47 protein-coding genes and 1 tRNA gene (1 of these 48 running past the window's edge) are annotated in these 56,684 nt (G+C 74.8%); 15 read left to right on the forward strand and 33 right to left on the reverse strand.

The window, feature by feature from the left end; translation table 11 throughout:
• The 8 genes from ACIBPC_RS30570 to ACIBPC_RS30605 form a co-directional block, all read right to left on the reverse strand.
• Positions 1 to 311, reverse strand: a 311-nt coding sequence (locus tag ACIBPC_RS30570) for a carboxyl transferase domain-containing protein (RefSeq protein WP_362968516.1), incomplete at its 3' end; no start/stop codon positions are given.
• A 174-nt stretch (positions 312 to 485) separates the two neighbouring features.
• Entirely contained in the window at positions 486 to 2,102 is a 1,617-nt protein-coding gene (cimA, locus tag ACIBPC_RS30575) for a citramalate synthase (protein WP_398849157.1), read from the reverse strand.
• 327 nt (positions 2,103 to 2,429) lie between these two features.
• Positions 2,430 to 3,536, reverse strand: coding sequence for a branched-chain amino acid aminotransferase (locus ACIBPC_RS30580; protein WP_362968518.1), 1,107 nt, complete (start codon positions 3,534 to 3,536; stop codon positions 2,430 to 2,432).
• Positions 3,537 to 3,805: 269 nt separating this feature from the next.
• Complete coding sequence (locus tag ACIBPC_RS30585; RefSeq protein ID WP_362968519.1) at positions 3,806 to 4,849, reverse strand: 3-isopropylmalate dehydrogenase; 1,044 nt, start codon at positions 4,847 to 4,849, stop codon at positions 3,806 to 3,808.
• 122 nt (positions 4,850 to 4,971) lie between these two features.
• Positions 4,972 to 5,136 carry a hypothetical protein gene (locus ACIBPC_RS30590; protein WP_362968521.1) on the reverse strand — a complete coding sequence of 55 codons (165 nt, stop codon included), beginning with the start codon at positions 5,134 to 5,136 and terminating at the stop codon, positions 4,972 to 4,974.
• 199 nt (positions 5,137 to 5,335) lie between these two features.
• The gene (gene pruA, locus ACIBPC_RS30595) at positions 5,336 to 6,967 is read right to left on the reverse strand and encodes an L-glutamate gamma-semialdehyde dehydrogenase (RefSeq protein WP_398849159.1); all 1,632 of its coding nucleotides are present in this window, start codon (positions 6,965 to 6,967) and stop codon (positions 5,336 to 5,338) included.
• A gap of 51 nt (positions 6,968 to 7,018) precedes the next feature.
• Complete coding sequence (locus ACIBPC_RS30600) at positions 7,019 to 7,945, reverse strand: proline dehydrogenase family protein (RefSeq protein WP_398849160.1); 927 nt, start codon at positions 7,943 to 7,945, stop codon at positions 7,019 to 7,021.
• 308 nt (positions 7,946 to 8,253) lie between these two features.
• Positions 8,254 to 8,862, reverse strand: coding sequence for an NAD(P)-dependent oxidoreductase (locus ACIBPC_RS30605; protein ID WP_398849161.1), 609 nt, complete (start codon positions 8,860 to 8,862; stop codon positions 8,254 to 8,256).
• Positions 8,863 to 8,947: 85 nt separating this feature from the next.
• Between ACIBPC_RS30605 and ACIBPC_RS30610 the strand changes: the two genes are divergently transcribed.
• The 3 genes from ACIBPC_RS30610 to ACIBPC_RS30620 all read left to right on the forward strand — a co-directional run bounded on the left by ACIBPC_RS30610 (position 8,948) and on the right by ACIBPC_RS30620 (position 10,880).
• Positions 8,948 to 9,283, forward strand: a complete 336-nt coding sequence (locus ACIBPC_RS30610; RefSeq protein ID WP_362968525.1) for a helix-turn-helix domain-containing protein — start codon at positions 8,948 to 8,950, stop codon at positions 9,281 to 9,283.
• Between the two features lie 89 nt (positions 9,284 to 9,372).
• Positions 9,373 to 10,494 carry a PucR family transcriptional regulator gene (locus tag ACIBPC_RS30615; protein ID WP_398849163.1) on the forward strand — a complete coding sequence of 374 codons (1,122 nt, stop codon included), beginning with the start codon at positions 9,373 to 9,375 and terminating at the stop codon, positions 10,492 to 10,494.
• Complete coding sequence (locus ACIBPC_RS30620; protein WP_398849165.1) at positions 10,491 to 10,880, forward strand: hypothetical protein; 390 nt, start codon at positions 10,491 to 10,493, stop codon at positions 10,878 to 10,880. Before ACIBPC_RS30615 ends, ACIBPC_RS30620 begins: the two co-directional genes overlap by 4 nt.
• A 711-nt stretch (positions 10,881 to 11,591) precedes the next feature.
• Here the strand turns inward: ACIBPC_RS30620 and ACIBPC_RS30625 are convergent.
• Both ACIBPC_RS30625 and ACIBPC_RS30630 read right to left on the reverse strand, forming a co-directional pair.
• On the reverse strand, positions 11,592 to 13,091 hold the full coding sequence (locus tag ACIBPC_RS30625) for an MFS transporter (RefSeq protein WP_398849166.1): 1,500 nt from the start codon (positions 13,089 to 13,091) through the stop codon (positions 11,592 to 11,594).
• A gap of 35 nt (positions 13,092 to 13,126) precedes the next feature.
• Positions 13,127 to 13,492 (reverse strand): YybH family protein, encoded by a 366-nt coding sequence (locus ACIBPC_RS30630; RefSeq protein WP_398849168.1) that lies wholly within the window; start codon positions 13,490 to 13,492, stop codon positions 13,127 to 13,129.
• 105 nt (positions 13,493 to 13,597) lie between these two features.
• Between ACIBPC_RS30630 and ACIBPC_RS30635 the strand changes: the two genes are divergently transcribed.
• Positions 13,598 to 14,485, forward strand: a complete 888-nt coding sequence (locus ACIBPC_RS30635) for a LysR family transcriptional regulator (RefSeq protein WP_398849169.1) — start codon at positions 13,598 to 13,600, stop codon at positions 14,483 to 14,485.
• A 35-nt stretch (positions 14,486 to 14,520) separates the two neighbouring features.
• Entirely contained in the window at positions 14,521 to 15,114 is a 594-nt protein-coding gene (locus tag ACIBPC_RS30640) for a hypothetical protein (protein ID WP_362968531.1), read from the forward strand.
• Positions 15,115 to 15,144: 30 nt separating this feature from the next.
• On the opposite strand, the gene ACIBPC_RS30645 is transcribed toward ACIBPC_RS30640, so the two are convergent.
• The gene (locus ACIBPC_RS30645) at positions 15,145 to 15,741 is read right to left on the reverse strand and encodes a TetR/AcrR family transcriptional regulator (RefSeq protein WP_398849170.1); all 597 of its coding nucleotides are present in this window, start codon (positions 15,739 to 15,741) and stop codon (positions 15,145 to 15,147) included.
• Positions 15,742 to 15,825: 84 nt separating this feature from the next.
• Here ACIBPC_RS30645 and ACIBPC_RS30650 point away from each other — a divergent pair, with 84 nt between their 5' ends.
• Genes ACIBPC_RS30650 through ACIBPC_RS30665 form a run of 4 tightly spaced genes read left to right on the forward strand, consistent with a single transcriptional unit; the run spans position 15,826 to position 19,005 of the window.
• Positions 15,826 to 16,677 carry an alpha/beta hydrolase family protein gene (locus tag ACIBPC_RS30650; RefSeq protein WP_398849171.1) on the forward strand — a complete coding sequence of 284 codons (852 nt, stop codon included), beginning with the start codon at positions 15,826 to 15,828 and terminating at the stop codon, positions 16,675 to 16,677.
• Positions 16,677 to 17,831 carry a YbfB/YjiJ family MFS transporter gene (locus tag ACIBPC_RS30655; RefSeq protein ID WP_398849173.1) on the forward strand — a complete coding sequence of 385 codons (1,155 nt, stop codon included), beginning with the start codon at positions 16,677 to 16,679 and terminating at the stop codon, positions 17,829 to 17,831. Before ACIBPC_RS30650 ends, ACIBPC_RS30655 begins: the two co-directional genes overlap by 1 nt.
• Complete coding sequence (locus tag ACIBPC_RS30660) at positions 17,828 to 18,562, forward strand: HAD family hydrolase (protein ID WP_362968536.1); 735 nt, start codon at positions 17,828 to 17,830, stop codon at positions 18,560 to 18,562. The genes ACIBPC_RS30655 and ACIBPC_RS30660 overlap by 4 nt, the downstream gene beginning before the upstream one ends.
• A 59-nt stretch (positions 18,563 to 18,621) precedes the next feature.
• Positions 18,622 to 19,005, forward strand: a complete 384-nt coding sequence (locus tag ACIBPC_RS30665) for a DUF6508 domain-containing protein (protein WP_398849175.1) — start codon at positions 18,622 to 18,624, stop codon at positions 19,003 to 19,005.
• Positions 19,006 to 19,462: 457 nt separating this feature from the next.
• Here the strand turns inward: ACIBPC_RS30665 and ACIBPC_RS30670 are convergent.
• Positions 19,463 to 19,536: transfer RNA gene (locus tag ACIBPC_RS30670), tRNA-Met, on the reverse strand.
• A 229-nt stretch (positions 19,537 to 19,765) separates the two neighbouring features.
• On the opposite strand from ACIBPC_RS30670, the gene ACIBPC_RS30675 reads away from it, so the two are divergent.
• Together ACIBPC_RS30675 and ACIBPC_RS30680 are read left to right on the forward strand one after the other, a co-directional pair.
• A complete protein-coding gene (locus ACIBPC_RS30675; RefSeq protein ID WP_398849177.1) occupies positions 19,766 to 20,758 on the forward strand; it encodes a glycoside hydrolase family 6 protein in 993 nt (330 codons plus the stop codon).
• A 134-nt stretch (positions 20,759 to 20,892) separates the two neighbouring features.
• The gene (locus ACIBPC_RS30680) at positions 20,893 to 21,927 is read left to right on the forward strand and encodes an NAD(P)-dependent alcohol dehydrogenase (RefSeq protein WP_398849179.1); all 1,035 of its coding nucleotides are present in this window, start codon (positions 20,893 to 20,895) and stop codon (positions 21,925 to 21,927) included.
• 61 nt (positions 21,928 to 21,988) lie between these two features.
• Here the strand turns inward: ACIBPC_RS30680 and serA are convergent, their stop codons facing one another.
• The 6 genes from serA to ACIBPC_RS30710 all read right to left on the reverse strand — a co-directional run bounded on the left by serA (position 21,989) and on the right by ACIBPC_RS30710 (position 31,983).
• Entirely contained in the window at positions 21,989 to 23,578 is a 1,590-nt protein-coding gene (gene serA, locus ACIBPC_RS30685; RefSeq protein ID WP_362968540.1) for a phosphoglycerate dehydrogenase, read from the reverse strand.
• A 208-nt stretch (positions 23,579 to 23,786) separates the two neighbouring features.
• Complete coding sequence (ilvC, locus tag ACIBPC_RS30690) at positions 23,787 to 24,785, reverse strand: ketol-acid reductoisomerase (protein ID WP_362964591.1); 999 nt, start codon at positions 24,783 to 24,785, stop codon at positions 23,787 to 23,789.
• 157 nt (positions 24,786 to 24,942) lie between these two features.
• Positions 24,943 to 25,467, reverse strand: coding sequence for an acetolactate synthase small subunit (gene ilvN / locus ACIBPC_RS30695; RefSeq protein WP_362964589.1), 525 nt, complete (start codon positions 25,465 to 25,467; stop codon positions 24,943 to 24,945).
• A 25-nt stretch (positions 25,468 to 25,492) separates the two neighbouring features.
• Positions 25,493 to 27,343: an acetolactate synthase large subunit gene (locus tag ACIBPC_RS30700; RefSeq protein WP_362964587.1), complete on the reverse strand. Its 1,851-nt coding sequence runs from the start codon at positions 27,341 to 27,343 to the stop codon at positions 25,493 to 25,495.
• Positions 27,344 to 27,612: 269 nt separating this feature from the next.
• Positions 27,613 to 30,855 carry a putative bifunctional diguanylate cyclase/phosphodiesterase gene (locus ACIBPC_RS30705; RefSeq protein WP_398849182.1) on the reverse strand — a complete coding sequence of 1,081 codons (3,243 nt, stop codon included), beginning with the start codon at positions 30,853 to 30,855 and terminating at the stop codon, positions 27,613 to 27,615.
• A 168-nt stretch (positions 30,856 to 31,023) separates the two neighbouring features.
• Positions 31,024 to 31,983: a 2-hydroxyacid dehydrogenase gene (locus tag ACIBPC_RS30710; RefSeq protein WP_398849184.1), complete on the reverse strand. Its 960-nt coding sequence runs from the start codon at positions 31,981 to 31,983 to the stop codon at positions 31,024 to 31,026.
• Positions 31,984 to 32,093: 110 nt separating this feature from the next.
• Here ACIBPC_RS30710 and ACIBPC_RS30715 point away from each other — a divergent pair, with 110 nt between their 5' ends.
• Positions 32,094 to 33,092 carry an aldo/keto reductase gene (locus ACIBPC_RS30715; protein ID WP_362964583.1) on the forward strand — a complete coding sequence of 333 codons (999 nt, stop codon included), beginning with the start codon at positions 32,094 to 32,096 and terminating at the stop codon, positions 33,090 to 33,092.
• 56 nt (positions 33,093 to 33,148) lie between these two features.
• On the forward strand, positions 33,149 to 34,348 hold the full coding sequence (locus ACIBPC_RS30720; protein ID WP_398849186.1) for a PQQ-dependent sugar dehydrogenase: 1,200 nt from the start codon (positions 33,149 to 33,151) through the stop codon (positions 34,346 to 34,348).
• An 859-nt stretch (positions 34,349 to 35,207) separates the two neighbouring features.
• Here ACIBPC_RS30720 and ACIBPC_RS30725 read toward each other — a convergent pair.
• From ACIBPC_RS30725 to ACIBPC_RS30785, 13 genes are all read right to left on the reverse strand, one after another.
• The gene (locus ACIBPC_RS30725; protein WP_362964578.1) at positions 35,208 to 38,195 is read right to left on the reverse strand and encodes an AAA family ATPase; all 2,988 of its coding nucleotides are present in this window, start codon (positions 38,193 to 38,195) and stop codon (positions 35,208 to 35,210) included.
• A 50-nt stretch (positions 38,196 to 38,245) separates the two neighbouring features.
• Positions 38,246 to 38,440, reverse strand: a complete 195-nt coding sequence (locus ACIBPC_RS30730) for a hypothetical protein (RefSeq protein ID WP_362964576.1) — start codon at positions 38,438 to 38,440, stop codon at positions 38,246 to 38,248.
• A 223-nt stretch (positions 38,441 to 38,663) separates the two neighbouring features.
• A complete protein-coding gene (locus ACIBPC_RS30735; protein WP_362964574.1) occupies positions 38,664 to 39,479 on the reverse strand; it encodes an alpha/beta hydrolase in 816 nt (271 codons plus the stop codon).
• A gap of 97 nt (positions 39,480 to 39,576) precedes the next feature.
• On the reverse strand, positions 39,577 to 42,609 hold the full coding sequence (locus ACIBPC_RS30740; RefSeq protein ID WP_398849188.1) for an AAA family ATPase: 3,033 nt from the start codon (positions 42,607 to 42,609) through the stop codon (positions 39,577 to 39,579).
• 64 nt (positions 42,610 to 42,673) lie between these two features.
• Positions 42,674 to 42,859 carry a hypothetical protein gene (locus ACIBPC_RS30745; protein ID WP_398849190.1) on the reverse strand — a complete coding sequence of 62 codons (186 nt, stop codon included), beginning with the start codon at positions 42,857 to 42,859 and terminating at the stop codon, positions 42,674 to 42,676.
• A gap of 166 nt (positions 42,860 to 43,025) precedes the next feature.
• Complete coding sequence (gene gatB / locus ACIBPC_RS30750; protein ID WP_362964568.1) at positions 43,026 to 44,534, reverse strand: Asp-tRNA(Asn)/Glu-tRNA(Gln) amidotransferase subunit GatB; 1,509 nt, start codon at positions 44,532 to 44,534, stop codon at positions 43,026 to 43,028.
• Between the two features lie 16 nt (positions 44,535 to 44,550).
• The gene (locus tag ACIBPC_RS30755) at positions 44,551 to 44,763 is read right to left on the reverse strand and encodes a hypothetical protein (RefSeq protein ID WP_362964566.1); all 213 of its coding nucleotides are present in this window, start codon (positions 44,761 to 44,763) and stop codon (positions 44,551 to 44,553) included.
• Positions 44,760 to 46,262 (reverse strand): Asp-tRNA(Asn)/Glu-tRNA(Gln) amidotransferase subunit GatA, encoded by a 1,503-nt coding sequence (gene gatA / locus ACIBPC_RS30760; protein ID WP_398849193.1) that lies wholly within the window; start codon positions 46,260 to 46,262, stop codon positions 44,760 to 44,762. The genes ACIBPC_RS30755 and gatA overlap by 4 nt, the downstream gene beginning before the upstream one ends.
• Before the next feature lie 2 nt (positions 46,263 to 46,264).
• Positions 46,265 to 46,561 carry an Asp-tRNA(Asn)/Glu-tRNA(Gln) amidotransferase subunit GatC gene (gene gatC, locus ACIBPC_RS30765; protein WP_362964562.1) on the reverse strand — a complete coding sequence of 99 codons (297 nt, stop codon included), beginning with the start codon at positions 46,559 to 46,561 and terminating at the stop codon, positions 46,265 to 46,267.
• Positions 46,562 to 46,656: 95 nt separating this feature from the next.
• Positions 46,657 to 48,780, reverse strand: a complete 2,124-nt coding sequence (locus ACIBPC_RS30770; protein WP_398849194.1) for a putative bifunctional diguanylate cyclase/phosphodiesterase — start codon at positions 48,778 to 48,780, stop codon at positions 46,657 to 46,659.
• 183 nt (positions 48,781 to 48,963) lie between these two features.
• On the reverse strand, positions 48,964 to 51,216 hold the full coding sequence (ligA, locus tag ACIBPC_RS30775) for an NAD-dependent DNA ligase LigA (protein WP_398849196.1): 2,253 nt from the start codon (positions 51,214 to 51,216) through the stop codon (positions 48,964 to 48,966).
• A 14-nt stretch (positions 51,217 to 51,230) separates the two neighbouring features.
• A complete protein-coding gene (locus ACIBPC_RS30780; protein ID WP_398849198.1) occupies positions 51,231 to 52,298 on the reverse strand; it encodes a methionine synthase in 1,068 nt (355 codons plus the stop codon).
• Positions 52,299 to 52,312: 14 nt separating this feature from the next.
• Complete coding sequence (locus tag ACIBPC_RS30785) at positions 52,313 to 53,002, reverse strand: SDR family oxidoreductase (protein ID WP_362964554.1); 690 nt, start codon at positions 53,000 to 53,002, stop codon at positions 52,313 to 52,315.
• A 57-nt stretch (positions 53,003 to 53,059) separates the two neighbouring features.
• Between ACIBPC_RS30785 and ACIBPC_RS30790 the strand changes: the two genes are divergently transcribed.
• Positions 53,060 to 53,863 (forward strand): carbon-nitrogen hydrolase family protein, encoded by an 804-nt coding sequence (locus ACIBPC_RS30790; RefSeq protein WP_362964552.1) that lies wholly within the window; start codon positions 53,060 to 53,062, stop codon positions 53,861 to 53,863.
• Positions 53,864 to 53,882: 19 nt separating this feature from the next.
• On the opposite strand, the gene mnmA is transcribed toward ACIBPC_RS30790, so the two are convergent.
• Complete coding sequence (gene mnmA / locus ACIBPC_RS30795; RefSeq protein WP_362964550.1) at positions 53,883 to 55,016, reverse strand: tRNA 2-thiouridine(34) synthase MnmA; 1,134 nt, start codon at positions 55,014 to 55,016, stop codon at positions 53,883 to 53,885.
• Positions 55,017 to 55,035: 19 nt separating this feature from the next.
• Positions 55,036 to 56,205, reverse strand: a complete 1,170-nt coding sequence (locus ACIBPC_RS30800; protein ID WP_398849201.1) for a cysteine desulfurase family protein — start codon at positions 56,203 to 56,205, stop codon at positions 55,036 to 55,038.
• 73 nt (positions 56,206 to 56,278) lie between these two features.
• On the opposite strand from ACIBPC_RS30800, the gene ACIBPC_RS30805 reads away from it, so the two are divergent.
• Positions 56,279 to 56,684, forward strand: partial view of an N-acetylmuramoyl-L-alanine amidase gene (locus tag ACIBPC_RS30805; RefSeq protein ID WP_398849202.1) — the 5' portion only. Its footprint extends 275 nt past the window's final position; 406 of the gene's 681 nt are visible here — the first part of the coding sequence; it begins with the start codon at positions 56,279 to 56,281; the stop codon falls past the right edge of the window.

Genomic DNA, 56,684 nt, shown 5'->3' on the forward strand with positions numbered 1-56,684 from the left:
GTCCGCCCGTCCACGGTCCCCCAGCCCGTGACGACACCGTCCGTGTACGGACGCCTCGCCTCCAGACCGAACCCCGTCGCCCGGTGCCGCCGCAGTCCGCCGACCTCCTGGAACGAGCCCTCGTCCAGCAGCAGGTCGATCCGCTCCCTGGCGGTCAGCTTGCCCTTCGCGTGCTGCGCCTCGGTCGCCTTCTCGGACGGACCGCGCAGCGCCTCGGCGCGGATCGCCCGCAGCTCGGCCACGCGCCCCTGGGCGTCGAGGGGGGCCGTCTCGGCGCGGTCGGACCGCTCAGCCTCGGAAACATCGGTCATGTACAGACCCTACGAAACCTGGGCCCGGCCTGCCCTCGTCAGATCCGTACAGTCTCCGCCGCCGATTCATGGCCGCGCTGGACAGAAGTCGGCCGGTGCGGGGCCGTCGTGCAGTGAAGTCACACAGCCAACGGCGGAGGCACTGTGGGAAGCCCACAGCGCCTCCGGTTCCCGTCACTCCTCCGGGTGGAGTCCGGCGCGGAGCAGGCCGTAGGTGTAGGCGTCGTCCAGCGCCTGCCAGGAGGCGGCGATGACGTTGTCCGCCACGCCCACGGTGGACCACTCGCCCGTGCCGTCGCTGGTCGTGATGAGCACGCGGGTCGTGGACTGGGTGCCCTGCTTGCCCTCCAGGATGCGGACCTTGTAGTCCACCAGCTGGATACGGGCCAGCTCGGGGAAGGTCTGCTCCAGGCCGGTGCGCAGCGCGCGGTCGAGGGCGTGCACGGGGCCGTTGCCCTCGCCGGTGGCGATGACGCGCTCGCCCTTCGCCCAGAGCCTGACCGTCGCCTCGTTGTCCACCCCGCCGTCCGCGCGCTGGTCCGTGATCGTGCGCCAGGACTCCAGGCGGAAGAACCGCTCGTCGGTGCCGGCCGCCTCGCCGCGCAGCAGCAGTTCGAACGACGCGTCGGCCGCCTCGTACGTGAAGCCCTTCAGCTCCTGCTCCTTCACGCGCGCCACGATCCGGCCGACCAGGTCGCGGTCGCCCGCCAGATCGTAGCCCAGCTCGCGGCCCTTCAGCTCGATGGAGGCACGGCCCGCCATGTCGGAGACGAGCATGCGCATCGAGTTGCCGACCAGGTCGGGGTCGATGTGCTGGTAGAGGTCGGGGTCGACCTTGATGGCGGACGCGTGCAGCCCGGCCTTGTGCGCGAAGGCGGAGACGCCGACGTACGGCTGGTGCGTGGACGGCGTGAGGTTGACCACCTCGGCGATGGCGTGGGAGGTGCGGGTCATCTCGGTCAGGGCGCCGTCGGGGAGGACGCGCTTGCCGTACTTCAGCTCCAGGGCGGCGACGACCGGGAAGAGGTTGGCGTTGCCGACGCGCTCGCCGTACCCGTTCGCCGTGCACTGGACGTGGGTGGCGCCCGCGTCCACGGCGGCCAGGGTGTTGGCGACGGCGCAGCCGCTGTCGTCCTGGGCGTGGATGCCGATGCGGGCGCCGGTGTCGGCGACGACGGTGCGGACGACGGCCTGCACCTGGGCGGGGAGCATGCCGCCGTTGGTGTCGCACAGGACGACGACGTCGGCGCCCGCGGCCGCGGCGGTGCGGACGACGTCAAGGGCGTAGGCGGGGTTGGCCGCGTAGCCGTCGAAGAAGTGCTCGCAGTCCACGAAGACGCGGCGGCCGTGGGCGCGCAGGTGCGCCACCGTGTCGCGGACCATCGCGAGGTTCTCGTCCAGCGTGGTGCGCAGGGCCAGCTCGACGTGCCGGTCGTGCGACTTGGCGACGAGGCAGACGACCGGCGCCTCCGCGTCCAGCAACGCCTGGACCTGGGGGTCGGCCGCGACGTCGGCCCCGGCCTTGCGGGTGGAGCCGAACGCGACGAGCCGCGCGTGCCGCAGGTCGAGCTCGGTGCGGGCGCGGGCGAAGAACTCGGTGTCCCGCGGGTTGGCGCCCGGCCAGCCGCCCTCGATGAAGCCGACGCCGAAGGTGTCCAGGTGACGGGCGATGGTCAGCTTGTCGGCGACCGTGAGGTTGATGCCCTCGCGCTGGGCGCCGTCGCGCAGCGTGGTGTCGAAGACGTGGAACGCGTCGCCGGGGACGGTGCGGTCCGTCGCGTCGGTGGTCATGTGGTCAGGGCTCCTGTCCTGGAGAGGGCTCCGGGAGTGCGGTTCTGAGGAGGTGGGAGGGGCTGGGGACGGGGAGGCCGGTCACCGGTCCCGCGTGCGACTTCTCAAAACGAAAAGACCCCTCGCGGATGCGAGAGGTCTGCGCGCGGGTCAGGACACGGTGGCCGCTGCCGCTCGGGGGCGAGGCGTCAGCAGGGTCACTGCGGACCGGCGCGCTGGTCACCGATAATCATGGCGAACCGAAGCACGGGGCCAGTGTGGCACAGGGCAGACCCTGTGCCACCCGCCGTCTCACCATCCGGACCCGGCGCCCGGACGTCCCCGGGGTCAGCCGATGTGGTGCAGCCAGCCGTGGCGGTCCTCGATCCGGCCCGTCTGGATGCCGACCAGCGTCTGGCGCAGCCGCATGGTGATCTCGCCGGACTCGCCGTCGGCCACGGTCCAGTCGCCCTCGGCGGACTTCACGGACCCGACCGGGGTGATCACGGCGGCGGTGCCGCAGGCGAAGACCTCGCTGATCGTGCCGTCGGCGCAGCCCGCGCGCCAGTCGTCGGTGGAGATGCGCGTCTCGCCCGTCGCGTAGCCGAGGTCGGCGGCGATCCGCAGGAGGGAGTCGCGGGTGACGCCGGGCAGCAGGGTGCCCGTCAGCGCCGGGGTGACGATCCTGGCGTCCTCGCCCGTGCCCTGGACGAAGTAGAGGTTCATGCCGCCCATCTCCTCGATCCAGCGGCGCTCGACGGCGTCGAGCCACACGACCTGGTCGCAGCCCTGGCGGACGGCCTCGGCCTGGGCGAGGAAGGACGCGGCGTAGTTGCCCGCGCACTTGGCCTCGCCGGTGCCGCCGGGTGCGGCGCGGACGTACTCCTGGGAGAGCCAGACGGAGACCGGCTTGACGCCGCGCGGGAAGTACGCCCCGGCCGGGGAGGCGATGACCATGAAGAGGTACTCGTTGGCCGGGCGGTTGATGCCGAGCCCGACCTCGGTGGCGATCATGAACGGCCGCAGGTAGAGCGACTGCTCGCCCCCGGCGGGGACCCAGTCGCGGTCCTGCGCCACGAGCACGTCGATGGCCTCGACGAACAGCTCGGTCGGCAGCTCGGGCATGCCGAGGCGCTTGGCGGAGCGCTGGAAGCGCTCGGCGTTGGTCTCGGGCCTGAAGGTCGCCACGGAGCCGTCGGGCTGGCGGTACGCCTTGAGGCCCTCGAAGATCTCCTGGCCGTAGTGGAGCGCCATGGTCGCCGGGTCCATCTGGAGGGGCGCGTACGGTTCGAGCTGCGCGTCGTGCCAGCCGCGGCCCTCGGTCCAGCGGATGGTGACCATGTGGTCGGTGAAGTAGCGGCCGAATCCGGGGTCGGCGAGGGCGGCCTCGCGTTCGGCCGGGGTGAGCGGCTGCGCGGAGGGCTTGAGGTCGAAGGTGAGGCCCGGGGTCGTCATGACTGGTGTCCTTCTGCGTCGTGGGGTGGGCGGACCGTGTGCCCGTCGCCCGCTTCGGTAGTAGGACGTCCGAGCTTCCGGAGGGAGAACGGCCCCGGGCCCGGTCGTGGGCGCGGGGTCAGGGGTGGTGCGGGCGCGTTGCGGTGTCCCGGTGGGGACGGCCCTGCACATGGTCGCACCCGGCGGCGGGGATGCCCAGCCGCCGGGTGTCCGTCCCGGCCGTGCCGCGTGCGCGGACGCGGCGGCCGGGACGTGCGACCCGGGGAGGGTCAGCCGGATACCCGCTCCGTCAGCGCGTCGCCGATGGCCTGCGTGGAGCGCGGGGTGGCGCCGTCGCGCGCGGCGAGGTCGGCCGTGACGGCGTCCTCGACGCGGGTGGCCTCCGCCTCGTGGCCGAGGTGGCGCAGGAGGAGGGCGACGGACAGGACGGTGGCGGTGGGGTCGGCCTTGCCGGTGCCGGCGATGTCGGGCGCGGAGCCGTGGACCGGCTCGAACATCGACGGGAAGCTGCCGGACGGGTTGATGTTGCCCGAGGCGGCGAGGCCGATGCCGCCGGTGACGGCGGCGGCCAGGTCGGTGAGGATGTCGCCGAAGAGGTTGTCGGTGACGATGACGTCGAAGCGCTCGGGCTGCGTGACCATGAAGATGGTCGCGGCGTCCACGTGCAGGTAGTCGGTGGCGACCTGCGGGTACTCGCGGCCGACGCGCTCGACGGTGCGCTGCCAGAGGTGGCCGGCGTGCACCAGCACGTTGTTCTTGTGGACCAGCGTCAGCTTGCGGGCCGGGCGGGCGGCGGCGCGTTCGAAGGCGTCCCGGACGACGCGCTCGACGCCGTACGCGGTGTTGATGCTCACCTCGGTGGCGACCTCGGCGGGGGTGCCGGTGCGCATCGAGCCGCCGTTGCCGACGTACGGGCCCTCGGTCCCCTCGCGGACGACGACGAAGTCGATGTCCGGGCGGCCCGCGAGGGGCGACGCGACGTTGGGGAACAGCTTGCCGGGGCGCAGGTTCACGTAGTGGTCGAAGGCGAAGCGCAGCTTCAGCAGCAGGCCGCGCTCCAGCACGCCGGAGGGGACCGACGGGTCGCCGACGGCGCCGAGGAGGATCGCGTCGTGCGCCTTCAGGCGCTCCAGCTCCTCGTCGGGGAGCGTCTCACCGGTGGCGTGCCAGCGGCGGGCGCCGAGGTCGTACGTGGTGGTCTCCAGCTTGGCGTCCGGGGGGAGGACGGCGGCGAGGACCTTCAGTCCCTCGGCCACCACCTCGGGGCCGATGCCGTCACCGGGGATCACCGCGAGATCGATACTGCGAGCCATGGGGCGACCCTACGCCCCGTCCCACCGGTCGACACAGCCGGTCCACGATCCGGACATGGGTGCGAGCGCGCAAGGGGTCCCGCGTACGGCGGGCGGGCCGCCGTACGCGGTGGGGCGCCCGGTCAGAGGTCGGTGACGCCGCCGTTGTCCCGGCGGTCGAGGGCGCGCTGGAGTGCGTCGGCGGCCTGGCGCCGGCTGGCCTCGCGGGCGGCGCGGGCGTCGGCGCGGGCGCGGCCGAGTGCGGTGCCCGTGTCGGAGGCTCGCCTGCTTCGGGTGGCGTGCAGCATGACGGATCAGCTCCCGGATGGGGGTCCTTGTGAGGGCTGGGGCGGCTGGGGCGACAGTGCCCTGAGTGCAACCTCCACAAAAATAGCGGTGATGCGACGTCATGTCTCGCCAAATACGTGAGCGTCCTACTATCTGAGACGGCCCGGAGGGATTTCCGGCCACCGGCCGGGCCCCCGGGCCGTCGCGCCGCAGGCGGGATCAGCCCATGTGCGGGTAGCGGTGGTCGGTCGGCGGGACCAGCGTCTCCTTGATCGCGCGCGGCGAGGCCCAGCGCAGCAGGTTGAACTTCGAGCCCGCCTTGTCGTTGGTGCCGGACAGGCGCGCGCCGCCGAAGGGCTGCTGCCCGACGACCGAGCCGGTCGGCCGGTCGTTGACGTAGAAGTTGCCCGCCGCGAACCGCAGCCGCTCCGACGCGTCCGCGACCACGGACCGGTCGCGTGCGAAGACGGAGCCGGTCAGCGCGTAGCCCGACACGGACTCCATCTGGTCGAGAACGGCGTCGAAGGTGTCGTCCTCGTACACGTGCACGGCGATGATCGGCCCGAAGTATTCGGTGCGGAAGACCTCGTTCTCCGGGTCGGAGCAGGCGATCACCGTCGGCCTGACGAACCAGCCCACCGAGTCGTCGCATTCGCCGCCCGCCACGATCTCGCAGGCCGGGTCGCCCTTCGCGCGCTCGACGGCGGCGGAGACCTTGGCGAAGGCGCGCTCGTCGATGAGGGCCCCGAGAAAGTGCGACAGGTCGGCGGGGTCGCCCATGGAGAGGCCGTCGGTCTCGGCGGCCAGCGCGTCCCGCAGCCCGCCGTCCCACAGCGAGCGGGGGACGTACGCGCGGGAGGCCGCGGAGCACTTCTGGCCCTGGTACTCGAACGCGCCGCGGACGATCGCCGTCGTCAGCGCGGCCGGGTCGGCGGTGGGGTGGGCGAGGATAAAGTCCTTGCCGCCCGTCTCGCCGACGATCCGCGGGTAGTTCCGGTAGCGCTCGATGTGCTCGCCGACGCCCTGCCACAGCCGCCGGAACGTCGCCGTCGAGCCCGTGAAGTGGATGCCCGCCAGCTCGGGGTGCGGCAGCGCCGCCTCGGAGACGGCGCGCCCGTCGCCCGTCACCAGGTTGACCACGCCGGGCGGCAGGCCCGCCTCCTCCAGCAGCCGCATCAGGAGGACGGCGGAGTGCGTCTGCGTGGGCGACGGCTTCCAGACCACGACGTTGCCCATCAGGGCGGGGGCGGTCGGCAGGTTGCCCGCGATGGCGGTGAAGTTGAACGGCGTGATCGCGTAGACGAAGCCCTCCAGGGGCCGGAAGTCCATGCGGTTCCACACGCCCTTGGGCTGCACCGGCGGCTGTTCGGCCAGCAGCTCGCGGGCGAAGTGCACGTTGAAGCGCCAGAAGTCGATCAGCTCGCAGGGCGCGTCGATCTCCGCCTGCTGCGCCGTCTTCGACTGGCCGAGCATCGTGGACGCGGCGATCGTCTCCCGCCAGGGCCCGGACAGCAGCTCGGCCGCCCGCAGGAAGACGGCGGCGCGCTCGTCGAACGGCAGGGCGCGCCAGGCGGGGGCCGCGGCCAGCGCGGCGTCGATCGCGTCCCGCGCGTCCCGCGCGGTGGCCTCGGCGTAGGTGCCGAGGCGCGCGGCGTGCCGGTGGGGCTGGACGACGTCCACGCGCGCGCCGCCGCCCATGCGGCGCTCGCCGCCGATCGTCATCGGGAGGTCGACGGGGCTGTCCGCCAGCTCCTTGAGCTTCGCTTCGAGACGGGCGCGCTCCGGCGAGCCGGGGGCGTACGTGTGCACCGGCTCGTTCACCGGGGCGGGGACCTGGGTCACGGCGTCCATGGCCACGCAACTCTCTTTCGGGTGGTCGTGTCGGGTGCGGCGGGCGGGGCGTCAGCCCCGGGAGGCGAGGGAGCGCAGGAAGAAGCCGAGGTTGGCGGGGCGTTCGGCCAGGCGGCGCATGAAGTAGCCGTACCAGTCGGTGCCGTAGGGGACGTAGACGCGCACCCGGTGGCCCTCGGCGGCGAGGCGGGCCTGCTCGTCGGGGCGTATCCCGTACAGCATCTGGAACTCGTACCCGTCCTGCGGGAGCCCGGCGCGCTTGGCGACGGCCGCGGCGACGGCGACGAGGCGCGGGTCGTGCGTGCCGGCCATGGCGTACGCGCCGCCCTCCATCAGGACGCGGAGGCAGCGGACGTAGGAGAGGTCCACGTCGTGCCGCCGTTGGTGGGCCACCGACGGGGGCTCGCGGTAGGCGCCCTTGACGAGACGGACGCGGGCGCCGGTGGCGGCGAGGGCGCGGCAGTCGTCCTCGGTGCGGTGCAGGTAGGACTGGACGACGGCGCCGGTGCGGGGGAACCGTTCGCGCAGCGCGGCGAGGACGGCGAGCGTGGAGTCGGTGGTGGTGTGGTCCTCGGCGTCGAGGGTGACGGTCGTCCCGGCGTCCTCGGCCGCCTCGGCGACAGCGAGGGCGTGCCCGTACGCCAGGTCGTGGCCGCCCGGGAGGCCCTGGCCGAACGCGGACAGCTTCACGGACATCTCGACGGCGGGGCCGTGGCCCGCCTCCTTCAGCCGGGCGGCCAGCGCGAGGTACGCGTCGCGGGCGCGCAGGGCCTCGGCGGGGTCGGTGACGTCCTCGCCGAGGTGGTCGAACGTGACGGCGAGGCCGCGCGCGGTCAGCGCGTCCGCCGTGGCGACGGCCTCGTCCAGCCGCTCGCCGGGGACGAAGCGGTCCACCACGGGGCGGGTGACGGGCGCGGAGGAGACGAGCCGCCGGACGTTCCGGCTGCGTGACGCCGCGAGCAGAACCGGTCCCAGCATGGGCACCTCCGGAGGGCGGGGCGGTGGACGGGGGATGTGCCACGACGGTAGGAAGCCGCCGGGCTCCCGGCCATCGACATCTGTCCTGCCGCCTGCCCCCGGAAGTCCGACAGATGTATGACGCGCGCCGCGCCCCCGGGCCGCCCCGGCCCTGACCTGCGGCTTCGCCACGGCGCGCGGGCGGGGTGCGGGCGGGGCGCGGGCGGCGGGATTTCCCGGCCGCCTTAGCCCGTGTTCGCGAACGGCGGGCGACGCGAACGGCGGGCGACGCGAACGGCGGCCGACGCGAACGGCGGGCGGCGCGCGGGTCAGCCGCTGACGGCCGGGGCGGCGCCCACGTACGTCCTGTCCGTGACCTGCCCGAGCAGGAAGGCGGCGAGGTCGGCGCGGCGGATGGACATGCCGACGGCCCCGTGCCCGTAGTGGCCCGCCCGCACCTGCCCGGTGGGCGGGCCGTCGGCGAGCCTGGCCACGCGTACAAGTGTCCAGTCGAGGCCGGAGGCGCGTACCACCCCGGCCGCCGCGCGCACCTCGGACCAGGGCCGGGGCGCGACCGTCCGCACGAAGCGGGCCAGGGCCCTGACGCGGAGGTCGGGCAGGTCGGCGGGGTCGGGGACGCTGCACGTGGAGATGGCGACCAGGCGGCGCGTGCCCGTGGCCGCCATGGCGCGGACGATCCGGCGGGTCCCCTCGCTCTCGGAGCCGACGCCCTCGATCACGGCGTCGGCGCCGCGCACGGCGCGGGTGAGGGCCTCCTCGTCGTCGAGGCGGCCCTCGACGACCGACAGGTCCGGGTGGGCGATGCCGAGCTTGCCTGGCGTGCGGGCGTAGGCGGTGACGTGGTGGCCCTCCTCCAGGGCGGCCGCGACGAGGAGGCGCCCGGTTCGCCCCGTCGCGCCGAAAACTGTGATCCTCATGGTGGTGCGCACTCTCCTCACGGACGAAGCACTAAAGATTTTTAACCAGTAAAGATAATGTAGCAGAGGGGCGCGGAGGGGCGGCATGTTCGATGCGGAGGACCCGCGGACGGCGCGGTGCATGGAGATCCTGGCGCTCGTCGGCGACCTGTGGACGCTGGCCGTCCTCATGGCGCTCCAGGGGTCGGAGCTGCGCTTCAACGAACTCCAGCGCGCCGTCCCGAAGCTCAACGCGGTCACACTGACCAACCGGCTGCGCAAGCTGGAGGACGCGGGCGTCGTCAGCAGGACCGTCGAGACACGCGGCAGGCAGTCGGCGGTCTACGCCCTCACGCCGTTCGGCCGCAGGCTGCTGCCGATCGTGGACGCGGTGCGGGCCGTCGCGCTCGACCTCGAACGCTCGGGCGACGCCCCCGCCTGACGGCGCGCGCGGGACCGCGGCGGCCGTGCCCCCTGTACGGGACGGACGCCGCGCGCTAGGACGGACGGGACAGGGGAGGTGGCGGACGAGTGACCGGCACGGAGTACCAGGAACTCATCGACGAGGCGTGCGCGCTGCTCGGCACGCCCGCGACGCTGGAGGGCCGCGACTTCGGGCTGATCGCGTACGGCGCGCACGACAGCGCCGACGACCGCGTGATGGACCCGGTGCGGACGCGGTCGATCCTCAGCCGCCGCTCGACGGCGGCCGTACGGGCGTACTTCGAGGGCTTCGGCATCACGCGCGCCGAGGGCCCTGTGCGCATCCCGCCCGACCCGGGGGCGGGCGTGCGGACCGGGCGGCTGTGCCTGCCGGTGCGGCACGGCGGCGTCGTGTACGGGTACATCTGGCTGCTCGACGACGGCGCGACCGCGCTGGACGACCCCCGGCTCGTCGGCGCGGCGGACGTCGCGGACCGCATCGGCACGCGCCTCGCGGCGGAGGCGCGCGCCGGGGCGCGCCTCGGTGAGCTGCTGCGGGCGGCGCTCTCCCCCGCCGGCCGCGGCCGCGAGCTGGCCGCCGCGCTCGGGCCGGGCGCGGAGGGGCCGCTGACCCTGGTCGCGCTGGCGCCGTGGCCCGGGGAACGGGACACCCCGGCGGGGCTGCCGGGCGCGCTCGCCGTGTCGCCGATGGCGCGGGGCCGGGCGCACGGGGCGCTGGCCGTGCTGGTCAGGCCCGGTGGGGCGCGGGCGGTCGCGGTGGGGCTGCGGGGCCAGTACGGCGGCGCGGCGGGGGTGGGCGGGGCACGGCGCGGTGTCACGGACCTGGCGGGGGCGTGGCGGGAGTCGCTGGCCGCCGCGCGGGCGGCAGCGGCGGAGGAACGGTTCGGCGGTGTCGCGGACTGGGCGGCGCTCGGCCCGTACCGGCTGCTCACCGCGCTGCCCGACGCGGCGCCCGACCCGGCCGTGGCGGCGCTGCTCGGCCCCACGCACCGCGAACTGGCCAGGACCGCCGAGACGTTCCTCGACCACGCGGGCCAGGCAGCGCGTACCGCCGCCGCCCTCGGCATCCACCGGCAGACGCTCTACTACCGCATCTCCCGCATCGAGCGGCTGACCGGACTCGACCTGGCGGACGGCGAGGACCGGCTGCTGCTGCACATGTCCCTCAAGACGGCCCGCCTGCCCGGCGGGGAAGGAGCGGGCCTGTGAACGCGGTGGCGCGGCTGGTCACGTACGTGGAGCTGGACGGGGCGGCCACGGACGACCGGCAGCTTTCGGTGTCGGCGCGGCTGGAGGCCGAACTGGCGGACGGCGGCTCGGTGGTGCTGCTCGACGACCGCGGCTGGGGCGTGTCGGGCGGTCCTGGGCTGCGCGGTCGGTTGTCGCCCGAGGAGATCGAGCAGGACGCGCGGACGGTGCTGGGGCCCGACGAGCCGTACGGCGAGCTGACGTCGGAGCGGATGGCGGCGGACCACTGGAACGCGCTGGCCGCCATCCTGCGCGGGCGGGGTGTGGCGGCGGACGGCGCGGGACTGGCCGGGCTGCGGCACGACGTCGTCCTGGGCGCGGACCTCCGGGCCTGGCTCGACGGCTGACACCCGCGCTGAGCGACCGTTCCTGCCCACGGCACCACACGGAAGAATTCCGCCGGTCGCCGCGTCCGGGCACGCGCTGCGATCCGACACCTTGCGCTCGCACGCGCCCGGGGAGCGCGGGGCGAACGCTCCGTCCGTCGTGACCGGGCCAGGTTGCCCGTCCCGCGATGTCCCGGCGGCGGTCGTCGGCGCTGTCACGCGCGCCATACGCGAACAGCCCATGGTCACGGCCTTCGTCACCCAGCGGACCGGCGCGTGGAGAAGGCACGGCATTACGCGACGGTTCCGTCCATCACGGCCGCGGCGCGCCGCCACACGGCGCGGTCCCTCGCCCGGCGGTCACGGCGCCGGGCCGTCGGCCCGACTCGGCAGGCCCGACGCGCCCGCTCGCCACCGAACCGGATGACGCGCGGGGTGAGTTCGTCGCCTTGCGTCGCGCGGTGCACAACGGTTCCGTCCAACACGGCCGCTGGGCGATGTCGCTCGGGACGCCGCCCTCCGGGCCTGACGCACGTTTCACGCCCACGCCCGGCCCCGGCCCGTCCGTTCGGCTCCGAGCGGTCGGCGCGCGGGGAACGGCCCGGTGTTCCGTCGTCTCATGGCAAGCGCCACGCGACGGTCCGGTCTGTCACGGCCGCGGCACGTCGGTGCCCGGGGCGCGGGGACGGCGGGAGCGAGCCGGTCTGGCTGACGTCCGGGCCCGTCCGCCGGTCATCTTGTGGCGGGCTCCGGCGCCGGTGCGGGGTCCATGGCGGGGCTGCGGCGGGGGCGCATCAGGGCCAGGACGAGGACGCCCGCCAGGATGCCCGCCGCGCCCGTCACCACGTACGTGGCCTGCACGCCGGACACCGCCGCCGCGTGCACCGCGCCGGACGGGACCGCCGTCGGCAGACCCGGCGCCTGTCCCCCGGCGACGGCGTGCGCCACCGCGTCGGCGTCCGCCACGCCCCGCCCCTCGAACGCCGCCCGCGCGCGGGCGGCGAAGACGCTGCCGAGCGCCGCGATGCCGAAGGCGAAGCCGAGCTGCCGCGCCGTGTTGACCGCACCCGTCGCCATCCCGCCGCGCTCGGCGGGCACGAGCGAGGTGGCCGCCGCGCCCAGGACGGGCGTCACCATCCCCACGCCCACGCCGACGAGCGCGAAGCCGGGTATCAGCGCGGGCCATCCGGCGTCGCCCCGCAGGAGCAGCGCCGTCACCAGACCGCCCGCGCCCACCAGCAGCAGCCCCGCGCCGATGACGCGGTCGGGCCGCCCCGCGTGCAGCCGGCGCCCCAGCAGGGCCGAGACGCCGAACGAGGTGACGGACATCGGCAGCCCGGTGAACCCCGTTTCCAGCGGGCTGAGGCCTCGCACCGTCTGGAGCCAGACGGACGTGTAGGTGAAGGCGGCGAACGCGGCGACCGTCATCAGGAAGCCCGCGAGCAGCACGCCCGTGAACGCCCGCTCGCGCAGCAGCGCCAGGTCGAACATCGCGTGCGGCGTACGCCTCTCCACCAGGACGAACACCACCGTCAGAGCCACCGCCGCGCCCAGCGGCCAGGCCACGGCGGACGAGGACCAGCCGTCCTCGTTCGCCCGGACGAGCGCGTACGTGGCGCAGGCCGCGGCGGCGGTGAACGTGACGGTACCGCCCACGTCGACCCGGCCGCGCGCGGACGGCCGGTCGTCCGGGAGCCGCGTCAGGCACAGGGCGACGGCCGCGACGCTGACCGGCAGGTTGACGAGGAAGATCCACCGCCAGGACGCGCCGCCGGTGAGCAGCCCGCCGAGCAGCGGGCCGACGGCGGCCGAGGCGCCCGCCACGGCGCCCCAGATCCCGTACGCCGTCCCCCGGTCGCGGCCGGTGTAGGAGCGGTTGATCAGCGCGAAGGTCGTCGCGAACATCGCGGCCGCCCCGACGCCCTGCGCCGCGCGGGCGGCGATCAGCACGCCCGTCGTGGGCGCGAGGCCGCAGCACAGCGACGAGGCGGCGAAGACGGTGAGGCCCGCGACGGCGACGCGGCGGTGGCCGGCGAGGTCGGCGAGCGAGCCCGCGCCGAGGACCAGGGCGGCCAGTGCGAGGGCGTAGATGTTGACGACCCACTGGAGTGCGGCGAACGACGCGCCGAGGTCGGTCACCATGTCGGGCAGGGCGACGTTCACGATGGTGACGTCGATCAGCAGCATGAACGTGCCGAGGCAGACGGTCAGCAGCGGCAGCCACTTGCGCATCGGGGTACCTGTGTTCTCTCGCGGGCGGCGCCGCCTCAGCGGGCCGGGGGTGTGAACTCGGGCTGGTCGAGGACGCGCAGCCAGCTGCCGTCGGGCTGGCGCCTGACGACCTGGGCGCGGGCGCCGCTGCCGTCCTTCGGCGGGGTGGAGGTGAGGGCGATGTCGCCCGACAGCAGGGTGGGCAGTGGTTCCTCGGGCTCGAAGTGGGGGCGGTCGGCCAGGAAGCGCGCCCACAGCTCGCGGATCGCGGCCCTGCCGACGGTCGTGCTCCCGGGCGGGAAGGCGAGGACGGCGTCCTCCTCGTACAGCTCCGCGACGCCGTCGGCGTCACCGGCGTTGGACCGTTCGACGAACAGGCGGGTGATGTCCTCGGGGCGCATGGCCTTCTCGTACTCCGGCATGGCTTTCTCCTCCGGTCGGTTCGGGTGCGTGCGTGCCTCCCATCCTGATCAGCGGCCATGCAGAAGTCCAACAAATGCTTCTGCTGCGTTCTAGAATCAACGCTTATGGATCTGAGACAGCTGGAGTACTTCGTCGCGGTGGCCGAGGAGCGGAGCTTCACGCGGGCGGCGGAGCGCGTGCACATCAGCCAGTCGGGGGTCAGCGCCCAGATCCGGCAGCTCGAACGCGCGCTGGGCGCCGACCTGTTCGACCGGTCGGCGCGCGCCGCCACGCTGACCGCCGCGGGCCGCGCCGCGCTGGGGCACGCGCGCGCCGCGCTGGCCGCCGCCGGGGCGGTCGGGCAGGCGGTGGACGAGGTGAACGGCCTGCTCAGGGGGAGGCTCACGATCGGGATGGTGAGCGGCTGCACCATGACGCCGCTGTTCGACGCGCTCGCCGCGTTCCACCGGGCGTGGCCCGGCGTGGAGATACAGCTGCTGGAGGACAACTCGGACCGGCTCGTCGAGGCGGTGCGGGGCGGCGAGGTGGACGTGGCGCTCGTCGGGACGGCGGGGGCGCCGGAGGGGCTCGGCGTGTTCACGGTGATCGAGGAGTGCCTCGTCGTCGCCGTCCCGGCCGGGCATCCGCTGGCGGCGGCGGAACGGGTCACGCTGGACGACGTGGTGGCGCATCCGCTCGTGTGCATGCCGCCGGGTACGGGGCTGCGCACGGTGTTCGACCGTGACTGCGCCGCACGGGGGCTGCGGCCCTCGATCGCCCTGGAGGCCGGGGCCGGGGACGCCATCGCCGACCTCGCCGCGCGGGGCCTCGGGGTGGGCATCCTCAGCGAGTCGATGGCCGGGCGGTACCGCGACCGGCTCGTGGCCCGTCCTGTCGAGGACGCCAGGACGCCCGCGCTGCTGGCCTTCGTCTGGCGGGACGGGGACAGCCCGGCCGTGCGCGAGGTGATCGCGCACGCCAGGGCGGCGTTCGCGCCGTCGAGGGCGGCCTGAGGGCGTTGTCAGACCCGTCCGGCATGCTGTCGGGCATGGAGGAGAACGGGACCCGGCCGCCGGGCGACCGGCGGGAGTTGACGGCGGCGCTGCGCACGGGCTTCGGCCTGATACGGCAGGCCGTCCCCGAGCTGCGGTACCGGCTCGTGGGCACGGCGGCGGCGAGCGTGCAGGGCGTGGACCTGCCGGTGGGCGACGTGGACGTGCTCCTCGCCAGGCGCCGGGACATCGACGCGGCGGCCGAAGCGCTGGGGCACCTGCCGTGTGTGTCACCGCCGCGCTGGATAGCGGTGTCGCGGCAGTACTACGCCTGCTACGCCGTGGACGGGATCGGGTTCAGCGTCAGCACCGTGGAGCAGGACTGCGCCGAGGACGGGTGGGAGAACCAGGGGCCCGGCCCGTGGCGGCACCACGTCACCGTGGACCGTGACGGTCTGCGCCTCGACTGCGTACGTCTGGAGCTGCGGCTGACCACCGAGTTCCTGCGCGACCGGCCGGACCGCTACCGGCCGCTGCTCGCCCACCTCCGGGCCCACGGGGCGGATCTCGGCCTGTTGCGGCGGAGCCTGGCGGTGCGCGGCATACCCGAGCGGCTGGCGCGCCTCACCCGGGGGCTGCCCGCCGCGTAGGACCTGCCCGGGTCCGGTGAAGGACGGCCCTCAGTCCCGGGGGGCGGCACGCAGCAGGGTGAGGGCCGCCGCCTTCGCCCGCTCGGCCGGTCCCGGCCCCGTGTCGTCCCCTCCGTGGCCCGCGACCACGGTGGCGCCCTCCATGAGCAGCAGGAACTGGGCGCCGAGCACCGCCGGTTCCGCGACTCCCGCGCGGGCGGCGATGCCGGTCAGCAGCTCGCGGTAGCGGCCGAGGTGGCGCACGGCGATGCCGTACGCCGGGCCTTCCCGGTGCTGGACCGCCGCGTTGACGACCGCGCAGCCGCGGAACGCGGGGGCGTCGTGCCTGCCGCGCAGCGTGTCGAAGACGGCCGCGAGCTGCCGTTCCGGATCGCTGCCCGCCCGCGCGACCCCCTCGCCGAGGGCGCGGACGAGCCGGTCGCTGCGCGCTTCGAGCACCGCCTGGACGAGCCCGTCCTTGGAGCCGAAGTGGCGGTAGAGCGTCTCCTTCGACACGCCCGCGCGGGCGCACAGTTCGGCGACGCCGATCCCGTCGAGGCCGTGGGCGTAGAGGAGTTCGGCCGCCCAGCCCAGGATCTCGGCTCGGGTCCGCGCGGGGTCGAGGCTGGCACCTTTGGCAACTGGCATGCGGGAGATGGTACCTATCGGTTCGATCAGCTGCTACCTTGCGTCGAACCGATCAGTTCGATCTCCCGACGAGAGGCGCCGCCCATGCCGGAATCCGCGTCCGACCCGCTGGCCACCGACCCGCCCGCCGACACCGCGCACCCGGCGTCCAACAAGGCCCTGTCCATCGACAGCGGCGGCGAGACCCTCCTCGGTGTCCTCCACCTCCCCGCCGGTGCCGGACCGCACCCCGTCGTCGTCCTGCTGCACGGATTCCCCGGCGACGAGCGCAACTTCGACATGGCCCACGCCCTGCGCCGCGCCGGATACGCCGCCGTCGTCTTCCACTACCGCGGCTCGTGGGGCGTCGGCGGCACCTGGTCGTGGCGGCACGCGCTGGAGGACAGCGCCCGCGTCGTCGCGGCGCTCCGCGAGCCGGACCTCGCCGCCGCGCACCGCCTCGACCCCGGCAGGATCGCGCTGTGGGGCCACAGCATGGGCGCGTTCGCGGCCCTGCGGACCACGGCGGCGGACCCGGCGGTGGACGCCGTCATATCCGTGGCGGCCTTCGACTTCGGCGCCGCCGCCGGGATCGTCGCCGCCGACCCGGCGGCGCGCGCCCTGCTGGTCGACGACTGGCAGGACAGCCTGCTCCCCCTGCGCGGCACGAGCGGCGAGGACCTGGTCGCCGAGATGGAGGAGGCGGGCGAGGAGTGGCGGCTCGCCGGTCTCGCGGCCCGCCTCGCCGACCGCCCGGTGCTGCTGGTCGGCGGCGGCCGCGACACCGTCGCACCGACCGGCGTCCACCACCGGCCGCTCGTGGACGCGTACCTCGCCGAGCCCGTCCCCCGGCTCGAACACCTGGTCCTCCCGACCGACCACGCGCTGGCCGACCACCGCGTCACCCTCGCCCGCACCACGATCGACTTCCTCGACCGGCACCTGAAGCGCGGCTGATGGCCGACCGCTCCCCCTGGCGGCTGGCCCTCGGCACCGCCTCGGCGCTGGGCCTCGCGCGCTTCGCCTACGGGCTCCTGCTGCCGGACATGCGCCAGGACCTCGGCTGGAGCCTGGCACGCGGCGGCGTCCTCACGACGGCGAACGGGGCAGGCTACCTCGTCGGCGCCCTGGTGACGGCCGCCGGCGTCCGCCGCTGGGGAGCCACCGCCACGTTCCGCGCGGGCATGGTGGTGACGGCGCTCGCCCTCGCCGCCACCGCCGGTGGCGACGGCGCGCCCGCGCTCGACGCGGCACGCGCGGCGGCCGGTCTCGGCGGCGCGCTCGTCTTCATCGCGGGCGGCCTGATCGCCGCCCGCGCGGGAGCCGCCGCCCTCACCGTCTACTTCGCCGGTACAGGTCTCGGCATCGGCCTCAGCGGGCTCACCCTCCCCCTCCTGCTCGACCGGCACCCCGGCAGCTGGCCCCTGGCCTGGGCGGCCCTCGCCCTCGGAGCGGGCCTGGCCACCGCCGTCAGCTGGACCGCCGCCCGCACCGACGACCACTCCCCCGTCCCCGGCCGCCCCGGGGCAGGCGGCCGCGTCCGGCTGCGCCCGCTGTGGCGCGCGGCCGCCGCGTACGTCCTCTTCGCCGCCGGTTACCTCTCCTACCCCACCTTCCTCTCCACCGCCCTCGCCGCCCGCGACACCCCGGCCTGGCAGGTGGCCCTGCTGTGGGGGCTGCTGGGCGCGGGCGTCCTGGCAGCGCCGCTGGTGTGGCGCGTGCCGGTCGGCCGGTGGCCGGAGTCCCGGCTGCTCACCGTGCTGCTGGCCCTGCTCACCGCCGCCGGGGCGCTCGCCCTCCCCGGGCTGCCCGCGCCCGCGATCACCGTCTCGGTGCTGCTCTACGGGACGAGCTTCATGGTGGTGCCCGCCACCGTCACGGCCCTGATCCGCCGCGTCGCGCCGCCCGCCGCCCTGCCCTCCGCCATGGGCGCCTTCACCGTGCTCTTCTCCGTGGGCCAGACCCTCGGCCCCTGGGCGGCGGGCGCGCTGGCCGACCGCACCGCCCCCGCCGCCACACTGCTGTGGACGGCCGCGCTGTGCGCCGCCGCGGCCGCACTGACCGCCGGGCAGCGGTGGCAGGCGCCCGACAGGGAAGACGCCAGGACATGACGCCACCGCCCGCACCGCAGCCGGCCCCGCCCGAGGCCCTGCTGCTCGACTTCTACGGCACCCTCGTCCACGAGCCCACCGACGTGATCACCGCCATCTGCGAGGAGGTGCGCCGCACGGTCCCGGACCCGGACGCCGTCACGGCGGCCGACGTCGCCACGCTGTGGTGGCGCGGCTTCCGCGAGCGGACCGGACGGGCGCACGGACCCGCCTTCCGCACGCAGCGCGACATCGACCGCGCCGCGCTCGCGGCGGCGGTGTCGCGGCTCGGTTCCGGCGCGGACCCCGACGCGCTGGTGGAGCGCCAGTACGCGCACCGGCGCCGCCCGCCGCTGCACCCGGACGCGCGCGCCCTGCTCGCCACCGGCATCCCCGCCTGCCTCGTCTCGAACATCGACCGCGCCGACCTCGACGCCGCGCTCGCCCACCACGGGCTGCGCGACCGCTTCGCCGCCGTGGTGACCAGCGAGGACGCCCGTTCCTACAAGCCGCGCCCCGAGATGTTCACCGAGGCACTGCGGCTGCTCGGCCGCGCACCCGGCGAAGTCCTGCACGTGGGCGACTCGTTCAGCAGCGATGTCGCGGGCGCCGCAGCCGTGGGCATCCCCGCCGCGTGGGTCAACCGCACCGGCCGCGCCGCCCCCGAGGGACCACGCCCCGCGTACGAGGTGGCGACCCTGGCCGCACTGCCACCGCTCCTCGGGCAGCCGGTACCGTCCCGCCACCCCTGAGATCGACCTTCTGCCGCCGCCCCGCCCGCACGGCGACGACGTGCGCGTGACGCCGGTGCGTGCCGCTGGGCCGGGGTGCCGAGGGCTCACCGGGACCAGGACGAGCGGACTTGCACGCCCGACACCGCCCCGGGCGCCTGCCGCTGTCGGCGGCGTCGCGCGCACCACCGGATACGGCGGCGGGCGTCCCCCTTCCGCCGGGGGACGCCTCACGGCTCGCAACGGCTGTCGTCCGGTGCGAGCGCTCGCGCGACGGAACGATCGCCGGAGCGGTGGAACGCGACGAAGTCCACGCCGTCCTCGCCTCGCTCGCCGCCCGGTACCGGTTCCCCCGTTCTGCATACCGGACGCGCCGTTCCGCCCGGCGTGGCACCGCGCGCACCGCGCCGGACGGCACATGGTGGCTCAGCTCAGGGCAAGCTTCCCCTGGTGCGCGCCACTGAGCGGAGGCAGGCAGCGCGCGGCGGCGTTCGCGCGCCGGCCGCCGGCTCCGGCGCGCGAGGGGCGGTACGGGGCCGCTGCCGCGCGGCATCCGGCTGACCGTGGAGATCCCGCCCGGGCGCGACGAGCCGGGCAGACCCGAGTCGCCGTGCCAGACAGCATGCGGCGTGCCGTGTCGGCAGTGGAAGCGGGGGGGCTGAGTCCGGTCAGCGAGGCGGCGACGCCGCCGCGTTCCGTCTCGCGGCGTGAACACGTCGCCCGGGCCGCGCATCACCCGCGCGTGCGCGGCCGGTCCACCACCGCCCGCCAGTGCGGCGGCACTCCCGCAGCGAAGTCGCGCTCTGACCGGGTGGGCAGGACGCGAGCCGTTCGACGCCGTCGGGGTCCGGGGCGACTGCCGGGGGCGGAGGGCGGGAAAACAGTCAAGGCCCGGCGGGAAGCCGGGCCTTGACCTTCGCGTAGCGGGGACAGGATTTGAACCTGCGACCTCTGGGTTATGAGCCCAGCGAGCTACCGAGCTGCTCCACCCCGCGTCGTGAGATGAACTCTACGCCACCGCGCGGGCCAGACCAAACGCGGCTCCCCCGCACCCCGCCCCGGCAGCCGGATCAGCCGTCAACTCAGCCTCACAGCAAGCTTGTTGACCTTGCAACAGATGTCGGGGAGGTTTACGGCACCGGGACGGGCCGCTATGTTCGACAGCCCATGGGAGCGCTTCCAACCCCCACCCAGACCGTTGCGCCGTCCCGGAAGGAAAGATCCTTGCTCTCCCCACGAGCCGCACTCACCCCCACACCGCTGCGCCTGCTGGTCGCCGCCGGTGCCGCGTTCGCCGCCCTGGTCGCCCCCGCCGTACCGGCCACCGCCGCCCAGGACGCCCCCGCCGCCGCCGACCTGCCCGACGACTCCGTCTTCCTCAACTACCCCGACCAGGTCCACGCCTGGGTCGCCGCCAACCCAGGCGACCCCCGCCGCCCCCTCATCGAGAGCCGCATAGCCAGCCAGCCGCAGGCGCTGTGGTTCTCCAACTACGAGCCGGGCAGCGTGACCGCCGACGTGTCCGCCATCACCGGCGCGGCGGAGCAGGCGGGGCAGGTGCCGGTCCTCGTCTCGTACATGATCCCGAACCGCGACTGCGGTGGCGCGTCCGCCGGGGGCGCCCCCAGCTTCCCGGCCTACCTGGAGTGGACCGAGCGCTTCGCCGCCGGGCTCGGCGACGGCCCCTCCGTCGTCGTCCTGGAGCCCGACTCACTCGCGCTGACCACCTGCCTCGGCCAGGCCGAGCGCGCCGAGCGCTTCGCGTCGCTCGGCGCGGCGGCGGACATCATCCACGCCGCCAGCCCGCAGGCCCGCGTCTACTTCGACGCAGGACACTCCGGCTGGCACGCGCCGGGCACCATCGCCGCCGTCCTGAACGAGGCAGGCGTCACCCAGCACGCGGACGGCATCTACTCCAACGTCTCCAACTACCACACGACGCAGAACGAGACCGCCTTCGCCGAACAGGTGCTCGCCCAGCTCGGCGACCCCGACCTCCGCGCCGTGATCGACACCAGCCGCAACGGCAACGGGCCCGACGGCGACGCCTGGTGCGACCCGCACGGCCGCCTCGTCGGCCAGAACCCGACCGCCGCCACCGGCAGCGACCGCGTCGACGCCCTCCTGTGGATCAAGCGGCCCGGCGAGCTGGACGGCTGCGACGGGCCCGCCGGACAGTTCTCGCCCGACATGGCGTACGAGCTGGCGGGCGGCTGACACCCACCCGGGCGACTCCGCACGGTTCACCCGTACGGGTGCCGATCTGATGCCCTGACGGCGCGCCTCCGCCACGCTGGCGGGAGCGCGCCGTCCGGCCGTCCGGCCGCGGGCCGTCCGAGAGGAGAACGCCCATGAAGGCCGTCCAGTACCGGGAGGTCGGTCAGCCGCCCGAGGTCGTCACCGTGCCCGATCCGGAGCCGGGGCCTGGGCAGGTCCTCCTCAAGGTGGCCGCCGCCGGGGTCTGCCACTCGGACATCGCCGTGATGAGCTGGCCCGCCGACACGTTCCCCTTCCAGCTGCCCATGACGCTGGGGCACGAGGGCGCGGGCACCGTCGCGGCGCTCGGCGACGGCGTCACCGGCATCGCGGAGGGCGACCTCGTCGCGGTCTACGGCCCGCAGGGCTGCGGCCGGTGCGCGCTGTGCATGCAGGGCAAGGAGAACTACTGCCTGCGCGCCGCCGAGCTGGACATCAACCCGCCGGGGCTCGGCGCGCCCGGCGCGATGGCCGAGTACCTGCTGGTGGACGACGCGCGGTTCCTGCTGCCGCTGGACGGCCTCGACCCGGTGAAGACCGTCCCGCTGACCGACGCGGGCCTCACCCCGTACCACGCCATCAAACGGTCGCTGCCGAAGCTGGTGCCCGGCAGCACGGCGGTGGTGATCGGCGCGGGCGGGCTCGGGCACGTCGCGATCCAGCTGCTGCGGGCGCTGACCCCGGCGCGGGTGATCGCGCTCGACGTGGCCGAGCAGAAGCTCGAACTGGCGAAGAGGGTCGGCGCGCACGAGACGCTCGTCTCCGACGACAAGGCGGCCGACCGGGTGAAGGAGCTGACCGGTGGCCGCGGCGCGCAGGCGGTGTTCGACTTCGTCGGGGTGCAGCCGACCGTGACGCTCGCGGGCGCCGTCACGGGCGTCGAGGCGGACGTGGCGATCGTCGGCGTGGCGGACGGCGCGCTGCCGGTCGGCTTCGGGCGGCTGCCGTACGACGTGTCGGTCTTCAGCCCGTACTGGGGCAGCAGGGGCGAGCTGCACGAGGTGCTGGAGCTGGCGCGCGCGGGCGCGGTCGACGTGCACGTGGAGACGTACAGCCTGGACGAGGCGCCCGCCGCGTACGAGCGGCTGCACGAGGGCAAGGTCAACGGGCGCGCGGTGATCGTGCCGTGAGCGGCGGAACGCGGGCGGGGACGGCCGGTGGGCCGCCCCCGCCCGTACGCGTACCGGCCGGTCAGTCGGTCAGGTCCACGCCGCGGGCCGAGGTGGCGCCGATCTCGGAGGCGATCTCGGTCAGGACGGCGGCCGGGATGGTGCCGTCCACGGTGAGGGCGATCAGGGCCTCGCCACCCTCCTCGGCGCGGGCGACCTGCATGCCCGCGATGTTGATGCCCGCCTCGCCGAGGACGCGGCCGAGGGTGCCGACGACGCCCGGGCGGTCGGTGTAGCGGAAGAACGCCATGTGGTCGGCGACGGCGAGGTCCACCGTGTGCGGGCCGATGGCGACGATCTTCTGGAGGAACTTCGGCCCGGCCAGCGTGCCGGAGACCGAGACGACGTCGCCGTCCGTCAGGGTGCCGCGGACGGTGATCAGGTTCCGGTGGTCGGGCGACTCGGAGCTGGTGGTCAGCCGCACCTCGACGCCGCGCTCCTGCGCGAACAGCGGCGCGTTCACGTACGACACCGTCTCGGCGACGACGTCCTCGAAGACGCCCTTGAGCGCCGACAGCTCCAGGACCTTCACGTCGTGCTGGGTGATCTCGCCGTTGACCTCGACGTCGAGGCGCTGCGCGACCTCGCCCGCGAGGGCGGTGAAGATGCGGCCCAGCTTCTCGGCGAGCGGCAGGCCGGGGCGTACGTCCTCGGCGATCACGCCGCCCTGGACGTTCACCGCGTCGGGGACCAGCTCGCCCGCGAGCGCGAGGCGGACCGACTTGGCGACGGAAATCCCGGCCTTCTCCTGGGCCTCGCCGGTGGAGGCGCCCAGGTGCGGGGTGCCGACGACCTGGTCGAACTCGAAGAGCGGCGAGTCCGTACAGGGCTCGGACGAGTAGACGTCCAGGCCGGCGCCCGCGACGCGGCCCTCCTTGAGGGCGCTCAGCAGGGCGGCCTCGTCCACGATCCCGCCGCGCGCCGCGTTGACGATGCGGACGGACGGCTTGACCTTGTGGAGCGCCTCGTCGCCGATCAGGCCGAGGGTCTCGGGGGTCTTGGGCAGGTGGACGGTGATGAAGTCGGCGGCGGCGAGCAGCTCGTCCAGGCTCACCAGCTTGACGCCCATCTGCGCGGCCCGCGCGGGCTGGACGTACGGGTCGAACGCGACGATGTCCATGCCGAAGGCGGCCATGCGCTGGGCCACCAGGACGCCGATGCGGCCGAGGCCGACGACGCCGAGGGTCTTCTCGGCCAGCTCGACACCGGTGTACTTGCTGCGCTTCCACTCGCCGTTCTTGAGCGCGGCGTTGGCCTGCGGGATGTTGCGGGCGGTGGAGATCAGGAGGCCGCAGGCCAGCTCGGCGGCGGTGACGATGTTCGACGTCGGCGCGTTCACGACCATGACGCCCGCCTTGGTGGCGGCGGAGACGTCCACGTTGTCCAGGCCGACCCCGGCCCGCGCCACCACCTTGAGGCGGCGCGCGGCGGCGATCGCCTCGGCGTCCACCTTGGTCGCGCTGCGGATCAGGATGGCGTCCACGTCGGCGATCGCGCCCAGCAGCTCGGCGCGGTCGGCGCCGTCGCAGTGGCGGATCTCGAAGTCGGGCCCGAGGGCGTCGACGGTCGCGGGGGAGAGCTCTTCAGCGATGAGTACGACGGGCTTGCTCACGGTGTCTCACAGATCCTTCGGGGATGGCCGCGTCCCGACGGCCGAGGCGGGGAGAGGTAGGCAGCCACGAGAAGACGCACGACGCTGTGAGCCTGTGACGCGCTTCGTGCTGTGAAGTGTATCGGCGGTGCGGCGGGTCCGGCTGCCGGTGCCGGACCCGCCGCCCGATCGAGCGAACTCCCGCGGTCGTGAGGGGGATCGGGGAGGCTCAGGCCTCGTCGTCCACCCAGCTCATGAGTTTGCGCAGCTCCTTGCCGGTGGTCTCCAGCAGGTGGTCGGCGTCGGCCTTCTTGTACTCGTTGTACTTGGGCAGGCCCGCGTTGTACTCGGCCATCCAGTTGGTGGCGAAGGTGCCGTCCTGGATGTCGCCCAGGATGCGCTTCATCTCGGCCTTGGTCTCCGCGGTGATGACGCGCGGCCCCGACACGTAGTCGCCCCACTCGGCGGTCTCGGAGATGGACCAGCGCATCTTCTCCAGGCCGCCCTCGTACATGAGGTCCACGATCAGCTTCAGCTCGTGGAGGCACTCGAAGTACGCGATCTCCGGCTGGTAGCCGGCCTCGACCAGCGTCTCGAAACCGGCCTTGACCAGGGCGGAGGTGCCGCCGCAGAGCACGGCCTGCTCGCCGAAGAGGTCGGTCTCGGTCTCCTCGGTGAAGGTCGTCTTGATGACGCCCGCGCGGGTGCCGCCGATGGCCTTGGCGTACGACAGGGCGAGGGGGAACGCGGCGCCGGTGGCGTCCTGCTCCACGGCCGCGATGCACGGCACGCCGCGGCCCTCCTCGTACTGGCGGCGCACGAGGTGGCCGGGGCCCTTGGGGGCGACCATGCACACGTCCACACCCGCCGGGGGCTTGATGAAGCCGAAGCGGATGTTGAAGCCGTGGCCGAAGAAGATCGCGTCGCCCTCGTTGAGGTTGTCGCGGACGGACTCCTCGTACACCTTGCCCTGGATGGGGTCCGGGACCAGGATCATGATCACGTCCGCCTCGGCGGCGGCCTCGGCCGGGGTCGTCACGCGCAGGCCCTGCTCCTCGGCCTTGGCACGGGACTTCGAGCCCTCGTGCAGGCCGACGCGGACGTCGACGCCCGAGTCACGGAGCGACAGCGCGTGCGCGTGGCCCTGGCTGCCGTAGCCGAGGACCGCGACCTTCCGGCCCTGGATGATGGACAGGTCGGCGTCGTCGTCGTAGAACAGCTCGGCCACTTTCAGTCTTCTCCTCTATGTCTTTCACATGTCTTCCGTACCCCGGCCCGGCCCGGCCCGCGGAAGGCGGGCGTGGGCGGCGGGGCAGGGTGCTGCGCGGTGGTCGGCCGCCGGTACCACCGTATGCCGTGGCGGCGGGCGGCCCGTGCCGGTCTCGCTATGCGGATCGGTCGAGTGCGCGCAGCGACCGGTCGGTGATGGACCGCGCGCCGCGGCCGATGGCGATGGCGCCGGACTGGACCAGCTCCTTGATGCCGAAGGGTTCCAGCATCCGGAGCATGGCCTCCAGCTTGTCGCTGCTGCCGGTGGCCTCGATGGTCACGGCCTCCGGGGCGACGTCCACGGTCTTGGCGCGGAACAGCTGGACGATCTCGACGATCTGGGACCGCGTGTCGTTGTCGGCGCGGACCTTGACCAGGACCAGCTCGCGGTGGACGGCCGCGCCCGGGTCGAGTTCGACGATCTTCAGGACGTTGACCAGCTTGTTGAGCTGCTTGGTGACCTGTTCGAGGGGGAGGTCGTCCGCGCCGACCACGATCGTGATGCGCGAGACCTCGGGGTGTTCGGTGGTGCCGACGGCGAGGGAGTCGATGTTGAAGCCGCGCCGGGAGAACAGGGCGGTGATCCGGGACAGGACCCCCGGCTTGTTCTCGACCAGGACGGACAGGGTGTGCTTGGGCATGTCGGTTCGCTACCTCGTCGGTGGGTCAGTCGTCGCTGTCGCCGAAGTCGGGGCGCACGCCCCGGGCGGCCATGACCTCGTCGTTCGAGGTGCCGGCGGCGACCATCGGCCAGACCATGGCGTCCTCGTGCACGATGAAGTCCACGACGACCGGGCGGTCGTTGATGGAGTTGGCCTTCTCGATCACGGCGTCGAGGTCGGCGGGGTCCTCGCAGCGCAGGCCGACGCAGCCCATGGCCTCGGCGAGCTTCACGAAGTCGGGGACCCGGGTGCCGGCGGCCGACCCGTCGTGGAGCACGGTGTTGGAGTAGCGCTGGTTGTAGAACAGCGTCTGCCACTGCCTGACCATGCCGAGGGCGCCGTTGTTGATGATGGCGACCTTGATCGGGATGTTGTTCAGGGCGGCGGTGGTCAGCTCCTGGTTGGTCATCTGGAAGCAGCCGTCGCCGTCGATGGCCCACACCGTGGTGTCGGGGCGGCCCGCCTTGGCGCCGAGTGCGGCGGGGACGGCGTAGCCCATCGTGCCGAGGCCCCCGGAGTTCAGCCAGGTGCCGGGGCGTTCGAAGGGCAGGTAGTGCGCGGCCCACATCTGGTGCTGGCCGACGCCCGCCGTGAAGATCGTGTCCTGCGGGGCGAGCTGACCGATGCGCTCGATGACCTGCTGCGGAGAGAGCGACCCGTTGTCCGGCAGGTCGTAGCCCAGCGGGTAGGCGTCGCGCCAGGCGTCGAGCTGCTGCCACCAGGCGGCGTAGCGGGACAGCGCGTCGGGGCCGCGGCTCTCGGCGGCCTCGTCGCCGCGCAGGGCGGCGGCCAGGTCCGTCAGGACGTCCTTGGCGTCGCCGACGATGGGCACGTCGGCGAGGCGGATCTTGCCGATCTCGGCGGGGTCGATGTCGGCGTGCACGATCTTCGCGTGCGGCGCGAAGGAGTCGATGCGGCCGGTGACGCGGTCGTCGAAGCGCGCGCCGATGGCGAGGATCAGGTCGGCCTTCTGGAGCGCGGTGACGGCGGCGACCGAGCCGTGCATGCCGGGCATGCCGAGGTGCTGCCGGTGGCTGTCGGGGAAGGAGCCGAGCGCCATCAGCGTGGTGGTGACCGGGATGCCGGTCAGCTCGGCGAGGTCCAGCAGCTCGGCGGACGCGCCCGCCTTGACCACACCGCCGCCGACGTACAGCACCGGGCGGCGCGCCTCGGCGACCAGCCGGGCGGCCTCGCGGATCTGCTTGGCGTGCGGGCGGCTGACCGGGCGGTAGCCGGGCAGGTCCGTGGTCGGGGGCCAGGTGAACGTGGTGGTGCTCTGGAGCGTGTCCTTGGGGATGTCGACCAGGACCGGTCCCGGGCGGCCCGTGGACGCGATGTGGAACGCCTCGGCGATGGCCCGCGGGATCTCCGCGGGGTCGGTGACCAGGAAGTTGTGCTTGGTGACCGGCATGGTGATGCCGCAGATGTCGGCTTCCTGGAACGCGTCGGTGCCGATGGTGGCGGTGACGACCTGCCCGGTGATCGCGACCAGCGGGACCGAGTCCATGTGGGCGTCGGCGATCGGGGTGACGAGGTTGGTCGCGCCGGGGCCCGAGGTGGCCATGCAGACGCCGACGCGGCCGGTGGCCTGGGCGTAACCGGTGGCGGCGTGGCCCGCGCCCTGCTCGTGCCGCACGAGGATGTGGCGGACGGCCGTGGAGTCCATCAGCGGGTCGTAGGCGGGGAGGATCGTGCCGCCGGGGATGCCGAATACGGTGTCGGCGCCGACCGCTTCGAGGGAACGGATGAGGGACTGGGCGCCCGTCATGGTCTCGGTGGCGGCGGCGGGCTGCTGTGCTCCGCCTCGGGGGGCCCGTGGCTGCGGCTTCGGTGCCCCGGTGGCCTGCTCGGTCATCGGCGATCTCTTCTCGGGGAATGAGGGTGGTGACGCGGGGGTGGGCGGTGGCCGGGATCTCGCCGGCCGACCGGTCCTGTGCAACAAAAAACCCCTCGTGCCGCTAGGCATGCGAGGGGGAGCGCGTCGCTGGGGGTCCGGGAGGTTGTCCCGGGGTCAGCGGACGCGCCGTCCAAGTACGAGAATTCGGGAGTGCATGGCACTGACACTGCTCCCCCGTGCCGTCGCATGTCAAGCGGCCGTGAAGGACGTCTCACTATGTGGGCTTACTAGGTGGGCCGAGTATCCGGGGCACCTGCGGGGGGTGCGTGACGGTGGCGTGAGGTGGCTCCGGCGGGCATCTCAAGGGGCAGGTCACGGGGCATTTCCCGGGGGGTGCGGCGGGTGGCGGGCGGCCCGGCCAGGGCGGCGGACGCGGCGGCGACGGCGGGCAGGGCGGTGCCGGGTGCGGTGCGGATCACAGGGGCGGCCGGGGGCTCGGTGGCCGCCTGGCGGGGAGTGCGATCCGGCGGGGTCCGGGTCGCCGTCGGCGGGGTGGGAGCCGGGGTGCTGGGGGTGGGGGCCGCCGTGCCGGGCACGGGGAGGCGGCCTTCGGTCAGGACGCGGTGGAGCCGGCCCGCGTCGAGGGGGGCGCTGAAGGCGAGGCCCTGTGCCTCGCGGCAGCCGAGGGCGCGCAGCTCCGTCGCCTGGTCGGCGGTGTCCACGCCGTCCGCGAGGCTGGCGATGCCGAGGTCGGCGGCCATGCGCAGCAGGGCTCCCGCGACGGTGCGCAGGACGGCGGAGCCCGGCAGGCCGTCCACCAGGTGCCGGTCGAGGCGCAGCAGGCGTACGGGGAGCCGCTGGAGTGCCGCGATCCCGCTGCCGCCGCCGAGGCCGCTGAGCGCGAGGGTGATCCCGAGGCGGCCCAGGTCGGCGACGCGGCGTGACACGTCGGCCGCCGCGAGGACCGCGCCCGCCTCGGGGATCTCGATCATGAGGGCGTCCGGGCCGAGTCCGTGGCGGCCGAGGAGCCGTTCCAGGCGCGGGGCGGCGAGGGCGCTGTCGGCCAGGCAGGGGCCGGGGACGCGGACGGCGACGGGGACGGTGAGGCCGTCGAGGTGGCGCCTGGCCGCCTCGGCGATGGCGCGTTCCAGCAGGCGGCCGGTCGGGCCCGGGTGGTGCGCGGCGTCGGCGGCCTGGTCGTGGCGTGTGCCGTCCGGGCCGGGGAACTGGGCCGGGACGCCGTGGCCGCGCGGGCGTCCCGCGGTCGCGGTGACGGCGGTGACGCGGCCGTCCGCCAGGTCCACGATGGGCTGGTGCAGCAGGGTCAGCGGCTCGGGCGGGCGCGCGGTGTGTCTGTGGCGCTCGGTCCAGGGGTCGTGGGCCGGGTGTGCCGGATGCACCGGGTGCACGGGGTGCGCCGGGAGCACGGGGTGACCCGCGTGGAGCGCGTTCACCGACGGGGCCGAGCGGACCGTGCCGCTGTGGAACGGGGGGCCGGGCTGGCGGTGGGGCATGTACAGCTCGACGCGGTCCTTGCCCGACTGCTTCGCGCGGTACATGGCGAGGTCGGCGTCGCGCATCAGCGCCGTCGGGGTGGCGCCTGGTTCGGCGAGGGCGACGCCGATGCTCGCGGCGATGCGCAGCTCGCGGCCGTCCACGAGGTAGGGGCGGGACACGGCGGCGCGCATGCGTTCGGCGACGGCGAGGACGCGTGTGATCCGGTCGGCGCCGCCGTGCCCGCCCGGCGTGCCGGGCCCCGCGGGGCCGCCCGCGATGAGGGCGGCGAACTCGTCGCCGCCGAGCCTGGCCGTCGTGTCCTGGGCGCGGACGGACTCCCGCAGGCGGGCGGCGGCCTGGATGAGCAGCTCGTCCCCGGCCTGGTGCCCCACCGAGTCGTTGACCGCCTTGAAGCCGTCGAGGTCGATGAAGAACAGGGCGGCGGCCCGGTCGGCGGGGCGTTCGGCGGCGAGGGCGCGGCGTACCCGTTCGGTGAACAGGGCCCGGTTCGGCAGGTCGGTGAGGGGGTCGTGCGTGGCGCTGTGCTCCAGCTGGGCCTGGAGTCTGACGCGCTCGGTGACGTCGCGGCTGTTGAGGATGAGGCCGCCCGCGTGGCGGTTCACGGTGGACTCGACGTTGAGCCAGCGGCCGTCGCCGTGCCGGACGCGGCACTCGATGCGGGTGGCGGGCTCGCGGGCGGGCGGAACGGACAGGAAGCGGCGCAGTTCGCGGCGGACGCGCAGCTCGTCGTCCGGGTGGATGAGGGCGGCCAGCGCGCCGCCGATGAGGCGGTCGGCCCGCTGCCCGTAGACGCCGCTGGCGGCCGGGCTGACGTAGCGGAGCGTGCCGTCCGGGTCCGCGATCATGATGACGTCGCTCGACCCCTGGACGAGGGAGCGGAACCAGTTCTCCTTCTGCGCCAGCTCGCGGGTGAGCTGGACGTTGTCGAGGAGGGTGAGGCCCTGGCGTACGAGCAGGGCGAGGACGACGGCGCACGCCGTGAAACCGACGACGCGGTCCACGTCACGGCCGCTGACTATGGTGATCAGGATGCCGAGCACGCAGACGGCCGCCGCCAGGTAGGGCGTCAGGGCGGCCAGGGAGCCGGCGAGCGGGCGCAGCGGCCGTACGGGCGTCTCGAACCCGGCCACCAGGGCGTCCGCCGCGTGGGCCGGTCCTGGCGGGAGGGCGGGCGCGCCGTCCGGGGGCTCCTCGCCGCGGACGACCAGCCAGGGCGCGGCGGCGAGCAGCAGGGACGCGGCGAACCACCCGGCGTCCAGGAGCTGTCCCGAGCTGTAGCGTTCGCGCAGCAGCGGCGAGGTGAAGAGCGCGTCGCACAGGACCGTGAGGATGAGGGCGCCGACGACGGTGTTGATGGCGGCCCGGTGGGCGGCGGAGCGCCGGAAGTGGAGCACCAGGACGATGCTCACGAGCGCGATGTCGAGCAGCGGGTACGCGAGGGCGAGCGCGGCGCGGGTGACGGTGATGCCGTGCCACTGCGCGGTGTGGGCGAGCGCGACGCTCCAGGACAGCGTCATCAGCGAGCCGCCGATGAGCCAGGCGTCGAGCGCCAGGCAGATCCAGCCGGATCTGGTGACGGGGCGTTTCGCGAGCATCAGCAGGCCGACGATGGCCAGCGGCGCGAACAGCAGGTAGCACAGGTCGGCGACCGAGGTGCGCGGCACCGGCTGGCGCAGCACCACCTCGTACCAGGCCCAGACGGCGTTGCCCAGGCCGATCATCAGCGACGACAGGCCGATGAGGGCCCAGCCGGGGCGGAGGTCGCCCGCCCGCCCGTGCGCGAACCACAGGCAGGACCCGGCGGCGAGAAACGCGGCGGCGCTGAGGCCGAAGTCCCCCATGACCAGGGCGGCCCCGGTCGATCCCCAGCCGAGGACGGCGCCCGCGGCGTACCCGGTGCAGACGGCGGCGAACGCCAGGCGGGGGGCGGCGCCGCGGAGGAGGGGGGACCGCGCGTTCCGTGGAGGCCGCCGGTCCGGTGACGGCCGTGGGAAGGTCTCTCGGTGGTGCATGCGCGTGTCGCCCCCCTCTCGTTCGGGCTCGCCCCGGACGGACGATACACCAGAACAGTCACTCAGCGACATAGCTACCTCACTTAAAGTGACTATAGGGGAGACCTGTTGCCCCACCCTTTCGTGCGCACTCTGTGCGGTACGGGGGTCGGACGGGGCGGGGCCCGGTCAGGCGGCCGGGGCGGCTCCGGTGCCCGTCGCCTTGACGTGGTGGACGGGCTCCCCGGCGGCGAACCGGCCGAGCTGGGCGTACAGCAGCCGTTCCGCGCGCGGCCTGAAGGCGGTGCTCGGACCGCCCACGTGCGGGGTGATCAGGACGCCGGGGGCGCGCCACAGGGGGTGGCCGGCGGGCAGCGGCTCGGGGTCCGTCACGTCGAGCGCGGCGAGCAGCCGTCCCGCGGTCGTCTCGGCCAGCAGCGCCGCAGTGTCCACGACGGCGCCGCGTGCCACGTTCACCAGCAGCGCGCCGTCCTTCATCCGCGCGAGGAAGGCGGCGTCGACGAGGCCGCGCGTGGCGTCGCTGAGCGGCACCGCCAGGATCACGACGTCGGCGGCGGGCAGGAGTTCCGGCAGGTCGGAGGTGGCGTGGACGGGGCCGCGCGGGGTGTCCCTCGCGCTGCCCGCGACGCGCAGCACACCGGCGACCTCGAACGGCAGCAGGCGGTCCTCGATCGCGGCGCCGATGCCCCCGTAACCGATGATCAGCACGCTGCGGTCGGCCAGCGCCGTGTGGAAGCCCGACTGCCAGCGGCCCTCGGCCTGCGCGCGCACCGCCCCGGGGATGCCGCGCAGCGCGGACAGGGTGAGGGCGAGCGCGAGTTCGGCCGTGCTGGTGTTGTGGAGGCTTCCCGCGTTGCACAGTTGCGCCCCCTGCGGAAGGGAGGCGACGGCGGGCAGCATATGGTCGATGCCCGCGGTGAGTGTCTGGACGACGCGCACACCCGTCATGTGCGGCAGGGGGCGGAGCACTTCCTCCTGCGGACGCATGTACGGGACCACGTAGAACGCACAGCGCGCCGGGTCCGCGGGGAACTCCCCCGGCCCGTCCCAGTGGTGGTAGGTGAGCGAGTCGGGCAGCGCGGCCGGGTCGGAGGGCGGGAAGGGCAGCCATACGTCCTGTGTGGTCATGCCGCCAGGCTATGACCCGGTTCCCGGCGCCCGGCGGGAGGGCCGCGGGGGCGGGTGCGCGGGCGGTGCGGGCGTGCGGGGCGGCGGGCCAGGGGAAGGAACGGCGGCGGGTGCGGTACAGGACGGTCGGGGCGTCAGCCCTGCGCGTGGGGGCCGTCGGTCTTGGCTGCATGCCCATGAGCTGGGGCTACTCGGCCTCGGAACGCTCCGGGGAAACGTCACTGCGCACCGTGGACGCCGCCCTCGACGCGGGCTGCTCGCTGCTCGACACGGCGGACATGTACGGGCCGTACACCAACGAGCTGCTGCTCGGCCGCGTGCTGCGCAGGCGGCGGGCCGACGCGTTCGTCGCCACCAAGGGCGGCCTGCTCGCCGGGGAGCAGCACCTCGTGACGGACGGCCGCCCCTCGTCGATGCGCCGGGCCTGCGACGCGTCGCTGCGGCGGCTGCGGACCGACGTGATCGACCTCTACCAGCTGCACCGGCCCGACCCCGAGGTGCCGGTGGAGGAGACGTGGGGCGCGATGGCCGACCTGGTGCGCGCGGGGAAGGTGCGGGCGCTGGGGCTGTGCGCCGTGCCGGGCGCGGAACGGCGGCGCGGCGCCGGTGAGCCGCCGCACGCGGGGACGCTGCGGCTGCTCGACCGGGTGCAGCAGGTGTTCCCCGTGAGCGCGGTGCAGGCCGAGCTGTCCGTGTGGGCGACCGGCGCGCTGGCGCGGCTCGTGCCGTGGTGCGCGACGCGGGGGGTGGCGTTCCTGGCGGCGATGCCGCTGGGCAGCGGCTTCCTGACGGGCACGCTCGTGCCGGGCGGCGGCTTCGAACCGGCCGACCTGCGGGCGCGGCACCCCCGGTTCACCGCCGAGATGATGGCGGCGAACCAGCCGGTGGTGGCGGGGCTGCGCCGCGTCGCGGCCCGGCATCCGGGCGCCACCCCGGCACAGGTCGCGCTGGCGTGGCTGCTCGCGCTGGGGCCGCACGTCATCCCCGTCCCGGGGACGAAGAAGCCGCGCTGGGCGGTGGAGAACGCGGCGGCGGCCGACCTGGAGCTGACGGCGCGCGACGTGGCCGAGATCGCCGCCCTGCCGCCCGCCCGCGAGTCGTGGGTGTGACGCGGCAGGCATCAAGCGGCGCGGGGCGGGGTACGGCGCTTGCCGGAGGTGTGCTGATGACGTTCCGCCATGGCACCACGTACGCGACGCTCGCCGCGCTGGCGCTGCTGCTGCCCGCCTGTTCGTCGGACGAGGGGGACGGCGAGGAGGGCGGGGGAACGCCGTCCGCCTCGGCGTCGCCTTCCCCTGGCGGGGAGCCGCCGCCGGAGGAGTCGGCCTCGGCGCCGGTGGCCTCGGTGGCGCCCGCCGAGGGATCGGCCGAGGTGGTGGGCACGGTCGCCGAGGACCTGGACGCGCCGTGGGGCCTGGTGGCGCTGCCGGACGGGGACCTGCTCGTCGGCTCGCGCGACGGCGGCGCGGTCCGGCGGATCGCGACGGACGGGGGCGGGGTGACGGACGCCGGGGAGATCCCCGGCGTGGCGGGCGGTGCGGGCGAGGGCGGGCTGCTCGGCCTGGCGCCGGCGCCCGACTTCCCCGACTCGGGCCGCCTGTACGCGTACTACACGACGGACGACGACAACCGGATCTCGACGTTCCGCTACGACGGTTCCGCCCCGGCCGGGGAACAGCTGACGCCGGACGGCGACCTCGTCACCGGCATCCCGCGCGGCCCCGCGATCCACCACGGCGGCGCGCTCGCGTTCGGACCCGACGGGATGCTCTGGGCGGCGACCGGCGACACCGACAACTCCGGGCGGCTCTCGCAGGACGAGCGGTCGCTCGCCGGGAAGATCCTGCGCATCGACCCGGCGACGGGCGGCGCGCCGCCGGACAACCCGGACCCCGACTCGCTGGTGTACTCGCTGGGGCACCGGAACGTGCAGGGGCTCGCCTGGGACTCGGAGGGCGCGCTGTGGGCGACCGAGCTGGGCGACGACACGTGGGACGAGCTGAACCTGATCGAGCCGGGCGGGAACTACGGCTGGCCCGAGCAGGAGGGGCGCGGCGGCGCGGAGGAGGGGTTCGTCGATCCGGTCGAGCAGTGGCCTCCGGCGGAGGCGTCGCCGAGCGGCATGGCGTTCCAGGGCGGCTCGCTGTGGCTGGTCGGGCTGCGCGGGGAGCGGCTGTGGCGTGTGCCGCTCGACGGGAGCGAGCCGGTGGCGGAGCCGCAGGCGTTCCTCGAAGGCGAGTACGGGCGGCTGCGGGCGGTCCTGCCCGTGGGGGACGACGAACTGCTGCTGGTCACCAACGAGACGGACGGCCGGGGCAGCCCCGAGGACGGTGACGACCGTGTCCTCCGCGTCCGGGTGAGCTGACCCGCGCCCCGCGCCCCGCGTCCGGAAGGCGACTTGTCGATCGCGTGGGGAGCCGCGCGGCGAGCGCGGCGGGGTGACGGCCAGGGTGCTCGCCGGAGCCGGTGCCGACCGGGAAGCGGGCGGGTCGGTCCACGGCTGCGGCCGGTCGGCCCGCCGGAGACGGAAGCCGTTCGAAGGTGTCGGCCGGCGCCCCGGCGCGGGCGGGTCTCGCCGCAGCCGGTGGCGGGGTAGCCGTCGATGGCGCGGACGAGGCCGTTGGTGTGGCAACGCACGGTGTGGCCGGTCAGCGTGAACATCCCGGCGCCGGTGGGCACCGCGGCCGGTGCCACCGGCCGCGGTGCCGACGCGGGACTGGGTGACAGCGAGGGCGGAACTTGCCGATGGTCCCGCCCCCCCGGCGGCGAGCCCGACCCGCGCCGCGGGCTCGCGGTGCCGCGCACGGCGCTGGATCGCGCGCTACGGCGACGTTCCCCAGGGCCGACGCGCATGGCGGCACCGCAGTCCCCCGGCCAGGGCCTGGCTCCCCGTGAGCGGCATCGCTCGCCGCCCACGTACCGGCTCGACCGGGCAGGCGCCGACCGGCGGCCGGTGCCACCAGCTGCGGTGCCGACGCGGGACCGGGTGACAGCGAGGGCGGAAACCTGCCGGTGGTCCCGCCCCCCCGGCGGCGAGCCCGACCCGCGCCGCGGGCTCGCGGTGCCGCGCACGGCGCTGGATCGCGCGCTACGGCGACGTTCCCCAGGGCCGACGCGCATGGCGGCACCGCAGTCCCCCGGCCAGGGCCTGGCTCCCCGTGAGCGGCATCGCTCGCCGCCCGCGTACCGGCTCGACCGGCGGCCGGTCCTCCCGTGGGGTGTGGTCAGGACGCCGCGGCCTGGTCGAGCAGGCCGAGGCGGTGGGCCACCGCGGCGGCCTCGCCCCGGCCCGAGACCTCCAGCTTCGCCAGGATGTTGGAGACGTGGACGCTCGCCGTCTTCGGCGAGATGAACAGCTCCTCGGCTATCTGCCGGTTGGTGCGGCCGACCGCGACCAGGGCCAGGACGTCCCGCTCGCGCGGCGTCAGGCCGGGCACCGTCCCGGCGGACGGCGCGGCGGGGCCCGCCGTCGCCAGGGACAGCCTGGCGCGCTGGGCCAGCCGCGCGAGCCGCTCCTTCAGCTCGCCCGCGCCCAGGTCCACGGCGCCGGCCCAGGCCGCCGCCAGCCGCTCCGCCGCCGCGTCGCGGTCGCCCTCGGCGAGCAGCGCCTCGCCGTGCCGGGCGGCGATCCTGGCCGTCTCGAACGGGCGCGAGAGATCCGCGAACGCCTCCCCCACGGCGGCCCAGTCGGCCACGGTCGCCGTGCCCTCGGCCCTGCGCAGCTCGGCCTCGACCAGCGCGGCGTGCGCCGTCCACACGGGGTAGTCGCGCCGGAGGCCCGCCGCGTACTCCCGGACGGCGGCGATCGCCTCGGCCCGCCCGGGATCGGCCGCCGGATTGCCCACGCTGTCGGACTCCGCCTCGGCCGCCCGTACCAGCAGCGGCCACGTGTACCGGCCGTTGCCCGCGCGCGCCCGCTCCGCGTGGGCCGAGGCGAGGATCTCCCGCGCCTCCAGGACCCGGCCGTCGGCGGCCGCGAGCGCCAGGCGGTATTCGAGGAGCGGATGGCCGTACTGCGGCGCCCAGCCGTACGGGCTGTGCTGCTGGAGGAGCTCGGCGACCTCGGTCCTTGCGGTGGCGAGGTCGCCGCGCGCCAGGGCGAGCCGTGCCAGGCGCTGCGCCGCGAGGGCGCGCCCGACGGGCGTCTGCGCGTGGCGGCGTGCCTCCTCGGCCGCCGCGTGCGCCTCGGCCCAGCGGCCGAGCGAGAACAGCGCGTCGGCCTGGTTGCCCTGGAGCCACGCGACGCTCTCCCGCAGGCCGTAGGCGTCGGCGATGCGCAGTCCCGCCTCGCCGACCCTCAGCGACTCGGCGGAGCGGCCGAGCGATTCGAGGAGCGACTGGAGGTTGACGTGGCAGCGCGCCACGAGCGCGTGCATCCCGTCCTTCGTGACGGTCTCCGTGACGGCCCGCAGGTGGACGAGCCCTTCGTCGCCCCGCCCGATCTCGACGAGGAGCCCGCCGAGGCTCATCCGCGCGTTCAGCTCGGTCTCGCGGTCGCCGACCTGGCGGGCCACCTCCATGGCGGACTCGGCCACCGCCAGGTTCTCCGGCCGGGGGTCGAAGATCGAGTTCCACAGCGCGGACTCGGCGATGACCTTGGCGTGGATACGCGACGGCGGCAGGCCGCCCAGCAGGTCGCGGGCGGCGGCCAGCTCGTCGGCGCCGGTGCCGCGGCCGAAGTTCCGCACGTGCTTGGACTGCTCGGCCCGGAACCAGGCCTCCCGCAGCGGGTGCCCCATCTCCTCCAGCGCGCGCAGGGCCCGCCGCACGATGGACACGCCGCGCTCGGGCTCGCCCGCGTAGCGCGCGGCGAGCGTCATCTCGGCGAGCAGGTCGAGGAACAGCAGGTCGTCGTCGTCGCACTTGCACAGCGGGTAGGACTCGGCGTCCTCGGCGAGCGGCAGCCGCCTGCGGACCTCGGCCGGCGCGCTGTCCCACAGCTCCAGGGCGCGCTCCAGCAGCTGGAGCTGCTCGGCGTACGCCCAGCGGCGCCTGGCGTCCTCGGCGGCGGCCATGACGGCGGGGAGGGCGCGCTCGGGGTCGTTCGCCCGGTACCAGTAGCCGGCGAGGCGGGCGGCCAGCTCGTCCGCGCAGACGAGGGTGGGGTCGGCCTCCAGCGCCTCGGCGTACCGCCGGTTCACGCGGGTGCGCTCGCCCGGCAGCAGGTCCTCCTCGACCGCCTCGCGCAGCAGGGCGTGCCGGAAGCTGTAGGTCTCGTTGTCGCGGGCCCGCAGGAGGTTGGCGTTGACCGCCGTGCGGACGGCGTCAATCAGTTCGTCGTCCGCCAGGCCGGTGACGGCGCGCAGCAGGCGGTGCTCGACGTGCGAGCCGCCGGGGGCCGCGGTGGCGATGACGCGCTGGACGGCGTCGGGCAGTGCCTCGACGCGCATCAGCAGCAGGTCGCGGACGGAGTCGCTGAGGGAGCCGGGGCCGGACAGGCAGCACAGCTCCTCGACGAAGAACGCGTTGCCCTCGGAGCGGCGGTACACCTCGTCCAGCTCGGCGAGGGAGGGCTCGGCGCCATGGATGCCGGCGAGCTGGCCGCGTACCTCGTCGCGCGTGAAGCGGGCCAGGTCGAGGCGGCGGACGGACCTGAGCCTGTCCAGCTCGCCCAGGAAGGGGCGCAGCGGGTGGCGGCGGTGGATGTCGTCGGACCGGTAGGTGGTGACCAGCAGGAGACGGCCGTGCTGGAGGGACCGGAAGAGGTAGCCGAGCAGCTCGCGGGTGGACCGGTCGGACCAGTGGAGGTCCTCGATGACCAGCACGAGGGTGGTGGTCTCGGAGAGGTTCTCCAGCAGCCGCGCGGTCAGCTCGAACAGCCGGGTGCGGCCCTCCTGCTCGCGGGTGGGCGGGGTCGCCTCCTGCGTCCCCAGCTCGGGCAGGAGCCTCGCCAGCTCGCCGCCGAATCCCGCGGCGGCCCGCGTCAGCTCGTCGCCGAGCCGGTGGTGCAGCGCCCGCAGGACGGCGGCGAAGGGGGCGAACGGGAGGCCGTCCGCGCCCGCCTCGACGCAGGCGCCGATGGCGGTGACGGCGCCGGAGGCCCGCGCGCCCGCCAGGAACTCCTCGGCCAGCCGCGTCTTGCCGACGCCCGCCTCGCCGCTGATCAGGACGGCCTGGGGCCGCCCCGCCGCCGCCTCGGCGAGGGCGGCGGAGAGCGCTTCCCGTTCGGTGCGGCGTCCGACGAACACCGGGCTGACTGTCCTGCTGAGCATGTCGCGAAGCATCGCATATCCCACTGACATTCGAGAGGGGGCGAGTGCCGTCAGGCGTTCGCCGACCGCCACGGGGTCCAGCGGTGGCCCGTCGCGCCGGGTACGCGGGCGGCGGTGGTGGACGCGGCCTCCGCCTTGCGGCGGGCGGCGCGGGCCCGCAGGACGCCGCGCACCAGGCGCTCGCGGTCGGCCTCGCGGCGCAATTCGGTGAGGCGCAGTTCGATCAGGCTGAGTTCGGTGGACATGGTTCCCGCTCCCTCGCGTGGCCCTGGGGCCCTCGGTTCTCCGGGTTCCTCCCGGTGATCTCAAGACTCCTCGCCAAGGCGGGGCGGGCGCGTGGGGAGGACGGCGCATTTCCGGTGCTCAGGGGGGCCTCAGACGCGCCTCACCCGGTGTCTGAGGACCCTCTGAGGTGCCTTAGTGCGGCGCGGGGACCTCAGGCCCCGGCCGAGAGCGGGCGCGCGGCGGTCAGTGGGCGGCCCACCACTCCGTGACGAGGCGGGCGTACTCCTCCGGCCGTTCCTCCCAGCAGAAGTGTCCGGCGCCTGTGATGAAGTCGACGCGGCTGCCGCGGACGCGTTCGCCGATGAAGCGGGAGTTCTCGGCGGGGACCGCCGCGTCCGCCTCCCCCGCGACGACCCGCACCGGGGCCGTGACGCGGGGCAGCAGCTCGGCGAGGCGCGGCAGCTGGCGGGGGTACTCCTGCACGTACCTGATCGACTCGGCGAACCTGCCGTCCGCGTACGACCGCTCGTAGTCCTCCCTGATCGCGGCCGGGGGCGTGTACCCCGTGATGGTGCCCAGGGCGGGGCCCACGATCCGGGCCGGGTCGATGTCGCGGTAGCGCTCGGGGTCGCTCTCCTCGACCCAGCTCCTGAGGACGCCCGTCACGTTCACCGGCGCCGCCACACCGCCCGCGCCCACGACGATGCTGCGGAACGCGTCCGGCTGCCTGGCGGCGGCGAACAGGACGGCCGACGTGCCCACGTCGGGCGCCACGACGTGCGGCGTCTCCAGGCCGAGCGCCGCCACGGCCCGGAGGACGAACGCGCCCATCGCCTCCGGGGACTGGTACCTGTCGGACAGGTCGGAGCCGCCGTAGCCGGGGAGGTCGAGCGCGACGAGGCGCGCGTGCCGCGCCAGCCGGTCCCACACGCGGTCGTACGCGTAGATGCTCTCCGGCCACGGGCTGAGCAGCAGGGCGTCCGCGCCGGGGCCCGCGCTGTCCGCGTACCGCACGCGCACCCCGTCCACCGTGGTGTGCGCGGGGGCGATGTCCCGCATGGCCTGGCCCCTTCCGACGCCGCCGTCCCGTCCCTTCGTCTCATCGGCGGCGGTGTCCCGCAAACGAGGACGCCCGTCCGGGTGACCGGCGGGCCGGTCAGTCGGCGCGCACGGGGACGAGCCCCAGGCGGTGCACGAGCGCCGCCGCCTCGACGCGGCCGGTCACCTCCAGCTTGGCCAGGATGTTCGAGACGTGGACGCTCGCGGTCTTCGGCGAGATGAACAGCTCCTCGGCTATCTGCCGGTTGCTACGGCCCGCCGCGACCAGGGCGAGGACCTCGCGTTCCCTGGAGGTGAGGCCGAACGGGTCGGCGGGCGGGGGTGCCGGGGCGTCCCCTCCTGCGGGCGGCTCGTCGAGCGTCAGCCTGGCCGAGGTGGCGAGCCGTTCGGCCCGGGTGCGCAGGGGCACCGCGCCCAGCTCGCCCGCGCCCCGGACGGTCTCGCGCAGCAGGTCGGCGGCGGACGCGCGGTCCGCCGCGCCGCCCGCCGTCAGCAGGGACTCGGCCAGGCCGCAGCATGCCTGGGCCTGGAGGAAGGGGATGCCGAGGACGGTCATGGCGTCGGCCGCCGCCGTCCAGTCGGCCGGGGTGTCGCGCCCCTCGGCGCGCAGCAGCCAGGCGTCCACCAGCACGCCGATGGCCGCCCAGGCGGGCATGAGTCCTGGCAGCCGTTCCCTGACCTCCCGCAGGAGCCGCAGGGCGTCGGCGCGGCCGGGGGCCGCGGCGGGCAGGCCCTTGGCGTCCGCCTCCGCCCCGGCGGCGGCCAGCAGGACCTGCCAGGCGAACGAGGAGGTGTACGGCGGTGCCTCGGCGACGAACGCGTCGGCGGCCATCCATCTGACGTCGGGGAACCGGCCCTCGGCGGCGGCGAGGCCCACGGCGAGCCGGGCGCGGTGGAGGACCCAGGAGCCGTCCCCGTGCGTCAGGGGGTACTCGGCCTCCGCCTCTTCGAGACAGGCGCGCGCTTGCGCCAGGTCGCCCCGCAGGACCGCCAGGTGTCCGGTGAGGAGGACGGCCCCGCCGCGCGGACGCGGGACGCCGCACGCCCGCCCCTCGGCGAGCGCGGCGTCCGCGTCCGCCCAGCGGCCGAGGGCGATGAGCGACTCGGCGCGGTTGGTCTGGAGCCAGCCCCTGGTGTGGAGGAGGCCGTGCCGGTCGGCCAGGACGAGACCGCGGTCGCCCGCGGCGAGCGCCTCGTCGAGGCGGCCGACCTCGCCGAGCGTCGCCGCGTGGTTGACCAGGCAGCGGCCCAGCAGCTCGATCCTGCCGTCCGCGATGATCCGGTCCGTCAGCCGGGCCAGCTCGGCCAGACCTCCGGCGACGTCGCCGGAGTCGGCGAGCAGGCTGTTGAGGGAGAAGCGCATGTACAGCTCGGTGTCCTCGGCGCCGACCTCGCGGGCCAGTCCGATCGCCTGCTGTGCCATCTCGTACGCCGCCGGCCCCGGGCGCTGTTCCATGAGCCTGCGGCTGGCGATCTGGGCGAGGGTCTGCGCGTGGACGGCGGACGGCGGCAGGTCCTTGAGCAGCTGTTCGGCGTGCAGCAGTTCGCCCCATCCGTCGTCGCGGTCGGTGCCGTGGGCGCCGTAGCGCGACCGGTGCAGCAGGAACCACGCGGCGCGCAGCGGGTCCGCGTTCTCGTCCAGGTCGCGCAGCGCCCGGCGGCTGATGGCGAGGACGCGGTCGCGCTGTTCGGCGAGGGAGGCCGCCGTGACGGCCTCGGCGAGCAGGTCGGTGTGGTCGAGCGGCCGGTCGGGCGGGTCGGCGGCGGGGTAGGCCCACATCGGTTCGGCGGGCCGCAGGCGTGCCCTGGTCTCCCCGGGGACGGCGGGCCACAGTTCAAGGGCGCGTTCCAGCAGGCGCAGCCGTTCGGCCTGGGCGGTACGATGCCCGGCCTCGGTCGCGGCGGCGAGGACGGCGGGCAGGGCCTCGGCGCGGTCGCCCGAGTGGTACCAGTGGCTGGCGAGCCGCGCGGCGCGTTCGTCGGGGCCGACGAGGGCGGGGTCGTCGGCGAGCGCCTCGGCGAACCGGCGGTTGAGTCCCGCGCGTTCGCCCGGCAGCAGGTCGTCCAGGACGGCCTCGCGCATCAGGGCGTGGTGGTAGCGGTAGCCGTCACGCTCGGGCACGGGCACCAGCAGCCGGGCGCCCACCGCCGCGCGCAGCGCCGCCAGCAGGTCGGCCTCGGGCAGCTCCGCCACGCGGGCGAGCAGCGCGTGCTCCACCGAGGCGCCGCCGACGGCGACGGCACGCAGCACGTCCTGCTCCGCCTCCGGCCTGGCCTCCAGGCGGACGAGCAGCAGGTCGCGCAGGGGTTCGCTGATGCCGCCGGATCCGGCGGACGCCAGCGCCTCGACGAAGTACGCGTTGCCCTCCGAGCGGTCGAAGACCTCGTCCAGCAGGGTGGCGGGCGGTGCGGTGCCCGTGATGCCGGTCAGCTGGGCGGCGACCTCTTCGCGGGTGAAGCGGCTCAGCTCGACGCGCCGTACGGTGCGCAGCCGGTCGAGCCCGGCCAGGAACGGGCGCAGCGGGTGGCGGCGGTGGATGTCGTCCGACCGGTAGGTGGCGACGAGCAGCAGGCGCGCGGCGGGCGCGGCGCGTATGAGGTAGTCGAGCAGTTCGCGGGTGGAGCGGTCGGCCCAGTGCAGGTCCTCGATGACGACGACGAGCGGGCGGTGGGCGGCGGCCCGTTCGAGGAAGCGGGCGACCGACTCCGCCATGCGGCCGCGCTCCTGCCCGTCCGAGGCGGCGGCGGGTGCCTCGCCCAGCTCCGGCAGGAGCCTGGCCAGCTCCCTGGCCCGGCCGCCCACGGCGTCCGTCCGGTCGGGGCCGAGGCGGTGGTGCAGGGCGCGCAGGACGGCCGCGACGGGCGCGAACGGCAGCCCGTCCGCCCCCAGTTCGACGCAGGCGCCGACGGCGGTGACCACCTCGTCCTCCGGCAGCGCGGCGAGGAATTCCTCCAGCAGCCGCGACTTGCCGACCCCGGCCTCGCCGCCGACGACGCAGACCTGCGTCTCGCCGCGCGCGGCCCGTTCGAGACAGTCCGCCAACTCGGCCAGCTCGGCGGAGCGGCCGACGAACACGGGACTGACGGGCAGGTTCTCCACGAGGCCGAGCATGACACGGGGCACTGACATCAGCGTCTTCCCCCTGCCGACGGCAGAGGGCGGCACGCCGGGCCGTGCCCGAGGCGGACGGGGGTCACGCCGCCTCGGCCCAGCGGCGCCCGGGACGCCCGGCGGCGGAGGAGGGACCGGTGGTACCGGTGGTGTCGGTGGTGGTCGGGGTGTCGGTGTCCGCGCGGCGGGACTTCCTGGCGGCTCGGTGCTCCCGCGCCGCCCGCTCCAGCTCGGCGGCGCGCTGTCGGTGCAGATCCAAGGTGAACATGTCACCGAGCTTCGCGCCGCAGGCCCCTCCCCCACATCGGGCAACAGCCCTGTTCACACACCCCCCGGGACCTCAGAAAGCCCCGGCCCACCCCGCTCGCGGGATGGGCCGGGGCCTTAGATCCGGCCGCGCGCCGCCGCACCGGGCGGGCGCGCCGTAAGGCACCTCAGGCGCTCACGCCGAGCCGCTCCAGGATCAGCTCGCGCGCCCGCCCCGCGTCCGCCTGGCCGCGCGTGGCCTTCATGACCGCGCCGACCAGCGCGCCCGCCGCCGCGACCTTGCCGCCGCGCACCTTGTCGGCGATGCCCGGGTTGGCCGCGATGGCCTCGTCCACGGCCGTGCCGAGCGCCCCCTCGTCGGAGACGACCCGCAGGCCGCGCTTCTCCACCACGTCGTCGGGGCCGCCCTCACCGGCGAGCACCCCGTCGATGACCTGGCGGGCCAGCTTGTCGTTGAGCGCGCCCTCGGCGACCAGCGCGGCCACCCGCGCGACCTGCGCCGGGGTGATGGGCAGGGCCGACAGGTCGGTGCCCTGCTCGTTCGCCCGGCGCGCCAGCTCGCCGAGCCACCACTTGCGGGCGGCGGCCGCGTCCGCGCCCGCCTCGGTGGTGGCGACGATCAGGTCGACGGCGCCCGCGTTCAGGGCGGACTGCATCTCGTGCGCCGAGATGCCCCACTCGTCGCGCAGCCGCTTGCGGCGGGCGAGCGGCAGCTCCGGCAGCCCGGCGCGCAGCTCCTCCACCCACGCGCGGGCGGGGGCGAGGGGGACGAGGTCGGGCTCGGGGAAGTAGCGGTAGTCCTCCGCCTCCTCCTTCACGCGGCCCGAGGTGGTGCTGCCGTCCTCCTCGTGGAAGTGCCGGGTCTCCTGGACGATGACGCCGCCGTCGTCGAGGACGGCCGCGTGCCGCTGGATCTCGAAGCGGACGGCGCGCTCGACGCTGCGCAGCGAGTTGACGTTCTTGGTCTCGCTGCGCGTGCCGAACTTCTCCCGGCCGTGCGGACGCAGCGACAGGTTCACGTCGCAGCGCAGCTGGCCCATCTCCATGCGCGCCTCGGAGACGCCGAGCGACCTGATGACCTCGCGCAGCTCGGCCACGTAGGCGCGGGCGATCTCCGGGGCGCGTGCGCCCGCGCCGGTGATCGGCTTGGTGACGATCTCGATCAGCGGGATACCGGCGCGGTTGTAGTCCAGCAGCGAGTGCGACGCGCCGTGGATGCGGCCCGTCGCACCGCCGATGTGCGTGGACTTGCCGGTGTCCTCCTCCATGTGGGCGCGCTCGATGCCGACCCGGAAGACCTCGCCGTCCTCCAGCTGGACGTCCAGGTAGCCGTCGAACGCGATGGGCTCGTCGTACTGGGACGTCTGGAAGTTCTTCGGCATGTCCGGATAGAAGTAGTTCTTCCGGGCGAAGCGGCACCACTCGGCGATCCCGCAGTTCAGGGCGAGACCGATGCGGACGGCCGACTCGACGCCCGTGGCGTTGACCACGGGCAGCGCGCCGGGCAGGCCGAGGCAGACCGGGCAGGTCTGCGAGTTGGGCTCCGCGCCCAGGGTGGTGGCGCAGCCGCAGAACATCTTGGTGGCGGTGCCAAGCTCGACATGGACCTCCAGGCCCATGACGGGGTCGTAGGACGCGAGCGCGTCCTCGTACGACACCAGGTCGGTGACGGTCACGGTTCCCTCTCGGTGCTCAGTCGTCGTTGGTCATGCGGCGGATCTCCCGGACGAGCAGGGCGACGCTGGTGATGATGGCGGCGCCGTGGACGACCGCGTCCGCGATCCGCAGCTTGTCCTTGTCGACCCGGGCCTCGCGCAGCTGCCGCGTGACGCTGACGGAGCCGAACAGGGTCGTGCCGATGGACAGGTACATGCTGGCCTTCGACTTCTGCTTCTTCTTGTTCATAGCGCGGGTGCCTCCTCAAGGATCGGGTGACCCCAGCGTGCCTGGTACGCGGCCTCGACCGCGGCTCCGACGCGGTAGAGGCGGTCGTCGGCCATGGCGGGCGCGATGATCTGGAGCCCGACCGGCAGACCGTCCTCCGGTGCCAGACCGCAGGGCAGTGACATGGCACTGTTACCCGCGAGGTTCACGGGAATGGTGCACAGATCCGCCAGGTACATCGCCATCGGGTCGTCCACGCGCTCGCCGATGGGGAACGCGGTGGTGGGCGTGGTCGGCGAGACGATCACGTCGACCTGGCCGAAGGCCGCCTCGAAGTCGCGGGCGACGAGGGTGCGGACCTTCTGGGCGCTGCCGTAGTACGCGTCGTAGTAGCCGGAGGACAGCGCGTACGTGCCGAGCATGATGCGGCGCTTCACCTCGGGGCCGAAGCCGGCCTGGCGGGTGAGGGAGGTGACCTCCTCGGCCGACCTGGTGCCGTCGTCGCCGACGCGCAGCCCGTAGCGCATGGCGTCGAAGCGGGCCAGGTTGGAGGAGCACTCGGACGGCGCGATCAGGTAGTACGCGGCCAGCGCCCTGTCGAACGACGGGCAGGACAGCTCGACGACCTCCGCGCCGAGGCTCCGCAGCAGCTCCACCGACTCGTCGAAGCGCTGGAGCACCCCGGCCTGGAAGCCGTCGCCCCTGAACTCGCGGACGACGCCGACGCGCAGCCCGGCGACCGTGCCGTTGCGCGCCGCCTCGACGACAGGCGGGACGGGGGCGTCGACGGACGTGGAGTCGAGCGGGTCGTGCCCGGCGATGGCCTCGTGCAGCAGCGCCGCGTCCAGCACGGTGCGGGCGCAGGGGCCGCCCTGGTCGAGGGACGAGGAGAACGCCACCATGCCGTAGCGGGAGACGCCGCCGTAGGTGGGCTTGACGCCGACGGTGCCGGTGACGGCGGCGGGCTGCCGGATGGAGCCGCCGGTGTCGGTGCCGATGGCGAGCGGCGCCTGGAAGGACGCCAGGGACGCGGCGGAGCCGCCGCCGGAGCCGCCGGGGATGCGGGTGAGGTCCCACGGGTTGCCGGTGGGGCCGTACGCGCTGTTCTCGGTGGACGAGCCCATGGCGAACTCGTCCATGTTCGTCTTGCCCAGGATGACGATCCCGGCGTCCTTGAGGCGGCGCGTGACGGTCGCGTCGTACGGCGGCAGCCAGCCTTCGAGGATCCTGGAGCCGACGGTCGTGGGCACGCCCTCGGTGGTGAAGATGTCCTTCAGGGCCAGCGGCACCCCGGCCAGCGGGCCGAGCCGCTCCCCGGCCGCGCGGCGCTCGTCGACGGCGCGGGCCTGCGCGAGCGCGCCCTCGCGGTCCACGTGCAGGAACGCGTGGACCTTCTCGTCCACGGCCTCGATCCGCGCGAGGTGGGCCTCGGCCGTCTCGACGGCGCTGACGGAGCCGTCGGCGACGCGGGCCGCCAGCTCGGCGGCGGTGAGCCTGGTCAGGTCGGTCGGGTCGCTCACGGTCACTCCTCCCCCAGGATCTGCGGCACCTTGAAACGCTGCTGCTCCTGCGCGGGGGCGGCGGCGAGCGCCTGCCGCGCGGTCAGGCTCGGCCTGACGCGGTCCTCGCGCATGACGTTCGTGAGCGGCAGCGGGTGGGAGGTCGGCGGGACGTCCTCTGCGGCGACGTCGGCGACGCGGGCGACCGCGCCGATGATGTCGTCGAGTTGTCCGGCGAAGTGTTCCAGCTCTTCGTCGGTCAGCTCCAGACGCGCCAGCCGGGCGAGGTGGGCGACCTCCTCGCGCGTGATGCCGGGCATGTGGCGATCCTCTTGCTCGTCGCGGGCTTGGGTTTCCGCGCCCAATCCTATGGCGGGCGCGCGGCGGCCCGCGCACCGATTCCCCGCGGGGGCGCTCAGGCCTCGGCGGGCAGCGTACGGGTCGCCGACGCCTCGGCGGGCAGGGGCAGTCCGGCGGGCACCGCGCCGCCCGGCAGTTCCTCGGCGGGGCGGCTGTCGCGGGCGCGGAGCCAGGCCGTCGTCTCGGCGGCGGGCATGGCGGCGGCGACGAGCCAGCCCTGCACGGCGTCGCAGCCGAGGTCGCGCAGCCGCTCCCACGTCTCGTCGTCCTCGACGCCCTCGGCGACGACCACCAGGCCGAGGGAGTGGGCGAGTTCGACGGTGCAGCGGACGATCTCGGCGTCCTGCGCGTCCACGGCGAGGCGGGCGACGAACGAGCGGTCTATCTTCAGCTCGCTCACCGGCAGCCGGCGCAGGTGGACGAGGGACGAGTAGCCGGTGCCGAAGTCGTCCAGGGACATGCGGACGCCGTGGCCGGTCAGCCCGGCGAGGGTGTCGGCGGCGTGCTGGGGGTCCTCCAGCATGACGTGCTCGGTGATCTCCAGCTGGAGCGAACCGGCCGGGACGCCGTGCCGGGCGAGGCGGGCGGCGACCGCCCCGGCGAACCCGGGGGTGTAGACGTCGCGGGGCGACACGTTGACGGCGACGGGGACGGTGAGGCCGTGGGCGCGCCAGAGGGCGACCTGCCGCAGCGCGGTCTCCAGGACGTACTCGGTCAGGCGCGGCATGAGTCCCGACGTCTCGGCCATGGTGATGAACTCGTCGGGCGGCACCCGGCCGCGGTCGGGGTGCTCCCAGCGGATCAGGGCTTCGAGACCGGCGACCTCGCCGTCGAAGCGGACCTTCGGCTGGTAGTGCAGCTCGACGTGTCCGGCGTCGAGCGCGTGCCGCAGGTCGCCGAGGAGCGCGAGGCGGTCGGGGGTGTTGCTGTCGCGGGTGGAGTCGTAGACCTCGACGCCGCTGCGGTCCTGCTTGGCGTCGTACATCGCGACGTCGGCGCGGCGCAGCAGGTCCTCGGCGCCGGGCGCGTGGTCGGGGAAGACGGCGACGCCCGCGCTCGCCTCCACGACGATGGTGAGGCCGTCGAGGTCGAGGGGGGCGCCGAGGGAGCCGACGAGGGAGCGGGCGACGCGCTGGGCGCTGGTGGCGGAGGCGACGCGGGGCAGCAGGACGGCGAACTCGTCGCCGCCGAGCCTGGCGGGCTCGGCTCCGGCGGGCAGTCCGGTCCTGATGCGGTCGGCGATCTGGAGGAGGAGGCGGTCGCCGGCGAGGTGGCCCAGGGTGTCGTTGACGGCGCGGAAGCTGTCCAGGTCGATGAGGACGAGGGCGGCGCGTTCACCGCCGCGTCCGGCGTCGGCGAGGGCGGCGCGGGTGCGTTCCAGGAGCCACTGGCGGTTGGGGAGGCCGGTGAGGGGGTCGCTGAGCTGGTCCTCGGCGCGGGCGCGTGCCATCCAGAAGGTGGAGTCGAGCGAGATGAGCGGGACGGCGAACAGCGGCAGCAGCAGCGGGGCGTGGGCGGCGACCACGGCTATGAGGGGGGCTATGCACAGCAGGGCTATCGCGACGAGGCCCTGCTTCGTGAGCGCGCCCCAGGCGAGGGAGGGCAGGCCGCCGGGCGGGTCGCTGACGAGCCACAGGAGGAGCCGGGTGATGACGAGGTACGCGCAGGCGCCGAGGACGAGTTGCGGCATCGTGGCGGCCTGCCAGTCGCCGGGCTCCCAGGGGTGTTCGACGCTGGGCCGGGAGCCCCAGGCGGCGAGGGTCAGCGCGGCGCCGCCGACGCCGAGGATGTCGATGGCGCCGTGCCGGGTGGCCTGGAGGCGGCTCTCGCGGCGGGCGATGCCGGCGAGCGTCACCACGGCGAGGCTGACCAGCATGGCCGGGACCCAGCCGTAGAGCAGCAGCATGGCGAGGGCGAGCGCGGCGCCCGAGCCGGAACCGCCGCCCCACCAGCTGTCGCCGCCGAGGGCGACGAGGTGGGCGACGATCAGCCCGGTCAGGACGGCGAAGCCCCAGCCCGGCCGGTCGCCGGGGAAGAGGGCGTGGCCGCCGCCGAGGAGGCGGCAGACGCCGATGACCAGGGCGACTCCTGCGGCGGCGAGGACGGCCGTGCCCGTGTGGCGCGCCAGCCGCGCGTATCCACGGGGCAGTGGCCGTCCTCCCCCGGAAGCTTGGTGCATGCGGGTCCCTCTCACGGCCGTGTCCGCCGCGCCCGGGGCGGACGTGTCCGCCCCACATTAGGCGTCCCGGCGGGCCGGGTGTCAGCCAACCCGGCTGCTTGCCCAAAGCACCTCACGGTGTGACGTGCCTCTGGTATATGCCACAGCCCTGTGTCGCCCATGCCCCTCAACTCCTGTGTCACCTCAGGAGTCTGACTGCTCTTCCGCCTCTTCCGCCCCTTCCTGCACGTCCTCGTCTGCTTCGGCGCCCGCGGTGACGGCCGCGGCACGCGCCGCGTCCGGCCCGTCGGCGAGCAGGACCGCGAACCCGTCCTCGTCCAGGACAGGCACCTTGAGCTGCACGGCCTTGTCGTACTTGGACCCCGGGCTGTCCCCGACGATGACGAAGTCGGTCTTCTTCGAAACCGATCCGGTCACTTTCGCGCCCTGGGCCTGCAGTGCGTCCCGGGCGGCGTCGCGCGTCCAGCCCGCGAGGGTGCCGGTGACGACGGCGGTGACGCCCGCGAGGGCGCGCGGCGCCGTGTCCTTGCCGGTCTCCTCGGCGAGCCTGACCCCGGCGGCGCGCCACCGCTCCACGATGTCGCGGTGCCAGTCGACCGCGAACCAGTCCTTGAGCGAGGCGGCGATGGTCGGCCCGACGCCCTCGATGGCCGCCAGCTCCTCCTCGTCCGCCTCCGCGATGCGGTCGAGCGAGCCGAACTCGCGGGCCAGCGCGCGCGCCGCGACCGGGCCGACGTGCCGGATGGACAGGCCGGTGATCAGGGAGGCGAGCGGCCGGGTCTTGGCCTGCTCGATGCTCTCCAGCATGGCGAGGGTGTTCTTCTTCGGTTCGCCGCGCTGGTTGGCGAAGAAGGTGACGATCTTGGGCTCGCCGGTCTCCGGGTCGCGTTTGGGCAGACCGGTGTCCTGGTCCAGGACGTAGGACCTGATGGGCAGCAGCTCGTCCACCGTCAGCTCGAAGAGGCGGCCCTCGTCGAGCAGCGGCGGCTCGGACGGTTCGAGCGGCTGGGTGAGCGCGGTCGCCGCCACGTAGCCGAAGTGGTCGATGTCGAGGCACCGGCGGCTGGCCAGGTAGTAGACGCGCTCGCGCAGCTGGGCGGGGCACGACCTGGCGTTGGGGCAGCGCAGGTCGATGTCGCCCTCCTTCATGGGCTGGAGGGTGTGCCCGCACTCCGGGCACTTCTCCGGCATCACGAACTCGCGCTCGCTGCCGTCCCGCAGGTCGGCGACCGGCCCGAGGATCTCCGGGATGACGTCGCCCGCCTTGCGGAGCGCGACCGTGTCGCCGATCAGCACGCCCTTGGCCTTGACGACCTGCTGGTTGTGCAGCGTAGCGAACTCGACCTCGGACCCGGCCACCGTCACCGGCTCCACGACCGCGTACGGCGTGACGCGCCCCGTCCTGCCGACGCCGACACGGATGTCGAGCAGCCTGGTGTTGACCTCCTCCGGCGGGTACTTCCAGGCGATGGCCCAGCGCGGCGCCCGGGACGTGCTGCCCATGCGGCCCTGGAGGGGGATCTCGTCCACCTTGACCACGACGCCGTCGATCTCGTGCTCGACGGCGTGCCGGTGCTCGCCGTAGTAGGCGATGAACTCGCGCACCCCGTCGAGGTCCTCCACCACGCGGGCGGCGCGCGCGGTGGGCAGGCCCCACTCCTTCAGCAGCCCGTACGCGTCGGAGAGCCGGTCGATGGCGAAGCCCTCGCGCGCGCCGATGCCGTGCACGACCATCTGGAGGGCGCGGCCCGCCGTGACCTTGGGGTCCTTCTGCCGCAGCGAACCGGCGGCGGCGTTGCGCGGATTGGCGAACGGCTTCTCCCCCGCCTCGACGAGCCGGGCGTTCAGCTCCTCGAAGCGCTCCATGGCGAAGAACACCTCGCCCCGGATCTCCACCAGGTCGGGCACGCGGTCGCCGGTGAGCCGGTCGGGGACCTCGTCGATCGTCCGGACGTTGGGCGTGATGTCCTCGCCGGCGCGGCCGTCCCCGCGGGTGGCGGCGCGGGTGAGGCGGCCGTGCTCGTAGGTGAGGTTGACGGCGAGGCCGTCCACCTTCAGCTCGCACAGGAAGTGGTAGGGGATGCCGTCCAGTTCGGCGGCCACGCGGTCGGCCCAGGCGGACAGCTCCTCGTCGTCGAACGCGTTGTCCAGCGAGAGCATGCGCTCGCGGTGCTCGACGGCGGTGAACTCCGTCTCGTAGCTCCCGGCGACCGCCTGGGTGGGCGAGTCGGCCGTGCGCAGCTCCGGGTGCTCCTCCTCCAGGCCCTGCAACTCCCGCATCAGCGCGTCGAACTGCGCGTCGCTGATCACGGGCGTCCGCACGTAGTAGCGGAAGCGGTGCTCCTCGACCTGCTCGGCGAGGCGCGCGTGCCGTTCGCGCGCCTCCGGCGGCACGGAGGACTCCGCGCCGCCACCGCCGGACCGTTCGCCAGCCACCTTCTCGTCTCCCGTCACTCAGGGTCGTTCGCGAGGGATCGCGCCGCACGGACGCAGTGCGTGAGGGCTGCCGCCGCGTACGCCGGTGAGGCGCCCGCGAGTCCGCACACCGGGGTGACCGTCACGGCCTCGGCGAGAAGCGCCGGTGACAGCCCCAGCCTGCGCCAGAGCGTTCTGACTCCTGAGACAGTACCGGCCGGGTCTGACAATTCACCGGCCGCGGAACCGGTGCCGGGCACGACTCCCGCGAAGAGCGCCGTCCCGCCCTCGGCCGCCTCGCCGATCGCCTCGTCGTCACGCTCGGTGAGCAGCCCGAGGTCGAAGGAGACGCCCGCCGCCCCGGCACGCCGCAGCAGGGCGAACGGGACGCCGGGCGCGCAGCTGTGGACCACCACCGGGTCGTCCCCGGCGGCGGCGATCACCCCGCGCAGGGTGTCCTCGACCACGGCGCGGTCCGGCGCGCGGTGGGTGCGGTAGCCGCTCGCGGTGGGGACGCGGCCGGTGAGGACGGCCGTGATCGACGGCTCGTCGAGCTGGAGGACGACGCGGGCGCCCGGCACGCGCCGCCGTACGTCCGCCAGGTGGCCGCGCAGGCCCTCGGCGAGCGAGGCGGCGAGGTCGCGGACGGCGCCCGCGTCGCCCAGCATGGCCTCGCCGTTGCGCCGCTCCAGGGCGGCGGCCAGCGTCCACGGGCCGACCGCCGCGACCTTGAGCGCGCCCGTGTACCCCTGGGTGAACTCCTCCAGGGCGTCGAGGTCCTGGCTGAGCCAGGCGTGGGCCCGGCGGGTGTCCCTGCCGGGCCGGTCGCCGAGGCGCCAGCCGCTGGGCTCGACCCGCGCGTACAGCTCGGCGAGGAGGCCCGCGGTGCGGCCGATCATGTCGGCGCCGGGGCCGCGCGCGGGCAGTTCCGGCAGGAAGAGCAGGCTCTCCAGGGAGCCGGTGGCGATCCGCGCGGCCTCGCGGGCGTCGTCGCCCGGCATCGAGCCGACGCCGGTGGCGGCGGCCGGGCCCCAGGGGAAGGCGGTGCCCGGCTGCTCGCCGGCGGTCGGTTGCGTCGTCGTGTCGGTCGTCGTGTCGGTCACGGGGACAACGTAAGTCACCCGGCGGGGCGCACCGACAGGTCGGTCACCTCCGCCCCGCGCGGCAGGTCGAGCGCGGTGAGGACGGTGGTGGCGACGGCGTCGGCGGTCATCCAGCGGTCGGGGTCGTAGACCTGGCCCTCCTGCTGGTGGACCTTCTCCTGCATGGGGGTCGCGGTGCGGCCGGGGTGGACGCTGGTGACGCGTACGCCCTGCCCGGCCTCCTCGGCGCGCAGGGCGTCGGCGAGGGCCTTGAGGCCGTGCTTGCTGGCGGCGTACGCGCCCCACTGGGCGTTGGCGCGCAGGCCCGCGCCGGAGTTGATGAAGACGACGTGGCCGCGTGCGGCGCGCAGTTGCGGCAGGAGGAGGCGGGTCAGTTCGGCGGGGGCGACGAGGTTGGCCGCGAGGGTGGAGCGCCAGACGGCGGGGGTCAGTTCGCCGATGGGGCCGAGTTCCACGACGCCCGCGCTGTGCACGAGGGAGTCGATGCGGTCGGGCGGCGACTGGTGGCCGAGCGCCCAGGAGAGCCGCTCGGGTTCGGCGAGGTTGCCGACGAGGGTGCGGGCGCCGGGGTACTGGGCGGCCAGTTCCTTGGCGCGGCCCGCGTCGCGCGCCCACAGCCACAGCTCGTCGCCGCGGTCGGCGAGGCGCCTGGCCACGGCGGCGCCGATGCCGGAGCCCGCGCCGGTGATCACATGTGTTGCCATGGGGACATGCTCTCGTACGGTGGTGAGGGGCAGGCGGACAGGGAGAGGGGTACGGGCATGCGGGTCGCCGTGGAGCAGTTCGCGTCGGGGGTCTCTCCGGTGGAGAACCTGAAGCGGGTCACGGACGCGGTGGCGGAGGCCGCGGCGGAGGGCGCGGACGTCGTGGTGTTCCCCGAGGCGGCGATGGCGCGGTTCGGCATCCCGCTCGGGCCGGTGGCGGAGCCGCTGGACGGGCCGTGGGCGGCGGGCGTGCGGGAGGCGGCGGAACGGGCGGGCGTGCTGGTGGTGGCGGGCATGTTCACCCCGGCGCGGGACGGCAGGGTGCGGAACACGCTGCTGGTCACCGGGCGGGGCGTGGACACCTCCTACGACAAGCTGCACCTGTTCGACGCGTTCGGGTTCGCCGAGTCGGAGACGGTGGCCCCTGGCGACCGCACCGTGGTCGCGGACCTGGACGGCGTACGGCTCGGCTTCGCGACGTGCTACGACGTGCGGTTCCCGCAGTTGTTCACGCGGCTCGCCGAGCAGGGCGCGCGCGTGGTGCTGCTGCCCGCGTCGTGGGGCGCGGGGCCCGGGAAGGCCGAGCAGTGGGATGTGCTCGTGCGGGCGCGTGCGCTGGACAGTACGTGCTGGGTGGTCGCGGCCGGGCAGGCGGACCCGTCCACGGTGGGCGAGCCGCCGCGTACGAAGGCGCCCACAGGGATCGGGAACAGCATGGTCGTCTCACCGCTGGGTGAGGTGCGGGCAAGGCTCGGCGGCGAGCCGGGCCGGTTGGTGTTCGACCTGGACCCGGCGGAGGCGGACGCGGCACGCGCGGCGGTCCCCGTGCTGGCCAACAGGGTGGACGTCGCGGGCCTGTGACGGGGGCGCGCGTGACGGGTCAGCGGCGCCCTGCGGCGGCGGCCCGTTCGGTCGTGGCGATGGTCGCGGAGCCGACGACGCGGGGGCCGTCGTACAGCACGACCGCCTGCCCCGGGGCGACACCGCGCACCGGCTCCGCGAAGCGGACCCGCAGCCCGTCCCCGGTGGGCTCGGCGGTCACGGGGACCTCGCCGCCGTGCGCGCGGAGCTGGGCGGTGTACGCGCCGGGCCCGGTGGGGGCGGCGCCGCACCAGCGCGGGCGGATGGCGGTGAGGGACAGCACGTCGAGCGCCTCGGCCGGGCCGACCGTGACGGTGTTGTCCACCGGGGAGATGTCGAGCACGTAGCGCGGCTTGCCGTCGGGTGCGGGGCGGCCGATGCGCAGGCCGCGCCGCTGGCCGATGGTGAAGCCGTACGCGCCGCTGTGCGTGCCGACCGTGGCGCCGTCCTCGTCCACGATGTCGCCCTCCGCCGTGCCGAGGTGGCCGGCGAGGAAGCCCTGGGTGTCGCCGTCGGCGATGAAGCAGATGTCGTGGCTGTCGGGCTTGGCGGCGACGGCCAGGCCGCGCCGTTCCGCCTCGGCGCGGATCTCCGTCTTGGTGGCGCCGGTGTCGCCGAGGGGGAACATGGCGTGGGCCAGCTGCCGCTGGTCGAGGACGCCGAGGACGTAGCTCTGGTCCTTGGCGAGATCGGCGGAGCGGTGCAGCTCGCGGGTGCCGTCCGGCGTGGTGACGACGCTGGCGTAGTGGCCGGTGCACACGGCGTCGAAGCCGAGGGCGAGCGCCCTGTCGAGCAGCGCGGCGAACTTGATCTTCTCGTTGCAGCGCAGGCACGGGTTGGGTGTGCGGCCCGCCTCGTACTCGGCGATGAAGTCCTCGACCACGTCCTGCCGGAAGCGTTCGGCGAGGTCCCACACGTAGAACGGGATGCCGATCACGTCGGCGGCGCGGCGCGCGTCGCGGGAGTCCTCGACCGTGCAGCAGCCGCGGGCGCCGGTGCGGAAGGACTGGGGGTTCGCGGAGAGCGCGAGGTGGACGCCGGTCACGTCGTGCCCGGCCTCGGCGGCGCGGGCGGCGGCGACCGCCGAGTCCACACCGCCCGACATGGCGGCGAGGACCTTCAGGGGGCGTCCCGCGCGAGGGGTCTCAGTCATAGCGCCTTCCAGGGTACGGTCAGCTGAGGCCCGCCGCGCGGGCCCTTTCCACGGCCGGGCCGATGGCCTGGGCGACGGCGGCCACGTCGGCGGGGGTGGTGGTGTGGCCGAGGCTGAACCGCAAGGTGCCGCGGGCCAGTTCGGCGTCGGCGCCGGTGGCCAGCAGGACGTGGCTCGGCTGGGCCACACCCGCCGTGCACGCGGAGCCGGTGGAGCACTCGATGCCCTGCGCGTCGAGCAGGAGCAGCAGCGAGTCGCCCTCGCAGCCGGGGAACGCGAAGTGGGCATTGCCGGGCAGGCGGCCCGCCGGGTCGGGGTCGCCGCCGAGGATCACGTCGGGCACGGCGGAGGTGACGGCGGCCACCAGGTCGTCGCGCAGCGCGCCGACCGTACGGGCGAAGTCCGCGCGGTGCGCGGCGGCGTGCGCGGCGGCGGCGGCGAACCCGGCGACGGCGGGCACGTCGAGCGTTCCGGAGCGCACCTCGCGCTCCTGTCCGCCGCCGTGCAGGACGGGGACGGGCGTCTGGTCGCGGGAGAGCAGCAGCGCGCCGATGCCGTACGGGCCGCCGATCTTGTGGGCCGAGACGGTGAGGGCGGCGGCGCCGCTGGCGGCGAAGTCCACGTCGAGCTGGCCCACGGCCTGGACGGCGTCGGTGTGCAGGGGGACGCCGTGCCCGGCGGCGACGGCGGCGAGTTCGGCGACGGGCTGGACGGTGCCGATCTCGTTGTTGGCCCACATGACGGTGACCAGCGCGACGCTGCCCGGGTCGTCCGCGAGCACGAGGCGCAGCGCCTCGGGGTGCACGCGCCCGTGGGCGTCCACGGGGAGCCATTCGACCGTGGCACCCTGGTGGTCGGCCAGCCACCGCACGGGGTCGAGGACGGCGTGGTGCTCGACGGGGCTGGCGAGGATGCGCGTACGGCGGGGGTCGGCCGCGTTGCGCGCCCAGTAGAGGCCCTTGACGGCCAGGTTGTCCGCCTCGGTGCCCCCGGCGGTGAGGACGACCTCGCTGGGGCGCGCGCCGAGCGCGGCGGCGATGGCCTCGCGGCCCTCCTCGACCACGCGGCGCGCCCGCCGTCCCGAGCCGTGGAGCGCCGAGGCGTTGCCGGTGGCGGTGAGCTGGGCGGTCATCGCCGCGACGGCCTCGGGGAGCATCGGGGTGGTGGCTGCGTGATCGAAGTACGGCATGGTGAGCCGATTCTACGAGCCGGGGCGGAACCCCCGGCGGGCGGCGAGCGTTGTAGGGGGTCGGGAGGCCACGATGAGTGAACATCTGACTACGGATCGGCAGCCGGAGGACGGCGCGGCGGTGCGGCGGCGACGGCTGCTGGTCGCGGGCGGCGCGGTGGCGGCGGTCGGTGTCGGCGGCTTCCTGGGGCGCGAGGCGCTGGAGGACGCGTGGTGGCGGTACGGGGCGCCCGCCGTGCCGCGCGACGAGGGCGAGGTCGACCACGAGGGCGCGGAGTGGGTGCCCGCCTCGTCCGCCAACTACCGGCGGGCCAGCAGGCCGCGCGACTACACCGTGGACCGCGTGGTGATCCACATGCCGGAGGCGACGTACGACATCACGCTGCGGGTGTTCCAGGACTCGTCGCACGGGGCGGCGGCGCACTACGTGGTGCGGTCCGGGGACGGCCATGTCGCGCAGATGGTGCGGGAGCTGGACG

Origin of the sequence: Streptomyces sp. NPDC049879 (assembly GCF_044461265.1) — a bacterium.
Taxonomy (GTDB): domain Bacteria; phylum Actinomycetota; class Actinomycetes; order Streptomycetales; family Streptomycetaceae; genus Streptomyces.

Coding starts and splice junctions, on each gene's coding strand:
- ACIBPC_RS30755 (WP_362964566.1), bottom strand. CDS start 44,763: ATGAACAAGAAGAAGCAGAAGTCGAAGGCCAGCATGTACCTGTCCATC.
- ACIBPC_RS30585 (WP_362968519.1), bottom strand. CDS start 4,849: ATGGCTCGCAGTATCGATCTCGCGGTGATCCCCGGTGACGGCATCGGC.
- ACIBPC_RS30680 (WP_398849179.1), top strand. CDS start 20,893: ATGAAGGCCGTCCAGTACCGGGAGGTCGGTCAGCCGCCCGAGGTCGTC.
- ACIBPC_RS30705 (WP_398849182.1), bottom strand. CDS start 30,855: ATGCACCACCGAGAGACCTTCCCACGGCCGTCACCGGACCGGCGGCCT.
- ilvN (WP_362964589.1), bottom strand. CDS start 25,467: ATGCCCAAGCACACCCTGTCCGTCCTGGTCGAGAACAAGCCGGGGGTC.
- ACIBPC_RS30790 (WP_362964552.1), top strand. CDS start 53,060: ATGCGGGTCGCCGTGGAGCAGTTCGCGTCGGGGGTCTCTCCGGTGGAG.
- cimA (WP_398849157.1), bottom strand. CDS start 2,102: ATGACCACCGACGCGACGGACCGCACCGTCCCCGGCGACGCGTTCCAC.
- ACIBPC_RS30710 (WP_398849184.1), bottom strand. CDS start 31,983: ATGACCACACAGGACGTATGGCTGCCCTTCCCGCCCTCCGACCCGGCC.
- ACIBPC_RS30735 (WP_362964574.1), bottom strand. CDS start 39,479: ATGCGGGACATCGCCCCCGCGCACACCACGGTGGACGGGGTGCGCGTG.
- gatC (WP_362964562.1), bottom strand. CDS start 46,561: ATGCCCGGCATCACGCGCGAGGAGGTCGCCCACCTCGCCCGGCTGGCG.
- ACIBPC_RS30745 (WP_398849190.1), bottom strand. CDS start 42,859: ATGTTCACCTTGGATCTGCACCGACAGCGCGCCGCCGAGCTGGAGCGG.
- ACIBPC_RS30660 (WP_362968536.1), top strand. CDS start 17,828: ATGACGCCACCGCCCGCACCGCAGCCGGCCCCGCCCGAGGCCCTGCTG.
- pruA (WP_398849159.1), bottom strand. CDS start 6,967: ATGGACGCCGTGACCCAGGTCCCCGCCCCGGTGAACGAGCCGGTGCAC.
- ACIBPC_RS30730 (WP_362964576.1), bottom strand. CDS start 38,440: ATGTCCACCGAACTCAGCCTGATCGAACTGCGCCTCACCGAATTGCGC.
- ACIBPC_RS30725 (WP_362964578.1), bottom strand. CDS start 38,195: ATGCTCAGCAGGACAGTCAGCCCGGTGTTCGTCGGACGCCGCACCGAA.
- ACIBPC_RS30605 (WP_398849161.1), bottom strand. CDS start 8,862: ATGAGGATCACAGTTTTCGGCGCGACGGGGCGAACCGGGCGCCTCCTC.
- ACIBPC_RS30740 (WP_398849188.1), bottom strand. CDS start 42,609: ATGTCAGTGCCCCGTGTCATGCTCGGCCTCGTGGAGAACCTGCCCGTC.
- ACIBPC_RS30650 (WP_398849171.1), top strand. CDS start 15,826: ATGCCGGAATCCGCGTCCGACCCGCTGGCCACCGACCCGCCCGCCGAC.
- ACIBPC_RS30630 (WP_398849168.1), bottom strand. CDS start 13,492: ATGCCGGAGTACGAGAAGGCCATGCGCCCCGAGGACATCACCCGCCTG.
- ACIBPC_RS30785 (WP_362964554.1), bottom strand. CDS start 53,002: ATGGCAACACATGTGATCACCGGCGCGGGCTCCGGCATCGGCGCCGCC.
- ACIBPC_RS30600 (WP_398849160.1), bottom strand. CDS start 7,945: ATGCTGGGACCGGTTCTGCTCGCGGCGTCACGCAGCCGGAACGTCCGG.
- ACIBPC_RS30770 (WP_398849194.1), bottom strand. CDS start 48,780: ATGCACCAAGCTTCCGGGGGAGGACGGCCACTGCCCCGTGGATACGCG.
- ACIBPC_RS30625 (WP_398849166.1), bottom strand. CDS start 13,091: ATGCGCAAGTGGCTGCCGCTGCTGACCGTCTGCCTCGGCACGTTCATG.
- ACIBPC_RS30655 (WP_398849173.1), top strand. CDS start 16,677: ATGGCCGACCGCTCCCCCTGGCGGCTGGCCCTCGGCACCGCCTCGGCG.
- ACIBPC_RS30800 (WP_398849201.1), bottom strand. CDS start 56,205: ATGCCGTACTTCGATCACGCAGCCACCACCCCGATGCTCCCCGAGGCC.
- ACIBPC_RS30720 (WP_398849186.1), top strand. CDS start 33,149: ATGACGTTCCGCCATGGCACCACGTACGCGACGCTCGCCGCGCTGGCG.
- ACIBPC_RS30645 (WP_398849170.1), bottom strand. CDS start 15,741: ATGCCAGTTGCCAAAGGTGCCAGCCTCGACCCCGCGCGGACCCGAGCC.
- ACIBPC_RS30580 (WP_362968518.1), bottom strand. CDS start 3,536: ATGACGACCCCGGGCCTCACCTTCGACCTCAAGCCCTCCGCGCAGCCG.
- ACIBPC_RS30640 (WP_362968531.1), top strand. CDS start 14,521: ATGGAGGAGAACGGGACCCGGCCGCCGGGCGACCGGCGGGAGTTGACG.
- ACIBPC_RS30700 (WP_362964587.1), bottom strand. CDS start 27,343: ATGACCGAGCAGGCCACCGGGGCACCGAAGCCGCAGCCACGGGCCCCC.
- ACIBPC_RS30610 (WP_362968525.1), top strand. CDS start 8,948: ATGTTCGATGCGGAGGACCCGCGGACGGCGCGGTGCATGGAGATCCTG.
- ACIBPC_RS30590 (WP_362968521.1), bottom strand. CDS start 5,136: ATGCTGCACGCCACCCGAAGCAGGCGAGCCTCCGACACGGGCACCGCA.
- ACIBPC_RS30635 (WP_398849169.1), top strand. CDS start 13,598: ATGGATCTGAGACAGCTGGAGTACTTCGTCGCGGTGGCCGAGGAGCGG.
- mnmA (WP_362964550.1), bottom strand. CDS start 55,016: ATGACTGAGACCCCTCGCGCGGGACGCCCCCTGAAGGTCCTCGCCGCC.